Source organism: Streptomyces sp. NPDC059002 (assembly GCF_042740435.1).
GTDB lineage: Bacteria > Actinomycetota > Actinomycetes > Streptomycetales > Streptomycetaceae > Streptomyces.
In genome coordinates, this window is sequence record NZ_JBHYJI010000078.1 from 1 (window position 1) to 40,588 (window position 40,588).

Sequence of the window (40,588 nt, forward strand, 5' to 3'; positions counted from 1 at the left end):
CCCCACCTACCCTTGAACCCAAACCCCCCCCCCTCGGCCCGGGGGGCCGCCCGGGGCTGTCCCGCGGCCCGCGGGGCCCCCCCCGCCCCAGCCGGGCCGGGCCCCCACTTCGGGTTCGGCCCCCGGGTCGCGCACCACGCGGTCGACGAGTTCGGCGAGGCTCGGCCCCGAGGGCAGCTCTATGCGGACGGTGCTGAGCCGGGGCCGCAGGAGCCTGCCGAGCATCAGGTCGTCGGAGCCGATGACGGCCGTGTCGCCGGGTATGTCGATGCCTTCGTCCTGGAGGGCCCGCATCAGCAGCATGGCGTACTCGTCGTTGTACGCGAAGACGGCGTCGACGCCGAGGCCGCGCCAGCGCGCCGCGAGCCGGGCGGCCGACTCCTCGCTGTGGGCGAGGGGGATCTCGGTGACCGACGCACCCGCGGTCGCGGTGGCGTCGACCGTCTCGCGCAGGCCCTCGACGCGGGGCCGCCAGAACATGTCGAGACCCGGCTCCGTCGGCACGATCGCGCCGATGCGGCGCCGCCCGCGCGCGAGGAAGTGCAGGGCCGCGGCCTCGCCCACCCTGCGCCCGTCCATGAGGAGCGCGTGCGCGCCCTCGACCCGCTGCGGGCCGAGCGTGAAGACGGCCCTCGCGCCGGAGCGCTTGAGGACGGTGACGCCCCGGGGTCCGAGCGCGGACGCGTCGGGCGCGAGCACCGCGACCGGGCGCAGCTCCGCCCAGGCGCGCGCGGCGTCCTCGCCGGTCAGGCCGAGGCTCGCGTACTGCACGACGGTGTAGTCGAGACGGCTGAGCGCCCACTGCAGTTCGTTGAAGAACTGGCTGAACAGGGGGCCCATCGGGATCTCCGAGGTGGGCATGAGCACCATGCGGCTGTGTCCTGCGCGCAGGCTGCGGGCCGCGGCGTGCGGGACGTACCCCAGTTCCCTCGCGGCATCGTGGACGCGGCGGCGGGTGGGCTCGCTGATCCGGACGGCGCTGGCGTTGTTGAGGACGTACGAGACGGTGGCGCGGGAGACCCCGGCCAGGCGGGCGACGTCGGCGCTCGTCGGCACGGAGCGCTGCGATGGCTGCTGCTTCGGTATCTGCACCATGACATGGGCATCCTCGCAGACGGTGGCGGGGCGCCCGCAGGCGGGCGGTGGGGGCGCGCACGCGCCGGACCGGAGGCGCGGCCGTGCCGCGGAGCGTGCGGGCACGCCGCGCACCGGCCCGGCCTCGGCACACAACGCGCCTGCGCGCATTCCCCGTTGGCCTGCTCGCCGGTTACCGTGCGGGCACCCGTCGTCGAACGAAGGTGCCCCCACATGACTGCCGACCGTGCCGAAGGACTGGCGCGCACCGCCCGCGCGCTGGCCGATGGAGAGGTCTCCTCGCGTGCGCTGACCGAGCGGACCCTGGCCAGGATCGACGCGGCGCAGCCCGTGCTCAACGCGTTCAAGCTGGTGCGTGCCGAGGCCGCGCTGGCCGAAGCGGACGCCGCCGACCGGGAGTTGGCGGCGGGCGGGCCCTTCCCCGGGCGGCCCCTGCTCGGCGTGCCGCTGGCCGTCAAGGACGACATGGACATCGCGGGCGAGCCCACCGCGTTCGGCTGCAGGGGCCCCTTCCCGCCGAAGACCGAGGACTCCGAGGCCGTACGCCGGCTCCGGGCGGCCGGTGCCGTGCTCGTCGGGAAGACGAACAGCTGCGAGCTGGGGCAGTGGCCCTTCACCGAAGGGCCCGGGTTCGGCGACACCCGCAATCCGTGGAACTCCGGTCATACGCCCGGGGGTTCGTCGGGCGGCTCGGCGGCCGCGGTCGCCGCGGGGCTCGTGCCTGCCGCGCTCGGCTCGGACGGCGCGGGCTCGGTGCGCATCCCCGCGGCCTGGACCCATCTGGTCGGCATCAAGCCGCAGCGCGGGCGGATATCGACGTGGCCGTGGCCCGAGGCGTTCCAGGGCATCACCGTCAACGGACCGCTCGCACGGACCGTCGCGGACGCCGCGCTCCTGCTCGACGCGGCGAGCGGCAACCACGCGGGCGATCTGCACCGGCCGCCCGCCGTGCGCGCCGCCGACGCGGCGACGCGCGACCCGGGGCGGCTGCGCGTCGCGCTCTCCCTGCGCATGCCGTTCACGGCGACGCCCAAGCGCCTGCACCCCGTGGTGCGGGACCGGGTGGTGGCGCTCGCGGAGCGGCTCGCCGCGCTCGGCCACGACGTGGCGGAGGCCGATCCGCGCTACGGCCAGATCGGGCTCGCCTTCGTCCCGCGCGCCACGGCGGGCATCGCCGAGTGGACGCGGCACGTGCCCGATCCGGCGCTCCTGGACCCGCGCACGCGTGAAGCCGCCCGCATGGGGCGGCTGTTGGGCGGCGCGCCGCTGCGGCTCGCACGCCGTTCCGAGGCCGCGCTCCACCGCAGGGTGGGCGCCCTCTTCTCGACGTACGACGTGGTGATCGCGCCGACGACGGCCACTCCCCCGCCGCGCGTCGGCACGCTCGCCGCCATGAACGGCTGGCGCACCGACCGGGCGATGATCGCGGCCTGCCCGTACGCGTGGCCGTGGAACGTGCTGGGCTGGCCCGGCGTCAACGTCCCGGCGGGACGCACGCCGGGCGGCCTTCCGGTCGGCGCGCAGCTGCTCGGGCCCGCGGGCAGCGAGCCGCTCCTGATATCCCTCGCCGCGCAGTTGGAGGCGGACCAGCGCTGGTACGAACAGTGGCCGACGGCAGAAGCCGCGCTGTCACGTCCCTGAGGCGGTGGTCCCCGCCTCCCCGGCATGGATCACTTCGCGAGGACCCGCCACAGCCCGGGGTCCTCGAAGCCGAGTGCCCACAGGGCGGTGTTGGTCACCCCGTACCGGCGCAGCACGGGCAGGTGGGCCGCGGTCCCCCGCGCGTCCTGGTACCAGACCGTCCTGCGTGTCCCGCCGTCCTTGTACGTGAAGTGCGGGGTGCTGGACGCGGGGTCGATGCGGTAGGGCGCGCCCACCTTGCGGCGCAGCGCGTCGGCCTCCTTGGCGGTGAGGTGCCGGGCGCGCTGCCGCTTGCCGACGGCCCAGTCCCAGCCGTAGGCGGGCAGGGCCATCTCCAGCTTGTGGCGCGGGACTTCGGCGGTCGCGCGGCGCAGGATGTCCGCGTACCAGGCGGGCGTGGAGAGCGGGCCCGGCGGGCCCTCGGCCCAGTGCAGGTTGTACGCCATGACGCGCAGCCGGTCGACGGCCGCGCCGAGCCGCCGGTAGTCCCAGACACGGCCGGTGCCCGCGGTCTTCGGGGAGACCGTGACGACGCACTGCTTGCGCAGGGCGTGCAGCTGGCGGCAGAGGTCGGTGACCAGCGTCGCGTAGCCCGCGCGGACCTTCTTGTAGGCGGCGTCGCCGGTCGGCGCGATGGTCTCGTAGTCGAGGTCGAGTCCGTCGTACGCACTGCCGCGCACGATCCTCAGGAGTGCCTTGATGTGCGTGGCGCGGCGACCCGGGTCGGTGACCACGGCGGCGAGTGCGCCGGGTGCCATCTTCTCCATGACGGTCGGCACGACCTTGATGCCCGCCTTGTGCAGCCCGTCGACGACACGCCGCTCGCCCGCGCCGGGATGCGGGGCGACACGCCCGGCGGCCTTCGCCTCGAACCAGAACGGGCTGACGGTGTGCAGCTGGTCGGCGTGGCGCAGGGCGCTCCGGTAGGCGGCGTCCTGGTCCCAGTACGGGAGCCAGGCGGATGCGGTGCGGGGTGGCGGGGCGGCGTGCGGGGGTGGCGAGGAGTCGGTGACGGCCGGTACGGGAGCGAGCACCGAGCCCGCGACGGCGAGGACGACGAGGGCCCGGGCCTTGCGCATGTGTCGTAGCACCATGGACCGAGCCTGCGGGTCATCCGGCGTTCCCGCTCAGCGGATTGGGCCGGACAGGTTCCACGGTGACACGTGCGACTGCCTTCACCGATGACCGGCACCTGTCCGATGCGGGCGAAGCCGCGGACTCAGCGAAGCCGCGAACTTGGGGCAGGGTGCCGATCGGCAACGGCCCTTGGGACCGCGAGGGACGCGAACGCCTCCTCGAAGGCGCCGCGTGTCACCGCGCCCTTCGTGCGGTCGAGCACCCCGAACACGACGTGCTCGAACTGCCCGGCGAACCGGCCGCCCTCCCCGAGCAGCGCGCGGAAGGCGCCCGCCACCTGCGCGGGGTCGTTCATGAAGACGCCGCAGCCCCACGCGCCGAGCACCAGGCGGTGGTAGCCGCAGGCGGCGGCCGTCTCCAGGACGCGTTCCGCGCGCGCCGCGACGGCCGCCGGGATCGCGGCCGTGCGCTCGGGGTTCCGGCGCCTGATCACCCCGGCGTTCGGCGCGGCCGAGGTGAGGAAGCCGACGGTGTACGCCGTGTCGAGCAGGCTCCCGCGGTCGTCGCGGAAGACGGGGACGGCGGGCGAGTGCAGGACGCGGTCGCTGTAGAACGGGTCGCGGTCGGCGCGGTGGTGGTCGTAGAACGCGCGGGCCTGGAGCAGGCAGGTGTACAGGGCGGAGGCGCGGCACAGCGCCTCCTCCTGGGCCTGGGCGCCGTTGAGGTAGCCGCCGCCGGGGTTGCGCGCGGACGAGAAGTTGAGCACCGCGACCGGGGAGCCCGCGCCGTCGGTGAGTCTGCGGGCCGCCTCCAGGCTGCTCTCGCCCGTGACCTCGCATACCGTGGGAACGGGCGTACGAGGCGGCACATCCACCGGTTCGGGACCGAACATCCGCGTGCCCGCGCGGGCCGCCGCCACCGCGTCGGCGATCCTCACCTCCCGGCCGTCCCGCCCGGCGTACGCGCCCGCCGCGACGATCCGCTCGGTCTCCTGCGCCTGTGCGCGCAGCCGGGCGCTCATGCGCTCCGCCCCGTGTCGTTCATGAACGCATGGTGAGCCCAGGGCGTCGGGCGGCACAACAGAATTCCCGGTGCGCGAAAGGCTTTAGGGGCACTCTTGTGCGAACGCCCTTGAGGGTTTTGGGTGTTACGAGCACCACCGACTGGAAGGATCCCCGTCATGCCAGAGGGAGACTGTACGAAACTCGGCGCACCTTCGCGCGCCAAGGCCCTGGACACGGTGACCGAGGCGGAAGTGGAGGCGCTGGTCCGCGGCATCTGCTTCAAGACAGGACCACCCCGCACCACCGGCGTGGAGCTGGAATGGCTCGTCCACGAACCGGGGCTGCCCCACGAGCCCGTACCCACCGCCCGCCTCGAAGCGGCCTACGCCGCACTGCGGGCCCTGCACCTGCACTCGGTCATCACCGTCGAACCCGGCGGCCAGCTGGAGCTCAGCTCGCTTCCCGCCGCATCCCTGATGGAGTGCATATCGGCCATGCGGGCCGATCTCCGCGTCGTCCGTGACGCGTTGCGCGACCACCACCTCACCCTCAGCGGCGTCGGCGCCGACCCATGGCGGCCGCCGGCCAGAATCCTGCACGAGCCGCGCTACGACGCCATGGAGTCCTGCTTCGACCGCGCGGGGCCCTCCGGCCGCCGCATGATGTGCTCGACCGCGTCCGTGCAGATCTGCCTGGACGCCGGGCACGAGGAGCCGGGACCGCTCGGCTACGCGCGGCGCTGGCGGCTCGCGCATCTGCTCGGGCCCGTCCTGGTCGCCGCGTTCGCCAACTCGCCGCTCCAGGACGGCCGCAGCACCGGCTGGCGGTCCACCCGGCAGGCCATCTGGGCGGGCATCGCACCCGGCAGGTCCGGCGCCCCGCCGCTGGACGGGGAGCCGCGCGAGGCATGGACCCGGCACGCCCTCGACGCGCCGGTCATGTGCGTCAGGGACCTCGGCGACCCGCAGGGGCGGGCCCCGTGGCCCGTCCCCGAAGGGCTCACCTTCCGGTCGTGGACCCGCTCCCGGGCGCCGCGCGCGCCCACCCGCGGCGACCTGGACTACCACCTGACCACGCTGTTCCCGCCGGTCCGCCCCCGCGGCCACCTGGAACTGCGCATGGTCGACGCGCAGCCCGGCGAGGACGGCTGGATCGTGCCGCTCGCCGTCACCGGCGCCCTGTTCGACGACCCGGCGGCGGCCGAGACCGCGTACCGCGCCGTCAAGCCGCTCGCCGAACGGTACGGGCCGCCGGGCTCGCCCGCCGCGCCGCACAGCCCGCTCTGGCTGGACGCGGCACGGCACGGGCTCGCCGACCCCGAGCTGCGCGAGGCCGCCGTCAGCTGCTTCGCCGCGGCCGTCGACGCGCTGCCCCGGATGGGCGTGGGCACGGACGTCAGGGACGCCGTCGCCACCTACGGCGCCCAGTACGTCGCGCGCGGCCGCTGCCCCGCGGACGACCTCCTGGACGGACTGCGCGCGACCGGCGCGCCCGGCCGCCCCCCACTCCACGACGCACCCGGGAAGGACGCCCGCCGATGACCGGCCCCTCCACCGACCCCGAAGCCCTGCGGGAGCGCGCGCACGCCGCGCTGCTCACCGCACGGGACCGCACCATCCTCCTCACCACGTCCGTCGACGACTCCGAACTGACCGCGCAGCACTCGCCGTTGATGTCGCCCCTGGTCTGGGACCTCGCGCACATCGGCAACCAGGAGGAGCAGTGGCTGCTGCGCGCGGTCGCGGGCCGCGACGCCATGCGGCCCGAGATCGACCCGCTGTACGACGCCTTCGAGCATCCCCGCTCCGAACGGCCGAGCCTTCCGCTGCTCGCGCCGTCCGAGGCCCGCGGCTATGCGGCCGAGGTGCGCGGGCGCGCCCTCGACGTCCTGGAGAAGACGCCGCTGCACGGCTCTCCGCTGACCGATGCCGGGTTCGCGTTCGGCATGATCGCGCAGCACGAGCAGCAGCACGACGAGACGATGCTGATCACGCATCAGCTGCGCTCCGGACCCACGGCGCTCACCGCACCGGACCCCGCGCCGCCCGGCGCGCCGTTCACCGGCCCCGCCGAAGTCCTCGTCCCCGGCGGCCCGTTCACGATGGGCACGTCCACCGAACCATGGGCCCTGGACAACGAACGACCGGCCCACCACCGTCTCGTACCGCCCTTCTTCATCGACACCACACCGGTGACGAACGCCGCCTACCAGCGGTTCATCGAGGACGGCGGCTACGAGGAAACACGCTGGTGGGCCCCGGCGGGCTGGGCGATGGTCCGTCGGAACGGCCTCGCCGCACCGCTGTTCTGGCACCGCGAGGGCGGCCAGTGGCTGCGGCGCCACTTCGGGACGGTGGAGCAGGTGCCGCCCGACGAGCCGGTCCTGCACGTCAGCTGGTACGAGGCCGACGCCTACGCGCGCTGGGCGGGCCGGCGCCTGCCCAGCGAGGAGGAGTGGGAGAAGGCCGCCCGCCACGACCCGGTGGCCGACCGTTCGATGCGCTACCCGTGGGGCGACGCCGACCCCACCCCCGAGCGGGCCAACCTGGGCCAGCGCCATCTGCGCCCCGCCCCGGCAGGGAGCTACCCCGCGGGCGAATCACCGCTCGGCGTACGCCAGTTGATCGGCGACGTGTGGGAGTGGACGTCCAGCGGCTTCCTGCCCTACCCGGGCTTCGCCGCGTTCCCCTACCGCGAGTACTCGGACGTGTTCTTCGGCGGCGACTACAAGGTGCTTCGCGGCGGCGCCTTCTCCGTCGACGCGGTGGCCTGCCGCGGCACGTTCCGCAACTGGGACCATCCGGTGCGGCGGCAGATCTTCTCCGGGTTCCGCACCGCACGCGACGCCAGTCCCGATGTGGCAGGGGCGGCCCTCTGATGTGCCGTCATCTGGCCTTCATCGGCCCGCCCGAGCCGCTCGGCAGCCTCCTCGTCGAGCCCCCGCACAGCCTCTACCGCCAGTCCTGGGAGCCGCGGCGCCAGCGGCACGGCACCGTCAACGCCGACGGTTTCGGCGTGGGCTGGTACGCCGACGGCGACCCGGTGCCCGCCCGCTACCGGCGCGCCGGGCCGATCTGGGGCGACCAGTCGTTCGCCGACCTCGCCCGGGTCGTCCGCACCGGGGCGCTGCTCGGCGCGGTCAGGGACGCCACCCTGGCGGGCGCGGACGGGGAGGCGGCGGCCGCCCCGTTCGCCGCGGGGCCCTGGCTGTTCAGTCACAACGGCGCCGTCGCGGGCTGGCCCCGCTCCCTCGCGCCGCTCGCCACCCGGCTGCCGCCCGCCGAACTGCTCTCGATGGAGGCGCGCTGCGACTCCGCCCTGGTGTGGGCGCTCGTCCTGCACCGGCTGCGGCGCGGCGACGAGGAGGGGCAAGCCCTCGCGGACACCGTCCTGGAGGTCGCGGAGGCCGCCCCGGGATCGCGTCTCAACCTCCTGCTCACCAATGGCGACATGATCGCCGCGACCGCCTGGGGCGACACCCTCTGGTACCGCGCCGAGCCCGACCGCCGCACCGTCGTGGCCTCCGAGCCCTACGACGACGACCCGCACTGGCGCGAGGTGCCCGACCGCACCCTGCTGGCCGCAAGCCGCACCGACGTACTGCTGACCCCGCTCAAGGAGCCCACCGCGTGAGCCCGTTCCTGCTGACCCGCACCCTGCCCGAGGACGCCACGGACGCCGCGCTGCGCGCCGACGTCCTGCACGGCCTCACCGCCACCCCGAAGTCCCTGCCGCCCAAGTGGTTCTACGACGCGCGCGGCAGCGCCCTCTTCGAGGAGATCACCACCCTGCCCGAGTACTACCCGACGCGCGCCGAGCGCGAGATCCTGGTCACCCGCGCCGCGCGGATCGCCGAGGTCACCGGCGCGCGGACGCTGATCGAACTGGGCTCGGGCTCCTCGGAGAAGACCCGTCACCTCATCGACGCGATGAGCACCCTGCACACCTATGTCCCCGTGGACGTCAGCGCGAGCGCCCTGACCGGCGCGGGGACCGCGCTGCTCGCCCAGCGTCCCTCGCTCGACGTGCACGCCCTGATCGCCGACTTCACCCACGGCCTCACCCTGCCCGACACGCCAGGACCGCGTCTGGTCGCCTTCCTCGGCGGCACGATCGGCAATCTGCTGCCCGCGGAGCGCGCGGCGTTCCTGGCCTCCGTGCGCGCGTTCCTGTCCCCCGGCGACATGCTCCTGCTCGGCACGGACCTGGTGAAGGACGCATCGGTGCTCGTCTCCGCGTACGACGACGGGACCGGTGTCACCGCGGCCTTCAACAAGAACGTCCTGACCGTGATGAACCGCGAACTGGAGGCGGACTTCGATCCGACGGCCTTCGAGCACGTGGCCGTGTGGGACCGCGAGCACGAGTGGATCGAGATGCGGCTGCGCTCCACGGCCGACCAGACGGTGAAGATCCCCGCGCTCGGCCTGGCGGTCGACTTCACCGCGGGCGAGGAACTGCGCACGGAGGTCTCGGCGAAGTTCAGGGAGGACGGCGTACGGGCCGAACTCGCCGCCGCGGACCTGAAGCTGACGCACTGGTGGACGGACGAGCGGGGGCGCTTCGCGCTGTCCCTCAGCACCGCTTCGTAACCGCTTCGTAGCGCCGGGAGGGGGCGGGCGGGGGCCGGATACGGGATGCCCGTACCCGGCCCGCCCTCCGCTCTCACGGCCCGGTGACGTCGAGCGCCTCGGTGATCCGGCGCGAGGCCTTGCGTGCCTCGGTCGCCGGGTCGCCGCCGGTCAGGACCCTGGTCATATAGCCCTTGATGGGGTTGTCCGCCTCGACCTCGGCCCAGCGGGGCGAGTTGGGGGTGGCCCGGCCGTTCGCCGCGCCGACCGCCATCGCCGCGACGCCCGCCTCGCCCGCGACGGCCGGGGCCAGCTTCGCCTTGTTCGGGACGTAGTTCATGGTGCGGGCCAGGTCGGTCTGCCACTTCTTGCCCGCCAGGGCCTCGATCACCTCGACGGCCCCCTCGTGGTCGTCGCTGCGCTCGGGCACGACGAGGTCGGAGCCGCCGGTGAAGACCGTGCCGGGCCTGGCCGCCGTCTTGCCGGGGATGGGGAAGTAGCCGAGCTTGCCCTTCAGTTCGGGGCTCTTCTCCTCGATGGCCCTGGCCGCGCCGGGGACGGCGACGATCTGCGCGACGTCGCCGCCCGCGAACACCCCGGCCTGCGCCGGATGTTCCTCGTCGGCGTCGCGCGGCCCCTCGCCGAGCGCCTGAAGCCGCCGGTAGAACTCCATGCCGCGCAGCGCGGCGGGCGAGTGCAGCGCGCCCTTCCACTCCCCCGACGACTCCTTGGCGAGGTCGCCGCCCTCGTCCCAGATGAACCCGGAGAGGGTGTACCAGTCCTGGCCCGCGAGGTAGATGCCCTGCTTGCCGCCGGTGTTGAGCTTCTCCGTGTCCGCGAGCCATTCGGCGCGGGTGCGCGGCGGGCGCTCGATGCCGGCCTCGGCGAACAGGTCCTTGTGGTAGATGACGACGCGGTTCGCGGCGTACCAGGGGATGCCGTACTGGGCGTTGTTGAAGCGTCCTGGCTCGGCGAGGCCCGGCAGCCAGTCGTTGACGCCGAGGTCGCGCGCGGACTCCAGCGTCAGGTCGTACAGGCCGCCCTCGTCGACGTACTGCGCGACCTGGGTGTTGCCGACCTCGATGACGTCGGGTCCTTCGCCGCTGTCGTCCTTGAGCGCCTTCTTGACCTTGGCGCCGATGCCGGTCCATTCCTGGATGCGGACGTCCAGGTCGATGGAGCCGTGCTCCTTCTCGAAGTCCTCGGTGAACCGGTCGACGAACTCCTGCGACGCGCTGCCCCGCATCAGCCAGAGGGTGACGGTCCTGCTCTCCTCGTCGTCGGACAGCAGCCCGCATCCGGCGAGCAGGGTGGCGGAGGCGAGGACGAGGGCGAGGGGCGCGGTGGGACGGCGGCGGGGCTTCACGTGGGTCACTTTCTGCCTGCGGACAGGGAAGGGCGGGCCCGACGCGGGGGGTGAGCACGAATACTCGAACGGGTGTGGCTGGATTTTGGTCTGTACCAATGGGTCGGTCAAGGGGTCTGCGCCACCTCGCGCATGCGGACGCCCTGGGGCACGGTGGAGTGACGGCACTCCACGACGTCACCCCACGGCCGGGAGGAATCCCCTCATGTCGGACCACACCTATCGCGTCACCGAGATCGTCGGCACCTCGCACGAGGGCGTCGACCAGGCCATCCGCAACGGGGTCGCCCGCGCGGCGCAGACACTTCGAGGGCTGGACTGGTTCGAGGTCACGCAGGTGCGGGGGCACATCGAGAACGGGGAGATCCAGCATTATCAGGTGGGCCTGAAGGTTGGGTTCCGCCTGGAGGACGGGGCGTAAGCGCTGCGCGGGGCGGGGGGGGCAACTGGGCGCCGTCGTTCACTGCGGGTCCGCCGTGGTTGCTCGCGCAGTTCCCCGCGCCCCTGACGGCACCGTGGTTGCTCGCGCGGTTCCCCGCAGCCATGGAAGTCCCTCACGGGGCTTCCAAGCGGCCTTGTGGAAGTTCGCTGCGGTTCGGGTGCGCCCCCGAAGGGGCGCGGGGAACTGCGCGACCAGCCACGACGCACCCGCAGATGTGGACCGCATTTCCCGCGGAGCGCTTAGGTGCGGCCCTCGCGTTCCTGGGCGTCCTTCAGGTCCTCTGACGTGTTCGCCCAGTCCGCCCGTACGACCCTGAAGCCCGCCCGTTCCGCCTCGTCGCAGACCAGGTCGTCGTCGTCCACGAGCATGCGGATCTCCCGCTTGCGGGCGAGGTCGCGCAGGACCTCGAGCTTGGTGCGGCGGGCCGGGCGACGGTCGTCGTTGCGGCGCATCCGGATGCGGCCCTTCGGCAGGCCCTGGCGGGTCAGCCACTCCTCGGTGTCCGTGCGGCAGCGTTCGGGGCGGCCCGTCAGATAGACGACCTCGCACTCCGCCGCGCTCTCCAGGGCCAGCTCGACGCCCCGCGGCAGGGGCGGGTCCTGGGGAGCCGCCGCGAAGAACGCGTTCCAGTCGCGCGGCGTGCGCTCCAGGAAGCGCTGGCGGTGCGCGGTGTCCGCGAGCGTCCCGTCGAGGTCGAAGACGGCGAGGGGTCTGTTGTCCGGTGTCACGTCGCCAGCGTAGGGAATGCGGGCGCCGCCCACGCGTTGAACCCTTCGTGAGCTCAGTGATCGCGGGCACCCGCTTCTCCGTCCTCGACCGTTCGCGCACCCGGGAGGGGCACGACGGTCCTTCGGCGCTGCGCGACACCGTGCGGCTCGCCCAGGATCTTGAGGCGCTCGGCTACCACCGCTTCTGGGTCTCCGAGCACCACGGCGTCCCGGGCGTCGCGGGCTCCGCGCCCACCGTCCTCGCCGCGGCGGTCGCCGCGGCCACGAGCCGCATCCGGGTGGGCACCGGCGGCGTGATGCTGCCGAACCATCAATCGCTGGTGGTGGCCGAGCAGTTCGGGGTTCTGGAATCGCTCTTCCCCGGCCGGATCGACATGGGGCTCGGGCGGTCCGTCGGCTTCACGGACGGCGTGCGCAAGGCGCTGGGCAGGGACAAGCACGACGCCGAGGACTTCGCGGCGCAGCTGACCGAGCTGCTCGGCTGGTTCCGCGGCACGTCGGACACCGGGGTGCGGGCCAGGCCCGCCGAGGGGCTCGCCGTGCCGCCGTTCGTGCTTGCCGTCGGCGAGGGCGCGACGATCGCGGGCCGGGCGGGGCTCCCGCTGGTCATCGGGGACATCAAGGGCCGCGAGAAGATGCTGCGCGGCATCGACGAGTACCGCGCGGAGTTCCGGCCCTCGGCGTGGTCCACCGAGCCGTATGTGGTGATCGCGGGCAGCATCGCCGTCGCCGGGTCCGAGGACGCGGCCCGCCGTCTGCTCGTGCCGGAGGCGTGGTCGATGGCGTACTCCCGTACGCACGGCACGTTCCCGCCGCTGCCGCCCGCCGAGCGGGTGGCCGGTCTGACGATGACGGAGAAGGAGCGCGGCTTCTACGAGTCGGGCCTGCGCGGTCATGTGCACGGCACGGAGGAGCAGGTCGCCGACGGGCTTGAGCGGGTCATCAAGGAGAGCGGTGCGCAGGAGGTGCTCGTCACGACCAGTACGTACGACCGTGCGGGCCTCCTCGACTCCTTCCGGCGGCTGGCCCGCGTGGCCGGTCTCACGGCGGCCCGAGCGCCCGCGCACGAGGTCCCGCCCGCGGCGCACGCCGGGATCGGCCCGGACGGTGGCGCGGGCGGGCGCGGCGCCCCCGTGGCACGGGGGACGAATCCAGCAGGAGCACCGCGGTCTCAGGTGGTGGCGAGCGCCTCGGTCGGGGGCAGCCTCGCGGCCCGTACGGCCGGGTAGAAGCCGGCCAGGCCGCCGATGATCAGCGTGGCGCCGACGCCACCCGCCATCGCCCACACGGGTACGACGGAGGGCCAGCCCTGGTAGGCCGCGTAGCCGCCGGTGACGCCGATGCCGAGGAGGACCCCGCCGAGCCCGCCGAGGGCGGACAGGAGCAGTGCCTCGGCCAGGAACTGGGTGCGTATCTGGCCGCGGGTGGCCCCGAGGGAGCGGCGCAGGCCGATCTCGGAGCGGCGTTCGAGGACGGAGATCACCATGGTGTTGGCGACGCCGACGCCGCCCACCAGCAGCGCGACCCCGCCGAGGCCGAGCAGCAGTCCGCTGAGGGTGTCGTCGGTGGCTTCCTTGGCGGCCAGCGCGTCCGAGGGCCTGGAGACCTCGGCCTCGCTGGGCGTCTCGGGGTTGGCGGTGGCGCCGAGCACGGCCTGTACGTCGCCGACGGACGATTCGTCGGCGCGCGTGTAGATCGTGGTCGGGTAGCCGTCGAAGTCCAGTTCGCGCTCCGCGACGGGCCAGCCGACCAGGGCCGTGGAGTCCAGGGCCGGGATCAGCTCGTTGGACGCGAGCAGGCCGACGACGGTGAACCACTGCCCGTCGAGCCACACCTTCACGTCCTCGCCCGCCCGGTGCACACCGAGCTGCTCGGCAGCCTTGGGGCCGAGCACCACGGCCGGATAGCGGCTGTTGGCGGCGTTCAGCCAGCGGCCGTCGACGATCTTCGCGCCGACGGATTTCGGCAGGTCGGTGCGGGCGGCGGCGACGGTGAGGCCGCCGGTCTCCTGCTTGGGCGTGTAGTTGTTGCGGTAGACCTTGGCGTCCGTCCTGCCGATGGCCGAGACCGACTCGACGTGCTCGACGTTGCCGATCATCTGCACCGATTCGGCGGGCAGATGGGCGTCGTCGCCGCTGAACGAGGTGCCGGGGGTGACGGTGAGCAGATTGGTGCCCAGGGCCGCGAGCCGCCGGTTGAGGTCCTCGGAGGACGACGTGGAGATGCCGACCACACCGACCATGGCGGCGATGCCTATCGCGATGCCGAGCGCCGAGAGGAACACCCGCATCGGGCGCGAGCGCAGTCCCGAACCGCCGACCCGCAGCACATCGGCCGGGTTCATCCGGGCGGGCCTCGGCCGCTTGGGCGGCGCGGAACCCGCCGCGGGCGCCAGCTCCTCGGTCGCGTTCACGGTGCTCATCGCAGGGCCCCCTCGGGTACGAGGGCCGAGGAGTGGCCGTCGGCCGCGTCGCCGGAGTCGTGCTCGATCCGGCCGTCCTTGACCCGCACCTCGCGGGGCAGGTTCGCGGCGATGTCCCGGTCGTGCGTGATGACCACCACCGTCGTGCCCGCCTCGTGCAGTTCGTGGAGCAGTTCGATCACGACGGCGCCGGACCGCGAGTCCAGGGCTCCCGTCGGTTCGTCGGCCAGCAGCAGCGGCGGGTCGCCGAGCACCGCGCGGGCGATCGCGACGCGCTGTTTCTCGCCGCCGGAGAGCTGGTGCGGCTCGTGGTAGAGCCGGTGGCCGAGGCCGACCCTGCGCAGCGCGCGCTCGGCGAGGCGGCGCCGTTCGGCCCGCGAGCGGCCGCTGTACAGCAGTCCGTCCGCGACGCTGTCCAACGCCGGTACGCCGAAGGCCAGATGGAACTGCTGGAAGACGAAGCCGATGGTGCCCGCGCGCAGTGCGGACAGTTCGCGGTCGCTGAGACCGGCGACGTCGTGGCCGTCGATGCGCACCATGCCGGCCGACGGGCGGTCCAGGGTGCCCATGATGTTGAGCATGGTGGACTTGCCGGAGCCCGAAGGGCCGACGATGGCGAGGAGTTCACCGCGCCGGATGACGAGGTCGGCGCCGCGCAGCGCGGCCACGTCCCCGTAGGTCTTGGACACCCCTGCCAGCTCGACCACCGGCCGGGCGGCGGACGGCGCGGGCGTTCCTGGCGTCTGCGAGGTCACTTGGGAACCCCCACGACGGTGCCTTCCTTGATGCCGGTGCCCGACACCTCGACCTTGCCGTCCGCGAACATGCCGAGCTTGACCGGGACGTACTTGGTGCCGTCCGCCGTGACGACCTCCACGGCGTAGCCTCCGCCGCGCCGGGCGACCAGGGCGTTGACGGGGACCACCAGGACGTCCTTGCGGGACTCGGCCTTGAGGGTGACGTCGACGGCGGCGGCCTGGTAGCGGCCGAGGCCCTTCTGGTCCTTCACCGTCAACTCGACGGGCAGGGTGACGTCGTTGTTGCTGTTGTCGTTGCCGCTGTCGCCGCCGCTGCCGGAGTCACCGGAGTTGTCCTGCGGGGTGGTGGGCGTCCCGATATCCGTCACCTCGGCCTGGACCGTGGAGTTGTCGGGGAGCTTGACGGTCGCCTTGGTGCCCTTCTCCACCAGGTCCTCGAACTGCACGTCGAGGTCGACGCCGACGGTGCGTTCGGTGCCGGTCCAGGTGAGGACGTTGCCGGTAAGGGCGGCGCCGGTGGTGGTCTTCAGGTCCGCGACGCGCCGTGCGCCGTCGGCCACGACGGCGTCCCCGGGCCGCACCGTGCCGGTCTGCTTGCGGTTCAGGTCGTCCTGCCACTCCTTGACGGCGTCGGCGGTGTCGGAGGTGTAGGTGTCATCGGCCGTGAAGCCGGTGTAGCCGAGCGCGCGGAGGTTCTTCTCCAGCATCGTCACGTCGGCGCCCTCGCTGCCGTCCTGAAGGGTGCGGTAGAGCGGGAACGAGCCGTACAGCAGCGGGACTTGGCGCTGGTCGACGCGGTAGACGGGGTCGCCGCGCCGGACGACCTTGCCCTCCTCGGGCAGCCAGGTGATCGTGCCGCTGCTCGCTTCGGCGCCACTGGCGCCGCCCTGCCCGTTCTGGCCGCTCGCGGTGGAGCCGGACGCGGCCGGGGCCTGGACGGTCGTCGCGTCGCCGTAGCCGAGGTTGCCGTCCACGGTCTCGGAGTCGGTCAGCGTGGTCCGCTGCACCTTCGCCGTCGCGGGCGGCCCGGAGGGCGCGGCGCTCGCGGAGCCGCCGCCGTCGCCGCCGAGCGAGCCGGTGGCCGCGATGCCCGCGGCCGCCGCGACGGTGATCGCGGCGAGGACGACCAGCGAGGTGCGCAGCGGGCGGTGCCTGCGGCCGCGGTGCGACGCCTCGTCGTCGGTGCCCTCGTCGTCGCCGTCGCCGCCCGCGGCGAGCTCGCGCACGCCGCCTTCGGGACGTTCCGCGACGGCCGTTTCGGGCCGTTCGCCGTCGCCCGACGTGGTGAGGACGCCGGTCCGCGCGTTCGCCACCTCGCCGGAGCCGTGCCGTTCCAGGGCGCCCGAGGACTCGCCGCGCGCCGGCAGGGACTCGCTGTCGTCCGGAGTCGTCACTGGGGGCCTCCTCCGCCACCGAACTGGACGCTGCCGCCCGGGTACTTGCTCTGGCACTTCTGCATGGCCTCGCGGAACTTCGGGTCACCCGGGTCCACGCCCGCGCCCATGATGTCGATGACCATGCTGGAGCCGTTGACCTCGGGGTCGGGGAACTTCGGCACGCCGTTCTTGCGGATGCACTTGGCCCAGGACGCGACCTTGGCCGAGTCGAGGGTGCCGCCGCCGCCCGGGCCACCGCCGCCGCCGGGACCCTGGCCCTGCGGGGCCTTGTCCTGGCACGCCTTGGCCGCGTCCTTGAACGCCTGGGAGTTCGGGTCGACCCCGTCGTCCGGGCTGAGCCGGATGCCGCCGCCGTCGGGCTGCGGGTCCGGGAAGTTGGGGACCCCGTTGGCCCGCATGCACTCGGAGTAGGCGAGTGCGCGGTCGGCGGGGGCCGAGCTTTTGCTGGACGACGCGGCGGACGAGTCGCCCGAGCACGCCGTCAGCAGGGTTCCGGTGAGAAGAGCCGATGCCGCAAGGAGCGACCGTGCGACGGCTCGCTTGTGTGAGATGAACATGGGCCCAAGTTCTACGCAGCGGGCGGTCACACCGCGGGCACAGAACCGGCCGTCCACACAGTGCGCTGACGGGGTCGGATTCCGGCCCCGGGCAGGCCGAACCGCCGCGTGCCGAGGGCAGCGCGGCAGTTCCGCTTGCGGGTCCCCGCACCCCGGCGCCGGGGCCTTGCGCCCCGTCAGGGCCCGGCCCGCTCCGGGCTCCCCCGCACCGGTGCCGCCCCGCTCCAGCCGGTCAGCCGGAGTTCTTCCTCGCGGGTGCAGTCGATGCGTTTCATGGCGGCCTTGAGCAGCGGCGGGGCCATCACGGAGGTCACCACGGCGACCAGGACGACGATCGTGTACGTCCTGGTGTCGAGGATGCCGAGCCGCAGCCCGACCATCGCCACGATCACCTCGATGACGCCGCGGGCGTTCATGCCCGCGCCGAGCGCGAGGGCCTCCCAGCGGCTCAGCCTGCTCAGCCGCGCGCCGATGTAGGCGCCCGCGAACTTCCCGAGGACCGCGGTCGCGAGCACGATCAGGGCGGCCGCGAGCACCGGGGGTTCGGCGAGGGCCCGCAGGTCGATCCGCAGGCCCGCCGTGGCGAAGAAGACGGGGGCGAGGACGGCGAGGACGACCATGCGCAGCGATGCCGTACGCGAGCGGTCGAACTCCCCGCTGGAGCCGATCAGCAGGCCGCAGAGGTAGGCGCCGAAGACCGCTTCCAGGCCGAGGGCCTGGGTGCCTGCCGCGGCGAGCACGATCATCGCGGCGGCCGCGGAGACCGTCCGTTCGTCCGAGCCCTTGCACAGCCGCAGCGCGAGACGCACCACGGGGCGGCCGAGCAGCGCCGCGACGACCAGGACGAGCAGCAGCGAGCCGATGGCGTGCCCGAACACCCCCGCGCTCAGCCCGCCCACGGTCATCGCGGAGACGACGGAGAGCATGAGCCAGCCGAAGGTGTCGTCGATCATCCCCGCGGCCAGGGTGAGCTGGCCGACGTCGCGGTGGATGAGGTTCATGTCCATCAGCGTCTTGGCGATGACCGGGATGGCGCTGACGCACATGGCCACGCCCAGGAAGAGCGCGAACATCTGCCGGTCGGACGCGCCGATGTCGAGCATGCGCGCCAGCGGGTAGCCGAGGCCGATGCCGAGGGCCAGCGGCACGAGAAGCCCGGCGAGGCTGACGCGCAGCGCGGTGCCGCCCCTGCGGCGGATCATCCGCAGGTCCATCTCGATGCCGGTGAGCCCGACGAGCAGCAGCACCGCGATCTGCCCGACGGCGTCCAGGAGATGGACCTGGGCGGGCTCCGCGGGCAGCAGCCAGGCCGTGGCGCCCGGCGCGAGCCAGCCGAACAGCGAGGGGCCGAGCAGCACCCCCGCGCCCAGCTCCCCGACGATCGCGGGGAGTCCGCAACGGGCCGCAAGCCTGCCCAGCAGGATGGCGAGCAGCAGGAGCACCCCGACCTGGAGCAGGAAGACCAGCAGGGGGTGCGCGGCGATCGGCGGTACGGGCGCGGCCGACACCACGTCGGCCGCCGTGGGCACTGCGGCGCTCCGCATGACCCCTCACCCCTCCCGTTCGCCGCCGCCCCGGGATTCACCGACCGCGGCCGGGACGCCCGGGGACCATTCGCCGTACCTGCGGAAGCCGTAGAGCAGCGCGCTCTCGCGGCCGAAGCGGCCGAAGCGTTCGACGGCGCGCACCGTCCCGACGACGATCACGTGGTCGCCCGAGGGGTGGGTGCGCGCGACGGTGCATTCGGCGACGGCGTGCGCGGCCTCGATCAGCGCGGGGCTTCGGGTGCGTCCCGCGGGCCGCCAGGCGACCTTGTCGAACCGGTCGGGCGCCCCCGAGGCGAACAGCGCGGCGACCCAGTCGGCGTCGCCGTGCAGCAGGTTCACCGCGAACGCCCCGCTGGAGAGCACCGCGCGCAGCGTGGGGCTCTCCGTGCGCAGGCACATCAGAAGCGTCGGCGGGTCCACGCTGAGGCTGCACAGCGACGAGCACGTCATGCCCCGGGGCGCGGCGCTGCCGTCCCTGGCGGTCACCACCGAGACCCCGGTGGGGAACGACGCCATCATGTCGCGGAACTCGGTGTCCATCCGTCCCCGTTCCTTCCCCTGAGCCACCGGACGGGTCATGCGCCCGGGTCACACCCCGTCGCGCATGCGGCGGAAGTACTCGTTCTGTGTCGGCAGCGTCCGCACCAGGTGCCGTGCCTTGTCGCGGACCGCCTGGAACTCGGCGAGCGCGTCCTTCTCGTCGATCAGGTCGAGGGCGGGCGACGGCCTGACGTCGATGCCGCCGGTGCCCAGGAGGATGCAGTTGTACGAGTAGGGCGGCAGGCCGTGGTAGCGCGGGTAGACCGTGCTGGCGTCCGGGACCTTGCTCTCCCACTTCTCCAGGCGTTCGGCGAGCGCGTCGGGCACGGTGCGGGTCTTGGTGTCCCGCCAGTACTGGTTGTCCGCACGTCGTGCGCCCCGGTAGTGCAGGACGAGGAACTCCCGTACGCCGTCCATGACGTTCATCAGCGCGCCGTTGTACTGCTCGCGCAGCGAACGGTCCCAGTCGACGGCCGGGTAGTACTTGACCAGCTGCTCGATCGCGTAGTGGATGAAGAAGATCCCGGTGGACTCCAGCGGCTCGACGAAGCCGCTGGACAGGCCGATGGCCACGCAGTTGCTGACCCAGGAGCGGCGGCTGCGGCCGATGCGCATCCTGATGTGGTTGGCGGGCACGTCGGCCGCGGCGGGCCCGACGAACTCGCGCAGCGTGCGTTCGGCCTCATCGGGGTCGGTGTAGTCGCGGGCGTAGACGTAGCCGGTGCCGATGCGGCTGATGAGCGGGATGGTCCAGATCCAGCCCGCGTCCTGCGCGGTGGCCGTGGTGCACGGCCGGATCGGGTCCTTGTCCATGTCCATCGGCACCTGGAGGGCGACCGCGCTGTCGTTGGGCAGCGTGTCCTGGTACGACACGAACGGCTCTTCGAGCGCCTTGTTGAGGAGCAGCCCGCGGAAGCCCGTGCAGTCGACGAACAGATCGCCCGCCAGGCGGCCGTGCCCCGCGGTGGTCACGTGCGAGATCCAGCCGCGCTCGTCGAGACCGACGTCGAGGACGTTGTCGACGAGGTGCCGCACGCCGCGGTCCGTGGCGTACTTCGTCAGGTACTTGGCGAGCAGATGCGCCTCGAAGTGGTAGGCGTAGGGGAATTGGGCGCCCTGGTACTCGGCGATCGTGTTCGGCAGATCGTCGGACTCGACGAACTCCTGCTCAAGGAGCCGGTTGTCGAGGTAGCGCGGGTTGCGGTTGGCGTCGATCAGTGAGGCCATCACGAAGCAGTCCGTGTCGAACCGTTCGCTGCCCGGGTAGCGCAGCCACCAGTCGGTCAGCGGGAATCCCTTCACCGACCTCAGCTGCTCGAAGGGGTGGTAGAAGTGGTGGCCGGGCTCGCGCCAGTTCTCGAAGCGGACCGCGAGTTTGTACGTCGCGTTGCAGGCGGGCATCCAGTCGCGCTCGGCCAGGCCGAGGAACTCGAAGAAGTGCCTGATGTCGCTGAACGTGGCCTCGCCGACGCCGATGGTGCCGACGTCCGCCGACTCCACGAGCGTGATCCGCACCCGGTTGCCGAACGCCGCCGTCAGATACGCGGCGGTCATCCAGCCCGCCGTGCCGCCGCCGACGATGACGACGTCGCGGACCGCGTCCGGCGAGCCGTTCGTCGCCTGGCCGGATGTCTCCGGGCTGCCTGTGCCTGGACCGTTCATGATGTCCCCACCCCTGTCTCCCTGTTGAGCACGACGTTGAACACGACGTTGAGCACGACGATCTCCTCGGTGGTGCGCGCCCTCTCCTGTCACCAGGCCACCAGCAGGCGTTGCACGCCGTACGCGGTGGACCTGTCCCGGAACACCACGTCCCGCGCGGGTTCCGCGAGGCGGAGCGCCGGGCAGCGCCGCAGCAGTGCCGCGAAGGCGATCCGCAGTTCCTGCCGGGCGAGGGCGGCGCCCAGGCAGTGGTGGATGCCGTGGCCGAAGGCGACATGGGCGACCGGCTCGCGCGTGAGGTCGAGGCGGTCGGGCAGCGCGGTGAGCGCCGGGTCGCGGTTGGCCATCGGGATCGAACAGACGACGGTGTCCCCCGCCTTGATGTACCGGCCCGCGACGGTGACGTCCTCGAGCGCGGTACGGGGCGTGGGCGCGTGCGGCACGGACAGATAGCGGAGCAGTTCGTCGACCGCGGCGTCCGACCGCGCGGGGTCCTCGCGCAGCGCCGCCAGCTGGTCGGGGTGTGCGAGCAGGGCCAGCGTGCCGAGGCCGATCATGCCCGAGATGTTGTCGAGCCCCGCGAGCATCAACAGGACGCAGACTCCGCGCAGTTCCTTGTCGGTGAACTCCTCGCCGTGGTCGCGCACCAGCATCCCGATGAAGCCCTCGTCGGGGTCGGCGCGCCGGCGTGCCACGAGTGCGGCGAGGTAGCGGGTGAACGCGGTGCCCGCGGCCGCGCGCCGCTGCCGTCCCTGGCCGGTCGCGAGGTGCTGGTGGCAGCGGCGCAGGAAGTCGTTGCGGTCGTCGCGGGGCACTCCGATCAGTTCGCACAGGACCGCGCCCGCGATCGGCTCCGCGAACTGTTCCACCAGGTCGGCCGGGGGCCCCGCGCGTTCCATGAGGTCGAGGCGTTCCGCGACGATCTCCTCGATGCGCGGTTCGAGCCTGCGCATGCGCCGGTGGGTGAACTCGGGCGTGAGCATCTTCCGCAGCCGGGTGTGGTCGGGCGGGTCGTAGTCCATGAGCTGCCCGACGGCCTCGTCGGGCCGGTACTCCGCGGACCCGGCCGTGCCGACGCGGCGGCGGGTGGAGAACCGGACGTGGTCGCCGAGGACCTGGCGCACCTCCTGATAGCCCGTCACCAGCCAGACCCTGCCGCCGTCGGCCCGCGGGTCGTCGTCGAGCGTGATGACGGGCCGGTCCTCGGTCAGCCCGCGCAGCTCGTCGGCCGGGTCGAAGCCGGTCCTGCGGGTGTGCACGGGGATGGTCGCGCGCTCCTGCGGCATGTCGCCTCCTACCAGGCCACGGGCAGCGTCTCGACGCCGTAGATGCCCGTCGGCGCCTTGTACCTGAGGTCCTCGGGCGGCACGGCGAGGCGCAGTCCGGGGAAGCGGCGCAGCAGCGCCGGAAGGGCGATCCGCAGCGTCATCCTGGCCAGCGGGGCACCGAGGCAGTGGTGGATGCCGTGCCCGAAGGCCATGTGGTTGGTGTCCTCGCGGGTGATGTCGAGGTCGTCGGGCGTGGCTCCCGGGCACTGGGCGCGGTTGGCCGCGAACAGCGAACAGAGCACGGTGTCACCGGCCTTGATCAGCTGTCCGGCGAGCGGTACGTCCTCCAGGGCGGTGCGCGGCGACGCGGTGGCGACGACCGTCGCGTACCGCAGCAGTTCCTCCACCGCCCCGTCGATGAGGTCGGGGCGGGCCAGCAGCAGCGCCAGCTGGTCGGGGTGGCGCAGCAGCGCGAGGATCCCGAGGCCGAGGGTGCCGCCGACGTTGAGGACGGAGGGGGCGAGGAGCGTCGCGACGGTGCCGGTCAGCTCCTCGTCGGTCATGTCCGTGCCGTGTTCGCGGATCAGCGCGCTGAGCAGGTCGTCGCCGGGTCGGCGGCGCTTGCGCGCGGTGAACTTGGTCATGTACGCCATGTAGGCCTTGCCCGCCGCCATGCGCTGTTCCCTGCTGCGGACGTCGGTGCGGCTGATGTCGAGGTTGCGGGCGAGTTCGGTGTGGTCGTCGCGCGGGATGTCGAAGAGGAGGCAGCCGACCAGGCTGGGGATGGGTGCGGCGAAGTGCCTGATGAGGTCGGCGGGTTGCCCGGCCCGTTCCAGGGCGTCCAGGTGGTCCGCCACGATCTCCTCGATCATCGGTTCCAGCCTGCGCATCCGCCGGTGGGTGAACTCCGGTGTCTGCATCTTGCGCAGCCGGGTGTGCTCGGGCGGGTCGTACTGGAGCAGGTTGCCCTCCTGGACGAGCCGCCGGGAGTCGGCCGCGTTGTCGGCGGGCGGCAGGGTGCTGAACCGGTCCGCGTCGCCGAGGACCGTTCGCACCTCGTCGTAGCCGAGGGCGAGCCAGGTGCGCTCGGAGGTGCCGGGGACGTCGAGTTCGACGAGCGGGGTGTCCCTGCTCATCAGGGCGAGTTCGGGTACGGGGTCGGTCCCGTCGCGCTGTTCGTGCACGGGTATGTCGGTCGGTTTGGGCATGCTCGGCTCACTTCCCCCCTGGTTCAGGCCTCTGCGGCCGCGCGGAGCTTCTGTGCGACGACGCGCCCGATGTGCGCGGCGGCGTCGGCCTTGAACAGCTCGTAGTGGCCCGCGTCGACCTCGTGCGTCTCGATGGCGCCCGCGACGTAGGGCTGCCAGGTGGCGGCGGCGCCGTCCACCGGAAGCTCGGCGGGGCGGTCCCCGGTGGCGACGAAGAGGAGCATGTCGCCGCCGTAGCGGGGCGGTGTGTGCTCCGGTGCGAAGGCCGCCGCGTTGCGGATCACCTTCTTCATCTTGGCCAGGAGTTCGTCGCTGACGCCCATGCGGACCGCGTCGATGTCGCCCGGCATCTCCCGGTCGGGGTCCTCCTGTCCGCCCGGTGCGGCGCGGCCGGTCGTGGTGTCGGCCGCCGCTTCCGTGCCGCCCTGCGGGGGCTCGCCGTCGGAGTGGACGACCCTGCCGACGTCGCCGGGGTAGGCGTCGAGGACGGCGAGGAGCGCCACTTCGTCGCCCTGTTCCTCGATGCGGGCGGCGAGGGCCTGGGCGATCAGGCCGCCGAGGGACGAGCCGAGCAGGTGGTACGGGCCGGTGGGCTGGACGGCCCTGATCTGTTCCAGGTAGTCCACCACCATGTCGTCGACGCTCTGCGGCATCGGCTCGGGCGCCCCGAGCCCGCGGGCCTGCAGGCCGTAGACGGGCTGGTCCTGCGGGAGGTGCCGCAGCAGGTTGGCGTAGCTCCAGCTGAGTCCCATGGCGGGGTGCACGCAGAACAGCGGGGGGCGGCCGCCTTCCGCGCGCAGCGGCAGCAGCACCGCGAGGTCGCCGTGGCCGCCGCCGGTGCGGCGCGGTCCGCCGGTTCCCTTCCTGTCGCGGTCCCGGTCCTTGTCCCGCAGGGTGAGCAGGCCGCTCGCGGTGCGCTTGGCGCGCTCGCCGGTGCGGAGCATCCGTTCCCCGCCGGTCCCGAACGGGCAGGCGACGAACCGCTCCCCGGTCGGTGCGGGCCCTTCCGCGTATCCGCGGGCCAGCGTGGCTCCGGCGAGGTACAGGTCGCCGACCACGCCCGGCGGGACCGGGCGCAGGAAGTCGTCGAGGACGAACGCGCGGGTGGTGTGGATCGGTGTGCCGGAGACGGGTGCGCCCTGTGCGGGTTCGCCGTCCGGGGTGCGGCGGTCGAGCCAGGGGCCGGTGGTCTCCGCCGGGCCGTGGCCGTTCACCGGGGCGGTGTCCTGGCCGGTGGCGAGCCGTATCGTGCCGCCCGCGCAGAGGGCCGCGAGCAGGGGTGTCGCGAGCGCGGCGGCGGGGGCGCGGTCGTCCAGCGTCACCTCGTCCCCGGCCGCGGCGGCCGGGGTGCGGTGCGTCGCGTGGCCGGCCAGGGCCCGGTGCTCGATGACCGCGCGCGCCGCGGCACCGGTCGGCGCCGTGGCCGGCAGCAGGAGCGCCGCGTGGCCCGGCCGGGGCGGCCTGCCGGAGCCCAGGACCCCGCCTGCCGTTCCGGTGGGCGCGGGGGCGTCGGCTCGCAGCACCGGGAGGCCCGCGTCGTCGGGCAGTCGGGCCGCGGTGGCCGCCGGGCAGATCAGCGCGGTGGCCCGGCCGGCGCGCACGAGGTCCACGACGTCGTCCAGGGGCCGCTCGGGCGAGGTGAACAGGCAGGCGGCACCGGCGTCGAGCACGCCGAGCAGTGCGGCCGCGAGCCCGGTGGTGGGCGGCAGCGCGACGATCACGATGTCCTCGGTCCCGGCGCCGACGGCGGTGAGGCGGCGGGCGAACGTGCCTGCCGCCGCGGCCAGTTCGGCGTAGGTGAGGGCGATGTCACGGTCGGCGACGGCGACGGCGTCGGGTGTGCGGCGGGCCCGTTCGGCGATCAGCTCGACCACGGTGCGCTCGGGCAGGCGCGCCGCCGTGCCGGTGTCCGCCCCGGTCAGCAGGCGCAGTTCGTCGTCGCCGAGGAGCACGTCGATGTCGCCGATGCGCGCGTCGGGGGTGGCGGCCACCTGTTCCAGTACGCGCACCAAGCGCTGGGCGAGCGCGGTGGCGGTCGCCCTGTCGAAGAGTTCGGTGGCGTAGCGCAGCCGTCCTTCGATGCCGTCCGGGGTGCCGTCGGGCCGGTGCCGTTCGGTGAGGCTGAACGTCAGGTCGAGTTCGGTGGCGGCGGCTCCGGTGTCGATGCGGGTGGTGTGCAGGCCGGGCAGTTCGGAGGGGTCCCATTCCTCGGTGCCGTCGTCGTGCACGTCGAGCACGACCTGGAACACGGGGTGGCGGGCCGCGGACGGGGGCGGTGCGAGGGCGTCCACCAGGCGGGCGAAGGGCACCTCTTCGTGCCGTCGGGCCTCGCGGCCGACCTCGGTCACCCGGTCGAGCAGTTCCAGGAAGGTGGGGTTGCCGGAGGTGTCCGTACGCAGGACGAGCGGTCCGGCGAACGGGCCGACCACGCCTTCCAGGTCCCCTTCGCTGTCCCGGCGCGGCAGCGTGGTGCCGAGCAGGATGTCGTCGCCCGCGCCGAGCCGGGTGAGCAGCAGCGCGAGGGCGGCGTGCAGCACCGCGAAGGTGGGGGCGCCGCCGGGTTCGGCGGCCTCGGTCAGCCGCAGGTGGGTGTCGGCGGCCACGCGCAGCGGTACGGAGTCCGCGCGGTGGGAGGCGAGGGCGGGCCGCTCGCGGTCGGCCGGAAGCTCGATCTCCGGGGCCGTGTCCGCCAGGGCGTTCTGCCAGTAGGCGAGTTCTTCGCCGATCAGGCTCTCGGGTTCCTGCTCGCCCTTGAGGAGTTCGCGTTCCCACAGGGCGTAGTCGGTGAACTGCAGGGGCAGCGGCGCCCGTTGCGGGACGCGTCCTTCGCGGCGTGCGCCGTAGGCGGCCCCCAGGTCGCGTACGAGGACGTCGAGGGACAGGTCGTCGGCGGCGATCCGGTGCACGACGAGCAGCAGCACGTGCTCGGTCTGCGAGAGCGTGAACAGGTGCTGGGTCCAGGGGAGTTCGCGGGACAGGTCGAAGGCGTGGCCCGCGCGGGCGGCGAGCAGCTCCGCCAGGTCACCGTCGGCCACCGCCTGCTCGGTCGGTTCGGGGCGGGCGGCTTCGGGTGCCAGGACGTGCTGGTGCAGGTCGTCGCTGCGGGCGCCGCCGAAGGTGGTGCGCAGGATGTCGTGCCGGGCGGCGACGTCCGCGAGGGCCGCCCGCAGCGCGTCCCGGTCGAGGTCGCCGCGCAGCCGCAGCGCGACGGAGGTCTGGTGGGCCGCGGTGTCGCCGTTGAGACGGTCCATCAGCCAGGTGCGCAACTGCCCGGCGGACACGGGCACTTCGTCGGATCGCTCGTCGACCGGCTGGAGGACGGGACGTGCCTTGGCGGTCAGCATCCGGGCCACGCCCATCGGTGTGGACTCGCCGAAGAGCCGCCGCATGCTCAGTTCGACGCCGAACTCCTCGCGGACGCGGGCGACGAGGCGCATGGCGAGACCGGAGTCGCCGCCCAGGTCGAAGAAGTTGTCGTCGACGCCGACGCGTTCGAGGCCGAGGATCTCGGCGAACAGCGTGCACAGGGTCGCCTCGGTCTCGCCCTGCGGCGCCCGGTCGGAGACCCGCTCGGCGAAGTCCGGTACGGGCAGGGCACGGTGGTCCACCTTGCCGTTGCGGGTGAGGGGCAGCGCGTCGAGGACGGTGACGGCCGCGGGCACCATGTAGTCGGGCAGGCGCGCGGCGGCGTGCTCGCGGATCTGCCGCAGGTCGGCCTTCTCGCCGTTGCGTTCGTCGGGGACGACGTAGGCGGTGAGGCGTTTGTCGCCGGGGCGGTCCTCCCTGGCCACGACCGCGGCCTGGGCGACCGACGGGTGGGCGGTGAGGACGGCCTCGACCTCGCCGGGCTCGATGCGGTGGCCGCGGATCTTGACCTGGGTGTCCGCGCGGCCCGCGAACAGCAGCTCCCCATCGGGCGTCCAGCGGGCGAGGTCGCCCGACCGGTACATGCGGGTGCCGTCGGCGAAGGGGCAGGCCACGAAGCGTTCGGCGGTCATGCCGGGCCGTCCGGTGTAGCCGCGGGCCACGCCTTCGCCCGCCACGTAGACCTCTCCGGTGGCCCCGGCGGGCACCGGCTTGAGGAATCCGTCCAGGACGTAGATCCGGGTGTTGGCGAGGGGCCTGCCGATGGAGGGGGCCTGGTCCGTCGGGTGGTTGCTCTCGGCGAGCGGGACGGCGGTGGCGATGACGGTGGCTTCGGTGGGCCCGTAGGTGTTGCAGACGCGGGCCCGGCCCGTCCAGCGGCCCGCCAGGTCGGCGGTGAGGCGTTCCGCGCCGAGCACCCAGTTGCGTACGCCCGGCACGTCGGCCGGGTCGAGCAGGCCGAGCAGCGAGGGCACGACGCTCGCGGTGCTCACCCCGGCCGATTCGATCATGCGGGCCAGGGCCGCGGGGTCGGTGCGCTCGTCCTCGGTGGCGATGGCGAGGGTGCCGCCCGCGGCGAGGGTGGTGGCGACGTCGAGGACGGCCGCGTCGAAGCTGAACGACGCGAACTGCAGGGCCGTGACGCCTTCGGCCATGGCGAGGACGGGCCGCATGGCGTCGGCGAGGTTCAGCACGCCGCGGTGCGGGACCGCCACGCCCTTGGGGCGTCCCGTCGACCCCGATGTGTAGATCACGTACGCCAGTTGGTCGGGCTCGGTCAGGACGGTCGGCGGTCCGTCCGGTGCGGCCGCGATCGTCTGCTCCGCCTCGTCGAGCAGCACCGTGCGGGCCGGGCCCGTGGGCACGCCGTCGAGGGTCTCCTTGGTCCCGAGGACGACCGTGGCACCGCTGTCGCCGATCATGTGGCCGAGCCGGTCCGCGGGGTGGCCGGGGTCCAGCGGGACGAACGCTCCCCCGGCCTTCCACACGGCGAGCAGCGCCACCACCATGCCGGTCCCGCGCGGCAGGCACAGGCCGACCCGGGTCTCGCGGCGCACCCCGATGCCCGTCAGATGGTGGGCCAACTGGTTGGCGCGGTGGTCGAGTTCGCCGTACGACAGGGCCTCGGATCCGCACCGCACGGCGGCCGCGTCCGGCGACCAGCGGGCCCGCTCGTCGAAGGCGTCCACCCAGGTGCCGGGCGGCACGGCCCTGGTGGTGTCGTTCCAGGTGCCGAGGATCGTGGCGCGTTCGTCCGCCGTCAGTACGTCGATGTCGCTCACCCGGGCCGTCGGGTCCGCGACCATCCGCCGCAGGACCCGCACCACCCGGTCGAAGATCGCCTGCGCGGTGGCGCGGTCGAACAGGTCGGGCCGGTAGTCGAGTTTGCAGCGCATCCGTTCGCCCGGGGTGACGACGAGGGTGAGCGGGTAGTGCGAGGCGTCCCGGGACATGCCGGACGGCCGCATGGTGAGCGCATCGGCGCCGGGGGCACCGCCCGGCGGGTGCGGGAAGCTCTCGTAGAGGACCAGGGTGTCGAAGACCGCGCCGGGGCCCGCGAGCTGCTGGATCTCCAGGATGCCGACGTGCTGGTGGCCGATGAGCGCGGTCTGCCGTTCCTGGAGCCCGGTCAGCAGGTCCGCCACGGACTGTGCGCCGTCGAGCCGCACGCGCACCGGGAGGGTGTTGATGAGCAGGCCCACCATGGATTCCACGCCGGGCAGTTCGGCGGGGCGTCCGGCCGTCGTGCTGCCGAAGACGACATCGGTGCGGCCCGCGAGGCGCGCGAGGACGAGCGCCCAGGCGCCCTGGATGACGGTGTTGGCCGTCAGGCCCTTGCTACGCGCCAGCGCGGTCACGCCGCGCGAGACGTCCTCGGGCAGGTCGGCGATGACGTGCTCGGGGAACTCCGGGATCCGGGTCGGGTCGGCGGGCACCACGAGCGTCGGTTCGTCGGTCCCCGCCAGCTCCGTGCGCCAGGCCGCGCGCGCCGCCTCCTTGTCCTGCCGGCCGACCCATGCGACGTAGTCCCCGTACGACGCGGCCCGCCCGAGCCCGGAGGCGTCGCCCCCCGCCCCGTACACGGCGGAGAGTTCACCGAGCAGGACCGGCATCGACCAGCCGTCCATCAGGATGTGGTGCAGCGTCATGATCAGCCGGTGCCGGTCGGCGCCGAGCCGGACGAGGAGCAGCCGCAGCAGGGGCGCCACCGACAGGTCGAAGCGCTGCGCGAGCTCGCCCTCGGCGAGCCGCCGGACCTCGGCGCGCGCCTCGGTGTCGGCCAGGCCCGAGACGTCCGCCTCGCTCCAGGGCAGGGTCACGTCACGCACCACGACCTGCACCATCTGGGCGCCGCTCACCGCGCGGAAGCAGGCCCGCAGCGCCGCGTGCCGGGCCACGAGCGCCTGCCAGGACGCGCGCAGCCTGGCCGCGTCGAGGGGGCCTTCGATGTCCAGGGCGGACTGCACGGTGTAGACGTCGGGCCCCTGGTCGGCGAGGCCGGCGTGGAACAGCAGCCCCTCCTGCAGCGGCGACAGCGGCCACACATCCTCGACAAGGGATCGGGTCATCGCTCCTTCTCCTCATTACGGTTGATGCCTATCGGGAACGGTTTCCCTCGGCGAGTGCCGCTTCGAGTTCCTCGATCTGGTTCTGTGCGAGGTCGAGCAGGGGGAAGTCGGAGGGGGTGTGTCCGCCCGCGCCGGGGTCGGCGGTGTGGGCGGCGAGACCGGCGAGCACCGCCAGCCAGGCGCGGCCGAGACGTTCGGCCGCGGCCTCCTCCAACAGCTGTCCGGGCCAGCTCAGGGTGATGTCGAGCGCGGGCCCTTCCGGGGTGTCCCTGACCACCGCGCCCGCCGCCACGGCGTGGGTCACGGGCATGTCGGGGGCGGCCGAGCCGCCGACGGCCGTCCCGCCGGCCGGCTGCCAGGGCCCGGCGGGGCCCGTACGCGCACCGGTGGTGAAACGTCCGAGGTAGTTGAAGCCGATCTGCGGGGCCGGGCAGGCCTCCAGGACCGGCCCCGTACGGGAGTTGAGATGGCGAAGGAGTTCGTGGCCGAGCCCGTCGCCGGGCACCGACCGGACCTGCTCCTTCACGGCTTTCACCAACGTACCCGCAGCGCTGCCGCCTGCCATAGCGCTGTCCAGGTCGGCGCCGGTCACGTCGAGACGGACCGGTCGCACGCTGGTGAACCAGCCCACGGTGCGCGACAGTTCGGCCTCTTCGAGCGGCTCGCGGCCGTGCCCCTCGATGTCCACGAGCACCTCGGTGCCGCCGTCGGGCCGCCAGTGCGCGACGGCGCCCGCGAGGGCGGCGAGCAGCACCTCGTGCACACCGCAGTGGTACGCGGCCGGGGTCCGGCCCACCAGGGTGGCGGCCTGCTCCGGCGGCACCGTCCACGACTGGTGGAGCAGGGTGCTCGCGATGTCCACGGCGGGGTCCAACTCCCGCTTCCCCAAGGGTGGTTCGGGCGCGCCGAGGAGCTTCCTCCAGTCGTCGAGTTCCGCGGCCCGCTCCTCGCCGGTGGCCTGCGCGGTGAGGATCTCCGCCCAGCGGCGGAAGGACGTGCCGGCCGGGTCGAGTACGGGCTCGCGCCCCGCGGCCACCGCCTCGCAGGCCGCTTGCAGATCGGGGGCCAGGATCCGCCAGGACACCCCGTCGACGACCAGGTGGTGCACCACGAGGACGAGCCTGCCGACGACGTCCGGCCCGGCGTCCACCCACACCGCCCCGACCATCTCACCGGCCGCCGGGTCGAGCCTCCCCGCGGCCTCCTCGGCGGCCCGCGCGGCGACCTCGTCCAGCTCGCCGGGCGCGGCGGCGACGCGGGTCACGAGCCCCGCCGCGGCCACCGACCCGCGCTCGCCGACGAGCAGCTTCCACTCCCCGGGCACCGCCTTGGCCCGCAGCATGTCGTGCGTGTCGAGGAGGGCGGCCAGACCGGCCGTGAGCACATCGACGCCGAGACCGGCCGGGGCGCCCAGCGTCACCCACTGTGCGAAGCCGGGCCGCGCGGCGCGCTCGCCGAACGCCCGCATCACCGGCGTCCACGGCACCTCGCCCACACCGATGTCCTCGGGCCCTTCCTGCTCACCCGCGAGTTCCAGCACGGTCGCGATGCGCTCCGGCGTCTTCTCCTCGAAGACCTGGCGCGAGGTGAGCAGCAGTCCGGCCCTGCGGGCCCGCGACGCCAGCTGCATCGACATGATCGAGTCGCCGCCCAGCTCGAAGAAGCTGTCGTCGACGCCGACCCGTGCCAGCCCCAGCACCTCCGCGAACAGCTCGCACACGAGGGCCTCACGCTCGGTGCGCGGCGCCCTGCCACCGGCCTTCCCCGCGAAGTCGGGCGCGGGCAGGGCGGCCCGGTCCACCTTCCCGTGCGGGGTGAGCGGCAGCCGGTCGAGGATCACCACGGCCGCCGGGACCATGTGCTCCGGCAGCCGGTCGGCGATGAACGTGCGGAGGAGGGCGGGCAGTTCGTCGGCGGGGGCGTCCGCCCGGGTGCCGGGAGGGGCGTCCGCCGGTTCCGTCGCGGCACTCCGCGACGCCTCCGCGACGACGTACGCGACAAGACGCTTCTCACCGGGGCGGTCCTCCCGCGCCACGACCGTGGCATGGGTGACCGCCGGGTGCCCGGTGACGACCGCTTCGATCTCGCCCGGTTCGATCCGGTAGCCCCGGACCTTGATCTGGTCGTCCGCGCGCCCGGCGAAGACGAGTTCGCCGTCGTCGGTCCACCGCACCACGTCGCCGGTCCGGTACATCCGCTCGGCCGTCCCGAACGGGCAGGCCACGAACCGTCCGGCGGACAGGCCCGCGCGGCCCAGATAGCCGCGGGCGAGCCCGGCCCCCGCCACGTACAGCTCGCCGGGGACCCCGGCGGGCACGGGCAGCAGGAAGTCGTCGAGGACGAACGTCCGTACGTTCGCCATCGGGCCGCCGATGGGCACGTCGGACCGGCCAGGGGTCAGGGGCGCGCTCATCGCGGCGCAGACCGTCGTCTCCGTCGGGCCGTACGCGTTGACCATGCGCCGGTCCGCGGACCACCGGTCGACCAGGCCCGCGGGGCACGCCTCGCCCGCCACCACCAACGTCCGCAGCCCGCCCGGCAGTTCGTCCTCCGCGGCGAGAACGCTCGGCGGCACGGTGACATGGGTCGCCCGCGTCCGGCGCAGGGCCTCGCCGAGGGACACCCGGGGAGGCAGCGCGTCGGGCGGCGCGACGACCACGGAGCCGCCGGAGAGCAGCGCCATGCACAGTTCGGAGACCGCGGCGTCGAAGCTCGGCGACGCGAACTGCAGCACCCGCGACTCCTCCGCCACCCGGAACCGTTCGATCTGCGCCCGTGCCAGGTTGGCGAGGCCCGCGTGGGTCACCACGACACCCTTGGGGCGGCCCGTCGAGCCGGAGGTGTAGATCACGTACGCCGCGTGGGCGGCGGCGAGCGGTGCGAGCCGTTCCCCGTCCCCGACCGGCCCGTGCGCGCGACCGGCAATCTGACTGACCGTCACGAGGTCGTCGAGGACCACGACATCTCCCCCGAACCCTTCGGGCACCGCGCTCCGTGTCGCCTCGGTGCACACGAGGACCGCCGGTCCGGCGTCGGCGATGACGTACGCGACGCGCTCTGCGGGGTACGCCGGGTCCACCGGGACGAACACCCCGCCCGCCGTCGACACCGCGAGCAGCGCGACCACGAGCTGCGCGGACCGTTCGAGGACCACCGCCACCCGGCGTTCGGGCCGCACTCCGGCAGCGATCAGATGCCGTGCGAGGCGGGCGGCCCGGTCCGCCAACTCCTCGTACGACAGGTCCTGTTCACCGTCGCTCACGGCCACCGCGTGCGGCGTCCGCGCCGCCTGGGCCGCGAACAGGCCGGGCAGCGGCGCGGCGGCGACCGCGGCCTGCGTGCGGTTCCATTCCCGTACGACGAGGTCGTGCGCGGCCCGGTCCAGCATGTCGATCCGGCCGACGGGAGCCGCCGGGTCGGCGACGATCCGCCGGAGTATCCGGATGAGCGAGGCGACCATCTCCTCGGCCCCTGCCCGCTCGAACACGTCCGGCCGGAAGACGAAGTCGCCGCGCATCCGCTCCCCCGGCGACACGACGAGGGTCAGCGGATAGTGGCCCATGTCGCGCGGGGCGCCGACCGGGCGGACGGACAGGGCGTCGGGGTCCGGTGAACCCTCGGGCGGGAGGGGGTAGTTCTCGTAGACCACGAGCGTGTCGAACACGGCGCCGGGTCCGGCGAGTTGATGAATCTCGGCGAGTCCCACGTGCTGGTGGCCGAGGAGCCCGACCTGCCGCTCCTGCAGCGCGGTGAGCAGGTCGGCGACCGGCTGCCCCGCGGCGAGGTCGACCCGCACCGGCAGGGTGTTGATGAACAGGCCGATCGCCGTGTCCGCGCCGGGCAGATCCGTGGGCCGGCCGGCCACGGTGGCGCCGAACACCACGTCCGTACGCCCCACGAGCCGCGCGACGAGCAGCGCCCACGCGCCCTGCACCACCGTGTTCAGCGTCAGCCCGCGGGCGCGGGCCAACTCGGCGAGGCCGCGCGACAGTTCGGCGGGCACCTCGAAGCGGATCCGCTCGGGCATCACGGGCGCACCGGCCGATGCGGCGGGCGCCACGAGCGTCGGCTCGTCGAGTCCGGCGAGTTCGGCCCGCCACGCGGCGCGTGCCGCGTCGCCGTCCTGGCGGTTCAGCCAGGCCAGGTACTCGCCGTAGGAGGCGGCGGGCGGCAGAGCGCGGTCGGTGCCGTGCGCCTCGTAGGCCGCGGACAGGTCGCCGATCAGGATCGGCAGGGACCAGCCGTCCATGATGATGTGGTGGCTGGTGAGGACGAGCCGGTGCCGGTTCCCGCCGAGCCTGACGAGCAGCAGCCGCAGCAGGGGCGCCGCCGTCACGTCGATCCTGTCCGCCCGTTCGCGCTCGGCGAGCCGGTCGAGTTCGGCGAGCGCCTCGGCCTCCGGGCACCCGGACAGATCGGCCTCGCGCCAGGGCAGCGCCACGTCCCGCGCCACGACCTGCACGGCCTCCCCCGACGCGACACGGTGGAAGCCCGCCCGCAGGATCGGATGCCTGCGCAGCAGCGCCTCACACGCGGCGCGCAGCCGTTGCGTGTCGAGCGGACCGTCCAGGGCGAGCATGCGCTGGCTCTCGTAGAGGTCCGGGCTCACCTCGTCGAAGGTGGCGTGGAACAGCATGCCTTCCTGCAGCGGGGACAGCGGCCAGATGTCCTCCAACGCCGGTACGGCCGCCTCCAGTTCATCAACGCCCGCCTGGGTCAGTACGCCGAGGAGCGGGAAGTCGGAGGGGGTCCTGCCGCCCGCGCCGGGGTCGGCGGTGTGCGCGGCGAGACCGGCCAGCATCCCCAGCCAGGCGGCACCGAGCCGCTCGGCATCGGCCGCGTCCACCAGCCGCCCTGGCCAGCTCAGGGTGAGCTCCAGCTCGGGCCCGTCCGGGGTGTCCCTGACGACCGCGCCGACGTCCAGCGCGTGCGCGGCGGGCATGTCCGGATCGACCGAGCCGCCGATCGCGCTCTCCCCGGTCAGCTGCCAGGGCCCTGGCCGACCGGCACGCGTTCCCGCGGCGAACCGGCCCAGATAGTTGAAGCCGATCTCCGGAGCGGGCCGCGCACTCAGCACCGGGCCCGTCTCCGGGTTGAGGTGCCGCAGGAGTTCGTAACCGAGTCCGTCCCCGGGCACGGCGCGCGCCTGCTCCTTGACCGCCTTCACCAGCGCACCGGCGGCCGCACCGCCCGCCAGCGCCTCCGGCAGGTCGACCCCTGCCACGTCGAGCCGCACCGGATGCCCGCCGGTGAACCAGCCGACCGTCCGCGACAGATCCACGTCCCCGAGCGGCTCACGGCCGTGCCCCTCGACGTCCACCAGGACGGCCGTGCCACCGCCGTCCCGCCGCCAGTGCGCGACCGCGCCCGCCAGGGTCGCCAGGAGCACGTCGTCGACGCCGCAGTGGTACGCGGCCGGGGTCGGGCCCACGAGCGCGGCCGCGTGCTCCGGCGGGACCGTCCATGAACGGCGGCGCATGGTCTGCGCGGTGTCGACCGAAGGGTTCAACTCGCGGCGCGCAAGGGGGCGTTGAGGCGTCCCGAGGAGCATCTCCCAGTCGTTCAGCTCCGCGGTGCGGGTCTCGTCGGCCGCCTCGGCAGTGAGGAGTTCCGCCCAGCGGCGGAAGGAGGTCCCGACCGGGTCGAGGGCCGGGGTCTGCCCCACGGCGACCGCCTCGCACGCGGCCCGGAGGTCCGGGACGAGGACGCGCCAGGAGACTCCGTCGACCACCAAGTGGTGGGCGGCGAGGACGAGTTGGCCGGTGTGGTCGGGTCCTGCGTCCACCCAGACCGCCTGGACCATGACGCCGGAGGCCGGGTCGAGACGCCCGACCGCTTCCCTGGCGGCCCGCGCGGCGACCTCGTCCACGTCGCCGGGGGCGGCTTCGACGCGGGTCACGAGGTGGGCCGCATCGACCGCACCCCGTTCGCCGACGAGCAGCTTCGGCTCGCCGGGGGCCGTGCGGGCCCGCAGCATGTCGTGCGCGTCGAGCACGGCGGCCAGCCCGGCCGTGAGCACGTCGACGCCGAGCCCGGCCGGAGCACCGACCGTCACCCACTGTGCGAACCCCGGACTTGTCGCCCGCTCCCCCAACGCCCGCATCGCCGGTGTCCACGGCACCTCGCCGACGCCGACGTCCTCGGTGACGACCTGCTCCGTGGCGCTCGCCGCGTCCACGACCGCTGCAAGCCGTTCCGGTGTCTTCTCCTCGAAGACCTGGCGCGGCGTCAGGACGAGCCCGGCCTTGCGCGCCCGCGACGCCAGCTGCATCGAGCTGATCGAGTCACCGCCCAGCTCGAAGAAACTGTCCTCGACGCCGACCCGCTCAAGGCCCAACACCTCGGCGAACAGGGCGCACAGGGTCTCCTCGGCGGGCGTGCGGGGCTCGCGGACGCCCGTCTTCCCCGCGAAGTCCGGCGCGGGCAGCGCGGCCCGGTCGAGCTTCCCGTTCACCGTGAGCGGCAGCGCGTCCAGGGACAGGACCGTCGCCGGGACCATGAACTCGGGCAGGCGCGTCGCCGCGTACGCACGTATCGCCTGTACGTCGATGCCCTCGGCGTCGTCCGCGACCACATAGCCGACCAGGCGCTTCTCGCCGGGGCGGTCCTCGCGCACGACCACCGCGGCCTGACGGACAGCGGGATGCGCGGCCAGCACCGCCTCCACCTCGCCCGGCTCGATGCGGTAGCCGCGGATCTTCACCTGCTCGTCCGCCCGCCCCGCGAACAGGAGTTGACCGTCCGAGGCCCAGCGGGCCAGATCCCCGGTGCGGTACATCCGCCCGCCGCCACCGAAGGGGCACGCCACGAAACGCTCAGCCGTCAGATCGGGCCGCCCCACATACCCCCGGGCCACCCCATGACCCGCGACATACAACTCACCCGTCACACCGGGTGGCACCGGCCGCAGGAATCCATCCAGGACGTACGTCCGCACGTTCCCCAACGGCCGCCCGATCGGCGGCGGTTCGCAACCCGACGCGATCCCGGCGTCCACCGGGCCCGCCGTGGCCATCACCGTCGTCTCGGTCGGCCCATAGGTGTTCCACACCCGCGCCTGACCGGTCCAGCGACTGGCCAGGTCAGCCGTGAGCAGCTCGGCGCCCAGGACCCAGTTCTCGACACCGCCGACCGCCGCCGGATCCAGCACCCCCAGCAGCGACGGCACCACGCTCGCCGTGCCGACTCCCAGGTCCTGGATCATCGCGGCCAGCGCGGCCGGCTGGGCCCGTTCCTCCGGTGACGCGATCGCCAGTGTCCCGCCGCCCGCCAGCGTCACCGCCACGTCCAGTACCGCCGCGTCGAAGCTGAACGACGCGAACTGCAGCGCCACGACGTCCTCGGCCACGCCCAGCACGGGCCGCATGGCCTCCGCCAGGTTGACCAGGCCGTCGTGGGCCACGGCCACGCCCTTGGGGCGGCCTGTGGAGCCCGATGTGTAGATGACGTAGGCGAGTTGATCGGGTCCGGCGTGCTCGCCCGGTCGGGCCGAGGAGCGGACGGTGATCGCCTGCGCGGTCTCCGCGTCGTCGAGGAGCACGATCCGCGCCGCGCCGACCGGCACCCCGGTCAGTGCGCCGTCGACGGCGAGGACGACCTGCGCGCCGCTGTCGGCGAGCATGAAGGCGAGCCGGTCCGCCGGGTACTCAGGGTCCAGCGGGACGAACGCGCCGCCCGCCTTCCACACCGCCAGTTCCGCCACCACCATGTCCACGCCCCGCGGCAGGCACAGGCCCACCCGTGACTCCCGGCGCACACCCAGGCCGGTCAGGTAGCGCGCAAGGCGATTGGCGCGTGCCTCCAACTCCTCGTACGAGAGGGCCTGTTCGCCCGAGACGACGGCCACCGCGCCCGGCGACAGCGCCACCCGTTCCTCGAACGCCTCGACCACCGAACCCGCCGCGACGGGTCGGCCCGTGTCGTTCCAGCGCTCGACGACGAGGGCCCGCTCGGCCGTGTCCAGGAAGTCGATCCGTCCGACGGGTGTCCGCGGGTCGGCCGCGATCCGCTCCAGGGCGCCCACCAGCCACTGCGCCACGCGCCGGGCCTCTCGCAGATCGAAGAGGTCGGGGCGGTAGGTCACGCGGACTTGGAGGCGGCCGTCCGGGACGACGCTCACGGCCAGCGGGTAGTGGGTGCCTGCCGCCGTCTTCACCTGGGCCATCGCGATGCCGTCCGCGTCGCCGTGGCCCGCGGGGGCGGCGGCGTCCCTCGGGTAGTTCTCGAACATCAGCATGGTGTCGAAGACGGCGCCGGGTCCCGCGGCGGCCTGGATCTCCGACAGGCCGATGTGCTGGTGGGCCATGAGGTCCGACTGGTGCCGCTGCAGCCCGGCGAGCAGGTCGGCCACGGGCTGCGTGCCGTCGAGCCGTACCCGTACCGGCACGGTGTTGATGAACAGGCCGACCATCGACTCCACGCCCGGCAGATCGGCGGGCCTGCCCGCGACGGTGGCGCCGAACACCACGTCCGTACGTCCGGCGAGGCGCGCGAGCACCAGCGCCCAGGCGCCCTGCACCAGCGTGTTCACCGTCAGGCCCTGGCGGCGGGCCAGTTCGGTCAGGGCTGACGTCGTCGCCGCGGAGAGGCTCAGCGCGGTCTCCTCGGACACCGTCCGCGACCGGTCCGCCAGGTCCGCGGGGGCCACGAGCGTCGACTCGTCGGTCCCTGCCAGCTCCGTGCGCCAGGCGGCCCGCGCCGCCTCCTTGTCCTGTCGGGCGAGCCAGGCCAGATAGTCGCCGTACGACGCCGCGCGCTTCAGCACGGAGGCGTCGCCCCCTGCCGCGTACAGCTCGGAGACCTCGTTGAACATGACGGGTGTCGACCAGCCGTCGGCCACGATGTGGTGGCTGGTGACGACGAGGCGGTGCCGGTGCTCGCCGAGCCTGACGAGCAGCAGTCGCAGCAGGGGCGCCGCCGTCACGTCCATCCGCGCCGCCCGCTCGCTTGCGGCGAGCCGGTCGGCCTCGGTGAGCGCCTCGGCCTCCGTGCGCCCCGACAGGTCGGCCTCGCGCCAGGGCAGTTCCGCGTCCCGCGCCACGACCTGCACGGCCTCCCCCGACGCCAGACGGTGGAAGCCCGCCCGCAGCGCCGCGTGGCGCGTGACGAGCGCCTGCCACGAGGCGCGCAGCCGGGCGGCGTCGAGCGGCCCTTCGAGGGCCAGCATGCGCTGGCTCTGGTAGACGTCGGGCCCTCCCTCGTCGTACGAGGCGTGGAACAGCATGCCTTCCTGCAACGGGGACAGCGGCCAGATGTCCTCCAACGCCGGTACGGCCGCCTCCAGTTGCTCGACGTCCTCCTGTGTCGCCGCCGTGAGGAGCGGGAAGTCGGCGGGGGTGCGTCCGCCCGCGCCGGGTGCGGCGGAGTGCGCGGCGAGTCCGCCGAGCATGTCCACCCAGGCGCCGCCGAGCCGCGCGGCCCCGGTCTCCGTCAGGACGGCGTCCGGCCAGCTGAGCCGCAGCTCCAGTTCGGGTCCGTCGGGGGTGTCGCGGACGGTCGCGTTGGCTTCGAGCGCGTGCGGCAGGGGCAGGTCCGGGGCGACGGAGCCGCCGATCGCGGTGCCACCGGCCGACTCCCAAGGGCCGGTGGGGCCGGTGTGCGTGCCGGTGGCGAACCGGCCCATGTAGTTGAAGCCGATCTGCGGGGCGGGCCGCGCGCTCAGCACCTGGCCCGTCCGCGGGTTGAGGTGCCGCAGGAGTGCGTGGCCGAGCCCGTCGCCGGGCACCGAACGCAGCTGTTCCTTGACCGTCTTCAGCAGCGCTCCGGCGGCGCTGTCCCCCGCAAGGACCCGGGGCAGGTCGATCCCGGTGACGTCCATCCGCACCGGGCGGGATCCGGTGAACCAGCCGACGGTGCGCGACAGGTCCGCGTCCCCGAGCGGTTCGCGCCCGTGCCCCTCGACGTCGACGAGGACCCCCGTGCCGCCATCGGCGCGCCAGTGGGCGACGGCGCCCGCGAGCGCGGCGAGCAGCACGTCGTCGACACGGCAGTGGAACGCCGTGGTCGTCCGGTTGAGCAGGGGTTCCGCCTGCGCCGGTGGCACGATCCAGGTCTGCTGGCGCAGGGTCTGTGCGGTGTCGGCCTTCGGGTCCAACTCCCGCTGGCCGAGCGGTGGTTCCGGGTCGCCGAGCAGGGCCGTCCAGTCGTTCAGCTCCGCGGTGCGCGTCCCGTCGGCCGCCTCGGCGGTGAGGAGTTCCGCCCAGCGGCGGAAGGAGGTCCCGACCGGGTCGAGGGCGGGGGGCTGCCCCGCAGCGACCGCCTCGCACGCGGCCCGGAGGTCCGGGACGAGGATCCGCCAGGAGACTCCGTCGACCACCAAGTGGTGGGCCGCGAGGACGAGTCGACCGGTGTGGTCGGGGCCCGCGTCCACCCAGACCGCTCGGACCATCGCCCCGGAGGCCGGGTCGAGACGCCCCGCCGCCTCCTGGGCGGCCCGCGCCGCCACCTCGTCCACGTCATCCGGAGTGCCCTCGACGCGGGTCACCAGACGCGTCGCGTCGACCGCACCCCGTTCGCCGACGAGCAGCTTCGGCTCGCCGGGGACCGTGCGGGCCCGCAGCATGTCGTGCGCGTCGAGCACGGCGGCCAGCCCGGCCGTGAGCACGTCGACGCCGAGCCCGGCCGGAGCGCCGACCGTCACCCACTGCGCGAACCCCGGACTCGCCGCCCGCTCCCCCAACGCCCGCATCACCGGCGTCCACGGCACCTCGCCGACACCCACGTCCTCGGTGACGACCCGGTCCGCGGCGGCCGCCTCGTCCACGACCGTCGCAAGGCGCTCCGGGGTCCGCTCCGTGAACACCTGGCGCGGCGTCACGACGAGCCCGGCCCTGCGCGCCCGCGACGCCAGCTGCATCGAGCTGATCGAGTCA

23 protein-coding genes are annotated in these 40,588 nt (G+C 73.7%); 7 read left to right on the forward strand and 16 right to left on the reverse strand.

All coding sequences use genetic code 11. The annotated features are described in order from the left end of the window. Positions 1-6: 6 nt before the first annotated feature. Positions 7-1,095: a LacI family DNA-binding transcriptional regulator gene (locus tag ACFWZ2_RS39250; protein ID WP_384554211.1), complete on the reverse strand. Its 1,089-nt coding sequence runs from the start codon at positions 1,093-1,095 to the stop codon at positions 7-9. Between the two features lie 213 nt (positions 1,096-1,308). On the opposite strand from ACFWZ2_RS39250, the gene ACFWZ2_RS39255 reads away from it, so the two are divergent. Beyond that, on the forward strand, positions 1,309-2,736 hold the full coding sequence (locus ACFWZ2_RS39255; RefSeq protein WP_384554213.1) for an amidase: 1,428 nt from the start codon (positions 1,309-1,311) through the stop codon (positions 2,734-2,736). Positions 2,737-2,765: 29 nt separating this feature from the next. Here ACFWZ2_RS39255 and ACFWZ2_RS39260 read toward each other — a convergent pair whose 3' ends face one another. Together ACFWZ2_RS39260 and ACFWZ2_RS39265 are read right to left on the reverse strand one after the other, a co-directional pair. Beyond that, positions 2,766-3,830 (reverse strand): glycosyl hydrolase family 18 protein, encoded by a 1,065-nt coding sequence (locus ACFWZ2_RS39260; protein WP_384554215.1) that lies wholly within the window; start codon positions 3,828-3,830, stop codon positions 2,766-2,768. A gap of 125 nt (positions 3,831-3,955) precedes the next feature. Continuing rightward, a complete protein-coding gene (locus tag ACFWZ2_RS39265; RefSeq protein WP_384554217.1) occupies positions 3,956-4,834 on the reverse strand; it encodes a TIGR02452 family protein in 879 nt (292 codons plus the stop codon). Positions 4,835-4,993: 159 nt separating this feature from the next. On the opposite strand from ACFWZ2_RS39265, the gene egtA reads away from it, so the two are divergent. Genes egtA through egtD form a run of 4 tightly spaced genes read left to right on the forward strand, consistent with a single transcriptional unit; the run spans position 4,994 to position 9,409 of the window. Further along, positions 4,994-6,358 carry an ergothioneine biosynthesis glutamate--cysteine ligase EgtA gene (gene egtA, locus ACFWZ2_RS39270; protein WP_384554219.1) on the forward strand — a complete coding sequence of 455 codons (1,365 nt, stop codon included), beginning with the start codon at positions 4,994-4,996 and terminating at the stop codon, positions 6,356-6,358. Then, complete coding sequence (gene egtB / locus ACFWZ2_RS39275; protein WP_384554220.1) at positions 6,355-7,695, forward strand: ergothioneine biosynthesis protein EgtB; 1,341 nt, start codon at positions 6,355-6,357, stop codon at positions 7,693-7,695. Before egtA ends, egtB begins: the two co-directional genes overlap by 4 nt. Further along, positions 7,695-8,450 (forward strand): ergothioneine biosynthesis protein EgtC, encoded by a 756-nt coding sequence (gene egtC / locus ACFWZ2_RS39280; protein ID WP_384554221.1) that lies wholly within the window; start codon positions 7,695-7,697, stop codon positions 8,448-8,450. Before egtB ends, egtC begins: the two co-directional genes overlap by 1 nt. Next, a complete protein-coding gene (gene egtD / locus ACFWZ2_RS39285; RefSeq protein ID WP_384554222.1) occupies positions 8,447-9,409 on the forward strand; it encodes an L-histidine N(alpha)-methyltransferase in 963 nt (320 codons plus the stop codon). Before egtC ends, egtD begins: the two co-directional genes overlap by 4 nt. Before the next feature lie 73 nt (positions 9,410-9,482). Here egtD and ACFWZ2_RS39290 read toward each other — a convergent pair whose 3' ends face one another. Then, positions 9,483-10,763 (reverse strand): extracellular solute-binding protein, encoded by a 1,281-nt coding sequence (locus tag ACFWZ2_RS39290; RefSeq protein ID WP_384554224.1) that lies wholly within the window; start codon positions 10,761-10,763, stop codon positions 9,483-9,485. Between the two features lie 196 nt (positions 10,764-10,959). Between ACFWZ2_RS39290 and ACFWZ2_RS39295 the strand changes: the two genes are divergently transcribed. After that, positions 10,960-11,175: a dodecin gene (locus ACFWZ2_RS39295; protein WP_384554225.1), complete on the forward strand. Its 216-nt coding sequence runs from the start codon at positions 10,960-10,962 to the stop codon at positions 11,173-11,175. Positions 11,176-11,435: 260 nt separating this feature from the next. Here the strand turns inward: ACFWZ2_RS39295 and ACFWZ2_RS39300 are convergent, their stop codons facing one another. Next, positions 11,436-11,924, reverse strand: a complete 489-nt coding sequence (locus ACFWZ2_RS39300; protein ID WP_384554226.1) for an HAD family acid phosphatase — start codon at positions 11,922-11,924, stop codon at positions 11,436-11,438. Positions 11,925-11,971: 47 nt separating this feature from the next. Here ACFWZ2_RS39300 and ACFWZ2_RS39305 point away from each other — a divergent pair, with 47 nt between their 5' ends. Then, positions 11,972-13,153: an MsnO8 family LLM class oxidoreductase gene (locus ACFWZ2_RS39305; protein ID WP_384554228.1), complete on the forward strand. Its 1,182-nt coding sequence runs from the start codon at positions 11,972-11,974 to the stop codon at positions 13,151-13,153. Here ACFWZ2_RS39305 and ACFWZ2_RS39310 read toward each other — a convergent pair. The 11 genes from ACFWZ2_RS39310 to ACFWZ2_RS39360 all read right to left on the reverse strand — a co-directional run bounded on the left by ACFWZ2_RS39310 (position 13,096) and on the right by ACFWZ2_RS39360 (position 40,572). After that, the gene (locus ACFWZ2_RS39310; protein WP_384554230.1) at positions 13,096-14,346 is read right to left on the reverse strand and encodes an ABC transporter permease; all 1,251 of its coding nucleotides are present in this window, start codon (positions 14,344-14,346) and stop codon (positions 13,096-13,098) included. The genes ACFWZ2_RS39305 and ACFWZ2_RS39310 overlap by 58 nt on opposite strands. Beyond that, positions 14,343-15,101, reverse strand: a complete 759-nt coding sequence (locus ACFWZ2_RS39315) for an ABC transporter ATP-binding protein (RefSeq protein WP_384554231.1) — start codon at positions 15,099-15,101, stop codon at positions 14,343-14,345. The genes ACFWZ2_RS39310 and ACFWZ2_RS39315 overlap by 4 nt, the downstream gene beginning before the upstream one ends. Then, positions 15,098-16,498 (reverse strand): peptidoglycan-binding protein, encoded by a 1,401-nt coding sequence (locus tag ACFWZ2_RS39320; RefSeq protein WP_384554233.1) that lies wholly within the window; start codon positions 16,496-16,498, stop codon positions 15,098-15,100. The genes ACFWZ2_RS39315 and ACFWZ2_RS39320 overlap by 4 nt, the downstream gene beginning before the upstream one ends. Further along, positions 16,495-17,058 carry a hypothetical protein gene (locus tag ACFWZ2_RS39325; protein WP_384554235.1) on the reverse strand — a complete coding sequence of 188 codons (564 nt, stop codon included), beginning with the start codon at positions 17,056-17,058 and terminating at the stop codon, positions 16,495-16,497. Before ACFWZ2_RS39325 ends, ACFWZ2_RS39320 begins: the two co-directional genes overlap by 4 nt. Positions 17,059-17,234: 176 nt before the next feature. Then, positions 17,235-18,602, reverse strand: a complete 1,368-nt coding sequence (locus ACFWZ2_RS39330; RefSeq protein WP_384554237.1) for a cation:proton antiporter — start codon at positions 18,600-18,602, stop codon at positions 17,235-17,237. A gap of 6 nt (positions 18,603-18,608) precedes the next feature. After that, positions 18,609-19,145, reverse strand: a complete 537-nt coding sequence (locus tag ACFWZ2_RS39335) for a flavin reductase family protein (RefSeq protein ID WP_384554239.1) — start codon at positions 19,143-19,145, stop codon at positions 18,609-18,611. 48 nt (positions 19,146-19,193) lie between these two features. Next, on the reverse strand, positions 19,194-20,807 hold the full coding sequence (locus tag ACFWZ2_RS39340; protein ID WP_384554240.1) for a tryptophan halogenase family protein: 1,614 nt from the start codon (positions 20,805-20,807) through the stop codon (positions 19,194-19,196). Positions 20,808-20,896: 89 nt separating this feature from the next. Then, positions 20,897-22,093, reverse strand: a complete 1,197-nt coding sequence (locus ACFWZ2_RS39345; RefSeq protein ID WP_384554242.1) for a cytochrome P450 — start codon at positions 22,091-22,093, stop codon at positions 20,897-20,899. 8 nt (positions 22,094-22,101) lie between these two features. Then, positions 22,102-23,283 (reverse strand): cytochrome P450, encoded by a 1,182-nt coding sequence (locus ACFWZ2_RS39350; RefSeq protein WP_384554244.1) that lies wholly within the window; start codon positions 23,281-23,283, stop codon positions 22,102-22,104. 23 nt (positions 23,284-23,306) lie between these two features. Then, the gene (locus tag ACFWZ2_RS39355; RefSeq protein ID WP_384554246.1) at positions 23,307-29,717 is read right to left on the reverse strand and encodes an amino acid adenylation domain-containing protein; all 6,411 of its coding nucleotides are present in this window, start codon (positions 29,715-29,717) and stop codon (positions 23,307-23,309) included. Between the two features lie 28 nt (positions 29,718-29,745). Continuing rightward, positions 29,746-40,572: an amino acid adenylation domain-containing protein gene (locus ACFWZ2_RS39360; RefSeq protein ID WP_384554248.1), complete on the reverse strand. Its 10,827-nt coding sequence runs from the start codon at positions 40,570-40,572 to the stop codon at positions 29,746-29,748. Positions 40,573-40,588 lie beyond the last annotated feature (16 nt).

Coding starts and splice junctions, on each gene's coding strand:
- egtB (WP_384554220.1), top strand. CDS start 6,355: ATGACCGGCCCCTCCACCGACCCCGAAGCCCTGCGGGAGCGCGCGCAC.
- ACFWZ2_RS39260 (WP_384554215.1), bottom strand. CDS start 3,830: ATGGTGCTACGACACATGCGCAAGGCCCGGGCCCTCGTCGTCCTCGCC.
- ACFWZ2_RS39335 (WP_384554239.1), bottom strand. CDS start 19,145: ATGGACACCGAGTTCCGCGACATGATGGCGTCGTTCCCCACCGGGGTC.
- ACFWZ2_RS39265 (WP_384554217.1), bottom strand. CDS start 4,834: ATGAGCGCCCGGCTGCGCGCACAGGCGCAGGAGACCGAGCGGATCGTC.
- ACFWZ2_RS39330 (WP_384554237.1), bottom strand. CDS start 18,602: ATGCGGAGCGCCGCAGTGCCCACGGCGGCCGACGTGGTGTCGGCCGCG.
- egtC (WP_384554221.1), top strand. CDS start 7,695: ATGTGCCGTCATCTGGCCTTCATCGGCCCGCCCGAGCCGCTCGGCAGC.
- ACFWZ2_RS39355 (WP_384554246.1), bottom strand. CDS start 29,717: ATGACCCGATCCCTTGTCGAGGATGTGTGGCCGCTGTCGCCGCTGCAG.
- egtA (WP_384554219.1), top strand. CDS start 4,994: ATGCCAGAGGGAGACTGTACGAAACTCGGCGCACCTTCGCGCGCCAAG.
- ACFWZ2_RS39360 (WP_384554248.1), bottom strand. CDS start 40,572: ATGCAGCTGGCGTCGCGGGCGCGCAGGGCCGGGCTCGTCGTGACGCCG.
- ACFWZ2_RS39340 (WP_384554240.1), bottom strand. CDS start 20,807: ATGAACGGTCCAGGCACAGGCAGCCCGGAGACATCCGGCCAGGCGACG.
- ACFWZ2_RS39325 (WP_384554235.1), bottom strand. CDS start 17,058: ATGTTCATCTCACACAAGCGAGCCGTCGCACGGTCGCTCCTTGCGGCA.
- ACFWZ2_RS39250 (WP_384554211.1), bottom strand. CDS start 1,095: ATGGTGCAGATACCGAAGCAGCAGCCATCGCAGCGCTCCGTGCCGACG.
- ACFWZ2_RS39295 (WP_384554225.1), top strand. CDS start 10,960: ATGTCGGACCACACCTATCGCGTCACCGAGATCGTCGGCACCTCGCAC.
- ACFWZ2_RS39345 (WP_384554242.1), bottom strand. CDS start 22,093: ATGCCGCAGGAGCGCGCGACCATCCCCGTGCACACCCGCAGGACCGGC.
- ACFWZ2_RS39350 (WP_384554244.1), bottom strand. CDS start 23,283: ATGCCCAAACCGACCGACATACCCGTGCACGAACAGCGCGACGGGACC.
- ACFWZ2_RS39255 (WP_384554213.1), top strand. CDS start 1,309: ATGACTGCCGACCGTGCCGAAGGACTGGCGCGCACCGCCCGCGCGCTG.
- ACFWZ2_RS39310 (WP_384554230.1), bottom strand. CDS start 14,346: ATGAGCACCGTGAACGCGACCGAGGAGCTGGCGCCCGCGGCGGGTTCC.